The following is a 57,671-nucleotide window of genomic DNA, read 5'->3' as shown; positions in this document are numbered from 1 at the left end:
CGTTCCCTGGTTCGTTCGCGGGAGGCGCCCGAAGTCCGGACGTCCCGCGCCTGGCGCCCGCCTCCGGCGATCTGCAACCGGGAGGTCCCGGACCTGGGAGATCGCTAGGGCCGGACCGCATCCGTCGCAAGGCGCCCGTGACGGGCGAGCGATGGAGGTCGGGCCGCGGCGAGCGCGCGAAGTCGGTTCGGCGCGCGAGGGCGCCGATCCGCTCCCATCAGTGTACTTGGGGCGCTCGGGCCGCCGAGAACGCGGTGGGCGGCAGTGACAGAGGCAATCCGCCCCCGTGACCGGCGCCGCACCCGCAGGCGCCCGAACCGCCCGATCCACGCTGCGGCGTTCAAGCAGGTGGGAAGGGCGCGAACGGAGTTATCCACAGGCACCGAACTCGTCCTTGCCGATACCGGACAGCCCCGTCAGCATTGAGTCATGCGACAACTACACAACGCGATGGTCATCAGCCTCATCACCTCGGCGCTCCTCGCCGGCGCGGCGATCCTCGTCCCCACGCTCGCCGAGGCCGCGGACGCCGGTCCCCCGCCCGGCCTCCACCGCGCGGAGGCCGTCGCGCCGGGCGCCGAACCCGCAGCGAGCGGCGGTGCCGGGACCGCCCCACGGCCGCCGGGCGGTCCGCCCGGCTACCGCCCCGCCGCCGACCGGGGCCCCTGGAGGCCGCCGGTCGACGGCCTCGACCTGCTGACCGCGTTCGACCCGCCGCCGCTGCCGTGGATGCCGGGCCACCGCGGGGTCGACCTCGGTGCCGCGGACTCACAGGAGGTCGTGGCCGCGGGGGCGGGCACGGTGGTCTTCGCCGGCGACCTCGCGGGCCGCGGCGTCGTGAGCGTCGCCCACGCGGACGGCCTGCGCACCACCTACGAGCCGGTCGAACCGCTCGTGGCCGCGGGCGAGGCGGTCGCCGCGGGCCAGGCCGTCGGGCGCCTCCAGCCCGGCCACGCCTCCTGCCCCGCAGCGGCCTGCCTCCACCTCGGCCTCAAACGGGGGCCGCTGTACCTGGACCCGATGCTGCTCTTCGGGGCCGGCAAGGTGCGGCTCCTCCCCCGCCCGGGCCGCGCCGTGCAGGCGGCCGAGCACTCAGGCGACAGCGCCACGGCCGCAGCGGAAGACCGACGCACCGCCGCCGCGGCGCACCCCGCTGTCCCGACCGGGGCCCGGCCGTGAACGCCGACGGCACCGAGCGCGCGCCGCACGGCCGCAGCGCCTCCGCATCGAGCGCGGTCCCCTGGTCCGCACGGCGAAGCGGGCCCCGCCGCCCCGCCGGCGCATCGCGGCCGACCGCCGGAACGAGCCTGCGCCGGCTCACCCCGCACGAGCTCGGGCGGCTCGGCGAACGGCTCGCGGCCGCGCACCTGCGCCGCCACCGGATGCAGATCCTCGCCCGCAACTGGCGGCACCGGCGGGGCGAACTCGACCTGGTCGCCCGGAGCGCGGACACGGTCGTCTTCTGCGAGGTGAAGACCCGCCGGTCCGAGAGCCACGGCGGCGCGCTGGGCGCCGTCGACGGCGAGAAGGTCCGCCAGGTCGAGCGGCTCGCCCGGGCCTGGCTCCGGGAGCACTGCCGAACGGACCAGCCGTGGCGGGTCGACCGGCTCGCGCTCACGGTCACCGGCGCCCGCCGGATCGCACTCGAACACCGTCAGGGGGACCGCCGTGGGTTACGCGCGCACCAACACCGTCTGCATGATCGGCGCCACCGCCGTCGCGGTCACCGTGGAGGCCTCGGTCTTCAAGTCCGCCGCGAAGGGCGCCGACACCGTCCGCATGTCCGGGCTGCCCGACAGCGTCGTCAACCAGGCGCAGACCCGCGTCCGGTCCGCGATGGCCAACTCCGCGCTCCGGTTCCCGGACCGGTCGGTGAGCGTCAACTTCGGTCCGGCGTCGGTGCCGACCACCGGCTCGGCCGCCGACCTCGCGCTCGCGGTGACCATCATGTGCGCCGCGGACACGCTGCCGGTCGAGCGGTGGAACGACACGGTGCTCTTGGCGGAGCTCGGCCTCGACGGCACCCTCCGGGCGGTGCCGGGGACGCTGCCGGCGCTCATGGAGGCCCGCCGGAGCGGGATGCGCCAGGCGATCGTCTCGCCCGAGAACGCCGCGGAGGCGGCACTGGTGGAGGACATGACGGTGCTGGCCCCGCGCGACCTGGCGACGCTGGTCGCCTGGGTCTTCGGCCAGGCGGCGCTCGAGCCCGTGACGCGGTCGGCGACCGCGCCGCAGGCGCCGCTGCCGGACCTCGCCGACGTGCGGGGCCAGGCGGCGGCGCGCCGCGCCCTGGAGATCACGGCCGCAGGAGGGCACCACATGCTGATGGTGGGCCCGCCCGGGGCGGGCAAGACGATGCTGGCCGAGCGGCTGCCGTCGATCATGCCGCCGCTGACCGACGCCGAGGCGGTCGAGGCGACCTCCCTGCACTCGCTGCGGGGCAGGCTCACCGGCGGGGCGGCCGAACTGCTCCACTACGCGCCGTTCGAAGCGCCGCACCACTCGACGACCATGCAGGCCTTGGTGGGCGGCGGCCACGGCCACGTCGGGCCCGGCTCGCTGGCCCTCGCGCACCGCGGCGTGCTGTTCATCGACGAGGCGCCCGAGTGGAGCCGGTCGGTGCTCGACGCCCTGCGCCAGCCGCTGGAGAGCGGCAAGGTCCGCATCCGGCGCGCCAACACCTCGGTCAGCTACCCGGCCAAGGTGATCCTCGTGCTCGCGGCGAACCCGTGCCCGTGCGCGCCGAACAAGCCGCAGGACTGCGTCTGCCGGCCCGCGGTCAGGCGCGGCTACCTGCAACGGATCTCCCGGCCCCTGCTGGACCGGGTCGACCTGCGGGTGCACCTGCCCGCGGTGCCGCCCTCGGCGATCCTGGCCGAGGTCGCGGAGTCCGAGCCGTCCGAGGCGGTGGCGAAGCGCGTCATGCGGGCCAGGGAAGCGGCGGCGGCCCGGTGGACCGAGGGCGGGGAGCCGTGGCGGCTGAACAGCGAGGTGCCCGGCCCGGCGCTGCGCTCGGCCCGCTGGCGCCTGCCCGCCCCGGTGCGGCGGAGCGCCGACGAACTGCTGCTGAAGGAGCGCATCACCGCACGCGGGTACGACCGGGTGCTGAAGCTCGCCTGGACGATCGCGGACCTGCGCGAGCACGGCCGGCCGACGGCCGAGGACGTCACGGCCGCGAGCGAACTGCGCCTGGGCTACACGCTGAGCTGACCGAAGAGGACCGAGACCCATGTGGACCAGGCGTATGCGCCGCACCGAGGAGGACCGATGACGAACCTGCCGAACGATCCCCGTCTCGCCCTGATGCTGCTGTCGTCGATGGTGGAGCCCGGCGACGCCGACCTGGACGACCTCGTCGAGGAGGTCGGGCCCGTCGAGGCCGTGAAGCGCCTCTGGGAGGGCGATGCCACCGAGCGCCTGCGACGCCTCACCTCCGCGATGATCGCCTGCACCTTCGACCCGGCCGACCGGGCCGCGCAGATCGCGGCGGCCACCGAGGCGTGCGGCGCCCGCGTCCTGATCCCCGGCGATCCGGACTGGCCCGAGCAGCTGCGGGACCTGCTCATGGTCTGCGACGCCGACGAGCCGCACGTGCGGCCGCCGCGGTGCCTGTGGGTGCGGGGCGGGCACGATCTCGCCGCGCTGTGCGGCAGGTCGGTGGCCATCGTCGGGTCGCGGGCGGCGACCGAGTACGGCCAGCACCTGGCCGACGATCTGGCGGCCGACCTGGCGGAGGCGGGCTGGACCGTGGTGTCGGGCGGCGCCTTCGGGATCGACCGGGCGGCGCACCTGGGGGCGATCGCCAGGGGCGGGGCGACGGTCTCGGTGCTGGCCTCGGGTGTGGAGCTGCCGTATCCGAAGGCGAACGGCCCGATGTTCGACCTGATCGTGGACCGGGGGCTCCTGGTGAGCGAGTGGCCGCCGGGTTCCTCGGCGATGAAGCACCGCTTCCTGACCCGGAACCGGGTGATCGCGGCGCTGTCGGCGGGCACGGTGGTGATCGAGGCCGCCCACCGGTCGGGGGCGCGCAACACGGCGCGGCACACGGCGGAGCTGGGCCGGGTGCTGATGTTCACGCCGGGGCCGGTGACCTCGTCGCTGTCGGCGGGGGCGCATCAGCTCGCGAGGGAGCCGTGGGAGGCGCGGCTGGTGACCAGGGCCGAGGAGGTGATCGAGGACCTCACGGGCATCGGCGGCCCGCTGGCGACGCCGCCGCCGTCGCAGCGAAGGCCCTTCGACGGGTTGACGGAGGTCGAGGCCCGGATCGTGGAGGCGCTGCCGAGGGGGTACGTGGTGGAGGCCGGACGCCTGGCGGCAGCGGCGGGGGTCCCGGCGGCGACCGCGGCGGAGACCCTGGAGCGCCTGCGCAGGACGGGCTGGGTGGACCGCATAGACGACCGCTGGCGCCTCGCGAGGGGAGGCGCCGCCTGAGCGGAGACCCGATGATCAGAGACCCGAAGGGAGTCCCGCCGCCTTCAGCGTCAGCTGAGGCACGGAGACCCGAGTGGGAAGGGGGCGGGAACCTGAACCGACCGAGGGCGCCGCCCGCGGGCGACCGTCCGCCGAGTCGAAGGCCGAGTCATGACCGGCCCGGCCCGGCCGGACCCGCGCCGGGCGCGATGGACAGCAGACCGACCGCGGTGCACCGCGAACAAGATCCGAGGGGTGGGTGGGGTGGGGGCGGGGGGGGGAGGGGCCCCCGAGGAGGTGCGCGAGTGCGTTCGACGAGGGAGGCGATCCGGCGGCCGCCGGTCGGGCCCGTCGTCGCGGGCGCGTGAGGGGGCGGAGGATTCAGCTTCCGGCGGGGTCGGCGGTCGCGGGGTATTCGGTGGTGACCGTGCGGGGGTCCTCGAGTTCGGCCCGCGGGGCCCAGCACTCGTAGACGCCCCGTTCCACGCAGGTCGCGTCGGTGGCCATGATCGCCTCGATGTCGGGCTGGCTCAGGCGCAGCCGCACCCAGTCCTCGTTGCGGCCGAGCGCGAGCACCTCGACGTCGCGCCAGCGCGCGCGGGTGTGGAACCGCTGCGGGCGCGTCACCGGGCTGCGGCTCACCGCGCCGCGCGCGTAGGCGTTGAACCCGTGCCCGGGGTCGGCGGTCACCGGCACCCGCCGGCCCTCGTGGTCGCCCATGAGTCCGGCGTGGACGGAGGGGTCGACGCGGAACAGCGCCCGGCCGGTCTCCAGGCCCGGGATGCGGTTGACCAGGTCGCGGTGCCGGGCTCCGGCCATCCGGTTCCACACGTTCGTCTGCGGCTGGTACTGGAACAGCGCGACCTCCGCGCCGTCCGCGGTGTACGCCAGGATCTCGGCGCGCGCGGTCAGCGGCAGGTCGGCGAGGCCCGCGGTCGCGAACTCGGGGATGAGGTGGGTCCCGCTGGGCAGGAACCCGGTTCCCAGGATCATCGACCCGCGCCGCTCGCGCCCGGGGACGCCGACGAGGCCGGGGAAGCTGGCCGCCTCGGTGCTGGTGTAGTCGCAGGCGGCGATGGCCTTCCAGCGCAGGGTGAACGCGGTGTCGCGCACGTCGTCGGGGTCGCCGGAGAGGACGATGCGGTCCTCGGGGGCGCGCAGGTGGGCGACGTCGAACTCGCGGAAGCAGACGCCGCCGACCAGGGGCGCCGAGGTGAGCTGGCGGGCCACCTGGTGGCGGCTGAGCGGTTTGACCATGCGGGTGCCGCCGGTGACGAACGCGGTGGCGCGCACCGCGGAGACGAGCGCGCGCTCGGCGGGGCCGATGCGCGGGTTCTGGCTGTAGCGGTGGACGGTGGCGGCGTCGGCCCCGGGCATGACCGGGACCGACACCGGTGCGACGCCGGCGAGCAGGAGTTCGCCGCCGCTGCTGACCACTTCGGAGGCGTGGACGTAGCGGTGGAAGGTCTTGCCGCTGGGGTGGAATCCGGGTTCGGGGGTGTCCGCGTAGAGCTCGAATGCGGCGCCGCCGGCGATCGCGCGCGCCCGGTATCGCCTGTCCTGCCAGACGATCTCGGTGGTGCCGGCCTGCGCGGCGAGTGGAGCCTGCATGACGGAGAGTTTACGGAGACGGGTGAACGGGAGGGTGAACCGAAGGTGAACACCCGCGGTGGCGCCCCCTGCCGAGCTGGGCTCACATCGTTTCGGTGACTTTTTTGAGTCCCCTTGGGGCGTCGGGGTTCTCGCCGCGTTCGATGGCGAGGTGGAGGGCGAGCCGCTGGAGCGGGAGGATGTCCAGCAGGGCGGCGACGCGTTCGTCGACGGCCGGTGTGGCGAGACGGGCGCTCTGGCCGGGGACGTCGGCGGCGCCGACGATCACGACGTCCGCGCGCTGCTTGCCGAGCTGGGAGAGGACGTTCCACATGGCGTGCCCGCCGGGTCCGGAGCCGACGACGGCGAGGACCGGCACTCCCGGGTCGGCCATGGCGAGCGGTCCGTGGAGGAGGTCGGCGCCGGAGAAGGCGAGGGAGGGCAGGTAGGAGGTCTCCATGAGCTTGAGGGCGGTCTCGCGGGCGGTGGGGTAGGCGTAGCCGCGGCCGGTGGTCACGAAGCGGGAGGCGAACCGGTAGCGTCCGGCGAGCTCTTCGGCGCCGGTGTCGTCCAGGACGCCTTGGGCGAGTTCGGGGAGTTTGTCGAGGGCGGCGGCCTCGGCGGCCTCGAGGCGGCCGGTGCCGGTGCGGATGCCTTCGACGAGGAGCAGGAGGGTGAGGAGTTCGGCGGTGTAGGTCTTGGTGGCGGCGACGGCCCGCTCGTGTCCGGCGCGGACGTCGAGGTGGAGTTCGGCCTCGGAGGCGAGGCGGGAGGCGGGGTTGTTGGTGACGGCGAGGGTGAGGGCGCCCGAGGCGCGGGCGGCGGCGACGACCTGGGCGAGGTCGGGTGAGCCGCCGGATTGGGAGACGGCGATGACGAGGCTGTCGGACCAGTCGGGGCGGGCGTCGTAGACGGTGACGACCGAGGGGCTGGCGAGGCTCGCGGGCAGGCCGAGGCGGATCTCGGTGAGGTAGGCCGCGTAGAGGGCGGCGTGGTCGGAGGTGCCGCGGGCGGTGAAGACGATGGAGCGGGGGCGCCGGTCGGCGATGATCTTCGCGATGCGGGCGATCTCGGGGGCGCCGTTGTCGAGCAGGTCGGTGAACACGCCGGGCTGCTCGGCGATGTCGGCGGCCATGCCGGCGCCCGCGGGGGGCTGCTCGCGGTCCGCGGAGCGGTGGTGCTCGGCGTCGGTCGCGGCGGTGCCGTTCTCGAGAGTGGCGGTCTCCTCGGCGGCGCCGACCTGGGGCTGGTTCACGGGGCACTCCTTGCGCAACGGATACTACTAAATATTAAATAAACCTTCATAATGAAGCGTAGTCGACCGGGTCCACGCCCGTCCACCATCCCACGCCCCCGCTGCGCCGCGCCCGCGGTGGCGCCGACACTCCGATGAGCACCACCACACGTCAACGCCCTCCTGGCGGCCCCGCAGGTGCCGGTAAGGTTGGTCTCTGCATTGTCCACCGAGCGAAGGAGGAGCCATGGCGAAAGCAGCACGCAAGCGCAAGGCTCGCAAGAAGAAGTCCGCGAACCACGGGAAGCGGCCGAACAGCTAGCGCTTGGCGGGGCAGGCGGCCCGTGGCCGCGACTGCCCCGCGACCGCACTAGTCGACACGGACAAGAACGAGACTTGCCCACATGACCGAGTCGCCGCGCGAAGCGCGCGAGCAGAGCCAGCCGAGCACCCGCGAGCGGATCCAGCAGACCGCGATCGCGCTCTTCAGCGAGCACGGCTACGAGCACACCTCTCTCAGGGAGATCGCCGAGCACCTCGGCGTCACCAAGGCCGCGTTGTACTACCACTTCAAGACGAAGGAGGACATCGCGGCGAGCTTCTTCGAGTCCTATGCGGTGGACCTCGACCGCATCTGCGAATGGGGCGACACGCGGCCCCGGGACCTGGAGACCCGCACCGAGCTGCTGCGCCGCTACGCGGAGGTCATCCGCGCGCACGTGCCGGTGCTGAAGTTCATGCAGAACAACCAGGCCGCGCTCACGCGGCTGGACCGGATGTCGGTGTTCCGGATGCGGCAGCGCCGCCTCCACGCGCTCCTGGTCGAGGCCGGCGATCCGCTGCTGCGGCGCCTGCGGGCGTGGGACGCGATCACGACGCTCTACGCCAACTGGATCACCTTCCCGCGGAGCGACGACTCCGAGCAGGAGATCCGCGAGGCGGCGCTCCAGATCTCGATCGGCATGATCGAGTCGAACGACGCCGAGCGGTCGGGGTCCTAGGAGGCCGCGTGATCGGGCGGGGTCAGCGGTCGCGTTCGGCGACTTCGCTGAAGATCTCGCTGACCTGCTCGATCGCGCTGAGCTTCTGGCGCAGGCGGGCCTTGACCTCGTCGGGCGCCTTCTCGTTGCTGCAGCAGCGGTGCACGATGGTGCGCACCTCCTGCTCGATGCCGTACTCGGACAGGCAGGGCGAGCATTCGTCGAGGTGGTCGCGGATCACGTCGCGGCGGACGTCGGAGCACTCGGCGTCGAGGTAGAGGTAGACCTCCTCGAGGACCTCGCGGCAGTCGAGCTTGGGCTTCTCCGGCGGTTCAGGGCTGGTCACTGCTGTACCTCCCGTGCGGGCGACAGTCCTCGGTCGGCGGCGTACGAGCTCAGCAGCTGTCGCAGCTGCCGCCGGCCCCGGTGCAGTCGGGACATGACGGTGCCGATCGGCGTGCCCATGATGTCGGCGATCTCCTTGTAGGAGAAGCCTTCGACGTCGGCGAGGTAGACCGTGAGGCGGAAGTCCTCGCCGAGCCGCTGGAGGGCGTCCTTGACGTCCGAGTCCGGCAGGTGGTCGAGCGCCTCGGTCTCGGCCGAGCGCAGTCCCGAGGCCGAGTGGGACTCGGCGTCCGCGAGCTGCCAGTCGGTGATCTCGTCGGTGGGCGAGGTCAGCGGCTGGCGCTTCTTCTTGCGGTAGGAGTTGATGTACGTGTTGGTGAGGATCCGGTACAGCCACGCCTTGAGGTTGGTGCCCTCGCGGAACTGGTGGAACTTCGAGTAGGCCTTGAGGTAGGTCTCCTGCACGAGGTCCTCGGCGTCGGCGGGGTTGCGCGTCATGCGCAGGGCCGCGCCGTAGAGCTGGTCGAGCAGGGGCATGGCGTCGCGTTCGAACCGCTCGCGCCGCTCCTGGGTGCTCTCGCTGCCTTCCTCGGTCACCGTCTCCCTCTCGTAGGCCTCTTCCGAGCCTACGGCAGGTGCGGTGGCGGGATCGGTGGAAATGCGGGCGGTCGTGACGCCGCCGACCATGTCGGGGGTGGGGTCGCCGTTGAGGGACGGCGTCCATTCGGGGCCGTTCAGGAGCGCGGCCAGGCGCTCGTGCTCGCGTCCGCGGACGGTGGTGGTCATGCGATGCGCTCCTCGCTGTGCAGGTGCTCGGCTCTGCGGGTCCCCGCCGAGGCGGCGGGGCGTCGATCCGACGAGCCGGTTCGGAGACTCGCACGGCACAACGCCGGGGGCGGTGGGTTCATTCCGTGCCCGTCCGCGGCCCGGCAGTCGCTTTCGACACACTCGGTGGCGGCTCGGATTCGGATGAAGTGTGCTAAGTTCGCAAAACTCCCCAAATTACTACTTTATGGAGGTAAGCGGTAACTTTCAGTGCAGGTACTCGTTATCGTGAGTGGGCCCGCGAGGGCCTTGATCGCGCCGGGCGACCGGCGCGTGAACTCCCAGTACCTGCCCCGGGTCGGCGGACTTGACACCGCCGCCGGCCCGGGGAGGTTCCGGCGCCCGGGGCGCGAGCTGCGGCGGGACGCCCCCGGAGCACCGAGAAGCCGCGATGCGCCCGGGCGGGCGGTCGCGGCCGTCGGTGTCGCGGGGCTAGGCGCCCACGGCGAGGGGGTTGATGTCCTTCCAGACCTCGATCATGGCGCGGCGCTCGCGGGGCGCGGTGGCCCCCCAGACGCCGTGGCGGTCGCGGGCCTCCAGCGCCCGGACCAGGCAGGGCGTGCGCACCGGGCAGGACGCGCACATGGCGAGCGCCTCGTCGATGGGCTCGCGGGGCTCGGGGTACATGACGTCGGGTTCGACGTCGGCGCAGTTGCCGCGGCGAAGCCAGTCGTCGCCGCTCATCCGGTAGGCGCCTCGGATGATCTCGTTGCGGTACTCGGCGGCGTCGAGCAGCCGGGGGTCTCTCCGGGCTCGGGCCACCTCCTCGGGGCGGATTCGCCGCATTGCTGCCTCCCTTTTTCCATCCGCCGCAGGCCCTTCCCGCGCGAGGCGACTCGGCGCGGAAAGCGATTCCCTTCAGCCGGCAGCGGCTTGTACACGAAAGACCGACGACCTGGGGTACAGATACCGTTCAAGGATAGTGATTGAGTTCACAATCCTGGGAGGGTGGAGGGGCCGTCGTCGCCGCCGATCGGCGCGACGAGCTCGGGGCCCTCGTTGCCGGTGCGGCCCACGGCGCGGCCGACCTTGCGGATCTCCAGCTCCCCGGGCAGCGAGGGGGCGGGGCCGGCGAGCAGCTCGGCCTCCTCGGCGTCCTCCTCCCCCAGCCAGGCCGCGAACCGCTCGGGCGGCAGGACGTACGGCATCCGGTCGTGGATGGTCTCCATCGCCTCGCCCATGGCCGGGCAGGTGAGGACCGTGAAGGTGAGCAGGTTCAGGTCGCCCTGCCCCGCGGCCTGCGGGTCCTTCTCCTCGTCGACGCGCCAGACGTCCCACAGCCCGGCGAACACGACGCCGCCGGGGCGGGTGAAGAAGTAGGGCTGCTTGCCGCCGCCGGGGAGCTTGCGCCACTCGTACCAGCCGTCGGCCGGGACGAGCGCCCGGCGGGACGCGAAGGGCCGCTTGTAGGCGCGCGAGGACGAGACGGTCTCGATGCGCGCGTTGAACATGCGGGTGCCGATGCCCGGATCGGGGGCCCACGGCGGGACCAGGCCCCAGCGGCCCAGTTCGACCACGCGGCCGCCGCGCGACTTCGACCGGCGCACCAGCGGGGCCTGCGCCGTCGGCGCGATGTTGTACCTCGGGTCCCAGGCGCCCGCGATGAGGTCCTCGGCGTCGAAGAGCGCGGCCATGGCCGGCCCCGACTTGCTGTTGGCGTACCTTCCGCACATGCCCTCACCGTAACCCCCGCCACCGACATCCCGGTCCCCCAATTCCGGACGCGGCCGCCGGGAGGCCCCGCGGCGGCCCGCCCGCGCGCCGAGCGTCCCGCCCCGCGGGGACGGGCCTCTAGAATGGCGGCGTGAACGCAACCGCCGCCCCCGAGAAGCGCCGCTGGACGGCCCCGTACGCCGAGGCCGCGATCGACGCGGTCGTCCGCGTGCCCGGCTCGAAGTCGATGACCGCCCGCGCGCTCGTCCTCGCCGCGCTCGCCTCCGGCCCCTCCGTCATCCGGCGGCCGCTGATCGCGCGGGACACCCTCCTCATGGTCGAAGGGCTGCGCGCCCTCGGCGTCGGCGTCGACACCGGCGACGACGACCGGTGGACGGTGGAGCCCGGCGCGCTCAAGGGCGGCACGGCGGTCGACTGCGGCCTCGCCGGGACCGTCATGCGCTTCCTGCCGCCCGTCGCGGCCCTCGCCGACGGCCCGGTCGCCTTCGACGGCGACCCCCACGCCCGAGAGCGCCCCAACGACGGCGTCATCAAGGCCCTGCGCGACCTCGGCGTGGAGGTCGAGGACGGCGGGCGCCTCGCCCTCCCGTTCACCGTGGAGGCCGCCGGCGCCGTCAAGGGCGGCGAGCTGGCCGTGGACGCCTCCAAGACCTCGCAGCTGGTCAGCGCCCTGCTCATGGCCGCGCCCCGCTTCGAGCAGGGCCTCGACCTGCGCCACGTCGGCGACCGCCCGGTCCCCAGCCGCCCCTACCTCGACATGGTCGTGCAGATGCTCCGCCAGGCCGGGGCCGAGGTCGACGACACCGAGCCGGACCGCTGGCGGGTCGCCCCCGGCGAGCTCCAGGGCCGCGAATGGGTCATCGAACCGGACCTGCAGAACGCCGCCCCGTTCCTCCTCGCCGCCGTCGCGACCGGCGGCCGCGTCACCGTCGAGGGCTGGCCCGTCGAGACCGCCCAGGCCGGGGACCGGATCCGGGACGTCATCACGCGCCTGGGCTCCCGCGTCGAATGGAGCCGCGGCGGCCTCACCGTCGCCGGCTCGCCGAGCCTCATCCCGACCGAGCTCGACCTCGCCGACGCCTCCGAGCTCACCCCCGCCCTCGCGGCCCTCTTCGGGGTCGACGGGGGGCCCTTCACCATCCGCGGCGTCGCCCACATCCGGGGCCACGAGACCGACCGGGTCTCGGCCCTGGTCACCGAGCTGCGCAAACTCGGCGCCGACGTCGACGAGTTCGAGGACGGCCTGCGCGTCAACCGGGGCGGTCGCGCCCCCGGCACCTGGGCGACCTACGCCGACCACCGCATGGCCCACGCCGGCGCCGTCGCCGGACTCGTCGTCCCCGGGCTCGTGCTCGACGACGTCGCCTGCGTCTCCAAGACCTGGCCGGACTTCGCCGAGGCCTGGGAGCGCGCCGTCCACGGCGACCGGCCGGAAGGGAACGGGGCCTAGTGCCGGGACGGGGCTGGAGGGACGACGCCGACCTCGACGGCACCGGTTTCAGCAGCGCTGGTTCCGACGGTGACGACGAGGAGGAGTGGGACGAGGACGATGTGCGGGTGCGCGCCACCCGCCGGTCCCGCCCGCGGACCAAGATCCGCCCCAAGCACGAGCACGCGGTCGAGGGGTTCGTCACCGCCGTCGACCGCGGCCGCTACACGTGCCTGGTCGACGGCGTCGCCGTCACCGCCATGAAGGCCCGCGAGCTCGGCAGGCAGTCCATCGTGGTCGGCGACCGGGCCGCCCTCGTCGGGGACCTGACCGGGAGCCCCGGGACGCTCGCGCGGATCGTCCGGATCGCCGAGCGCCACGGCGAGCTGCGCCGCTCGGCCGACGACGAGAACGCCAACGAGCGCGTCGTCGTCGCCAACGTCGACCAGCTCGTGGTCGTCGCCAGCCTCGTCGACCCGCCCCTACGCTACGGCTTCGTCGACCGGTGCCTCGTCGCCGCCTACGACGCCGCCGTCCACCCCGTGCTGTGCCTGACCAAGCACGACCTCGCGCCCGAACTGGTCGCCGAGGTCCGCGCCTACTACTCCCAGCTCGACCTGACGATCACGGCCACCGAACCCGACGCGCCCCTCGACGAGCTCCGGGAGCTGCTGCGCGGCAAGGAGAACGTGTTCTTCGGGCACTCCGGCGTCGGCAAGTCCACGCTCGTCAACCGGCTCGTGCCCGGCGCCGGGCGCGCCGTCAGCGAGGTCCGCGCCATCGGCAAGGGCTCCCACACCTCCACCAGCACCGTCTCCTTCGCGCTGCCCGGCGGCGGCTGGGTCATCGACACGCCCGGCGTGCGCTCCTTCGGGCTCGCGCACGTCACCGCCGACTCGATCCTCAAGGCGTTCCCCGAGCTCGAGGAGGTCGCGCAGGACTGCCCGCGGGGGTGCACGCACACCCCCGAGATCGGCGACTGCGCCCTGGACGCGGCCATCGGCCCCGACGACCCGCGCGCGGGCCGCCTCGCCTCCTTCCGGCGCGTCCTGGCCTCCCTCAACGAGGCCGACACGAAGAACTAGCGGCGTTCACCCGGCAGTCGCCTCGCCGGGCCGGGGGCGCCGCGGCGGCTCAGTAGGATGAGCCCATGCCCACCTCCAGCTACAACGACGATCTCGGCCTCGCGCATCTGCTCGCGGACAGCGCCGCCCAGATCGGCACCGGCCGGTTCCGCTCCTCCGACCTGCGGGTCTCGTCCAAACCGGACATGACCGAGGTCTCCGACGCCGACACCACCATCGAGGAGGTGCTGCGCTCGACGCTCGGTCGCGCCCGGCCCCGCGACGGGATCTTCGGCGAGGAGTACGGCGACAACCCGGGCGCCTCGGGCCGCAAATGGGTCATCGACCCGATCGACGCCACCCGCAACTACGTTCGCGGCGTGCCGATCTGGGCCACGCTCATCGCCCTGTTCGACCGGGGCGAGCCGGTCGTGGGCGTCGTCAGCGCCCCCGCGCTGGGGCGCCGCTGGTGGGCGATGAAGGGCGCGGGCGCCTTCGCCGGGCGCGACCAGCGCGCCGGCAAGCGCATCGAGGTGTCGAAGGTCGCGAAGCTCTCCGACGCGTCGGTGAGCATCTCCTCGATCACCGGTTGGACCAGACTGGACCGGCAGGGCGCGATGCTGGGGATGCTCCACGAGGCGTGGCGCGAGCGCGGGTTCGGCGACTTCTACTCGTACTGCCTGCTGGCCGAGGGGGCCGTGGACATCGCGGCCGAACCCGAGGTGGCCCTGTGGGACCTGGCGCCGCTGGCGCTCATCGTGGAGGAGGCGGGCGGGACGTTCACGGACCTGCGCGGGCGCCCGGGCCCCGACGGCGGCTCGGCGCTGGCGACGAACGGGCTGCTGCACGAGCAGGCCCTGGAGCGCCTCAAAATCCGAGAGTCGTAAGAGCCCGAACGCATGTGTCCGAGCGGCGATTGCGGGATGGATGGCGTGTCTGGTGGAAATCTGACAAGGTTCGTGAGGAGCCAGTACGTAAGCGGAGCGCAGCGGAGCAGTACTTGCGACGAGCGAACCGCGGCTCAGATTTCCACCAGGCGCGTCAGCTGCCCGCAACTCGCCGTTCGGAGAGGAATTTGAGGTGCTCGCCGCGGACGTGGATGCCGCCGCCTTCGTGCTTGTTCCACGGCCACACGGTGATCCGCTTCTCGCCCTGCCAGCGGTTGTAGGCCGCGAAGACCGTCGAGGGCGGGCAGACGTCGTCCATCAGGCCCACCGAGTACAGGGCCGGGGCGGTGCCGCGGGCGGCGAAGTGGAGGCCGTCGAAGTAGTTCAGGGTCCCGAAGACCACGTCCTCGCGCAGGCGCTGGCCGGAGAGGAACTCGACGATCTCCTGGTAGGGGAAGGCGTCGGTGATCTCGACGGCGCGGCGGAAGTGGGTCAGGAACGGGACGTCGACGATGGCGCCCGCGAGGTCGTCGCGCAGGCCCCCGACGGCCTGGGTGATGCCGCCGCCCTGGCTGCCGCCCGCGACCACGATGCGGTCGGGGTCGATCCCGTCGAGGCCCTTGGCGGCGTCGACCGCGCGGACGGCGTCGGTGAAGACGCGCCGGTAGTAGTAGTGCTCGGGCGATTCGAGGCCCTGGGTCATCCAGCCCTTGTTGGTGGGGCCGGTGGTGCCGTACGGGTCGCCGGTGTCGCCGGGCTGCCAGTTGCCGTAGCCCTGCCCGCGGGTGTCCATGACGAAGTGGGCCCAGCCCGCGGCGGGGATCATCGTGTGCGCCCACGGGAGCGACCGGCCGCCGGAGTAGCCGATGTACTCGACCACGCACGGGAGCGGGCCCTCGACGCCCTTGGGCTTGAGGAGCCAGGCCTTGATGGGGTGGCCGCCGAACCCGTTGAAGACGACGTCGTGGACGTCCACGGTGACCAGGCCGGTGTCGACCGGTTCGAGGCGGACGTCGAGGTCGCGGCCGGCGGCCTCGGTGAGCGTGGACTTCCAGAACTCGTCGAAGTCGGCCGGTTCGGGGACGTCGGGCCGGTACTCGCGAAGCTGTTCCAGGGGGAGGTCGAAAAGCGCCATGAGGAGTTTGTAGCACGTCCCGCGGAACCGCCCCCTCACAGGAAGACGTTTTCCAGGCCCGCGGGAGGCCGTTTGGACACCGGTTGACTACGCAGTGTGGAAATGCGGCTTTCGAGCGTTATGTGGTAGACACGAGGATGCGGGTTGCGTCGAAAGATTTCGCGGGAACCCTCGCCGCAATCGCTTGCCTTACGCGGAGAACCGGGGTAGCGTATCGATACATTTCAATTCATTCCCGGCTTAACGCGGGAATGCGACATTCCGACAATCGAGAGGAACGCAATCGTGAGCACCAACCCGGCAGCGCCGCGCATCAAGCGGCGCGTGCTCCTCGCTTCCAGTGCGGGCGCTGCGGCGGCCGCGAGCGGGGTCGGCCTCTGGGCCGCCCAGCAGGCCGGCGCCGAGGAGGGCGGCACCGCCACGGCAACCGATGTCGGCGCGCTCCAGAGCGTCGTCGGCTGGGCGAGCCTGAACGGAGGCGTCTCCGGCGGCTCCGAAGAGGTCGGCGTCTCCAGCGCCTCCGAGTTCCTGTCCGCGATCGGCGAGGGCGGCCTCATCGTGCGCCTCACCGGCTCGATCAGCATCTCGGGCATGAACGACGTCGCGTCCGACACGACCATCGTCGGCGCCTCCGGCGCCCGGATCACCGGCGGCGGCCTGGACGTCTCAGAGCAGTCGAACGTCATCATCACCAACCTGACCTTCGACGACTGGGACGACGACGCGATCAACGTCCAGGAGTCCTCGACGAACATCTGGATCCACCACAACACCTTCGGGGTGGGCAACGACGGCTGCGTGGACGTCAAGCGCGGCTCGGACTACATCACGGTGGCCTGGAACCGGTTCGACGGCCACGACAAGAACATGCTTCTGGGCCACTCGGACGACAACGGGAGCCAGGACGAGGGCCACCTGCGGGTGACGTACCACCACAACTTCTTCAACGGCACGAACCAGCGGAACCCGCGCGTGCGCTTCGGCGAGCAGGTCCACGTGTTCAACAACTACTACAAGGACGTGGGCTCCTACGGGATCGCGACCACCGAGGACGCGGGCGTGATCGTGGAGGCGAACTACTTCGAGAACGTCGAGGAGCCCACGCACATCGGCGAGGGCTCCTCGAGCGACGGGCGCCTGGTCGAGTTCGACAACGTGCTCGACAACTCCGGCGAGATCCTGACGAACGGCTCGGTGAACACCGACCTGCCGTACGGCTACTCGGCGGACCCGGCCGACCAGATCCCCGGCATCGTGGGAAGCGGCGCCGGGGCGGGCTAGTCCCGCCAGTATCAACGCTTGCCAAACGCCAGACGGGACCGACGAGGCATCGCCGGTCCCGTCTCTTTCTATTTTGGACCACGGTCTTGCAAACGCTGTCCGGCGCGGTTTACCGTCAACATAGAGTTCCATCAATATGTTGGTACTCCCCCTCCATCGAAAGGACGGCGTCAATGACGACGATCAGATCCACCCTCCGGTCCAGACGCGCCATCGCGCTGATCGCGGCCTTCGCGGCGGCGCTGCTGGCGGCGCTGTCGATCAGCGTGCTCAACCCGCCCCAGTCGAACGCCTTCCAGGCCGGAACGTGGTACACGCTCCAATCCCGGCACTCCGGCCTGAACCTCCAGATCGAAGGCTCCTCCTCCTCGGGCGGCGCCCAGCTGGTCCAGAACGCGGCGAGCACCGCCACCAGCCAGCAGTTCCGCTTCATCGACGTCGGCAGCGGCTACTACAAGATCCAGGTCCGACACTCCAACCTGGTCCTCGACATCTGGGAGTGGAACGCGAACGACGGCGCCACCATCGCCCAGTACACGGACCTGGGCGGCACCAACCAGCAGTGGCGCATCACCGAGAGCTCGGACGGCTACCTGACGTTCGTGAACCGCTTCTCCGGCAAGGCGCTCGACGTCTGGGAGTGGTCCACCTCCTCGGGCTCGCGGATCTCGCAGTACACCGCGACCGGCGAATGGAACCAACAGTGGCGGGCGACGGCGCCCGGCGGCGGCGGCGACCCCGCGCCGCAGGGCCTCCAGGGCTGGGCGACCCAGAACGGCGGGACCACCGGCGGCGCCGGCGGCTCCTCCACGACGGTCTCCTCCGCCTCCGCGTTCACCTCGGCCGTGTCCGGCGGCTCCGCGAAGACCGTCCGCGTCAGCGGCACGATCTCCCTGTCCGGCATGGTCAACGTCGGCTCCAACACCACGATCATCGGCAACTCCGGCGCCCGGATCACCGGCGGCGGACTCCAGTTCGACTCCGTCCACAACGTCATCGTGCAGAACATGACGTTCGACGACTGGGACGACGACGCCGTCAACGTCCAGGACGAGTCGACGAACCTGTGGTTCGACAACAACACCTTCGGCACCGGGTACGACGGCGCGCTCGACATCAAGCGCGGCTCGGACTTCATCACGGTGTCCTGGAACAAGTTCAACGGCACCGACAAGACGATGCTGCTGGGCCACTCCGACGGCAATGGCGGCCAGGACATCGGGCACCTGCGGGTGAGCTACCACCACAACTGGTTCAACGGGACCAACCAGCGCACCCCGCGCGTCCGCTTCGGCGAGACCGTGCACGTGTACAGCAACTACTACGTCAACATCGGGTCCTACTGCGTGGCGACCACGGAGAACGCCGGCGTCCTGTTCGAGGGGAACTACCTGGAGAACGCGGACGACGCCGTGCACATCGGCGAGGGCTCGTCCGACGACGGCCGGATCGTGTCCAGGAACAACCACCTGGTGAACACGTCGACACCGCAGTCGAACGGCTCGGTCGGCGGCGTGCCGTACAGCTACTCGCTGGACACCCCGTCGCAGGTCAAGTCCATCGTGACCGGCGCGGCCGGCGCGAACTGATCAGAAACGGAGCGTAGGGCGGCCGGGGCCTTCAGGAGGCTCCGGCCGCTCGCGCCTGCGCGGCGGATCGAAGTAGAGGGTGGGCCGGTCGTCCAACGCGCGCAGCCACTCGACGGCATGGCACCGCTCGCCTCCCGCCGTCTTCTGGACCAGTTCGGCGAGCCGGTCCCCGAGCACGCCCCGGCGCCGGGGGTCGGCGGCGACCTGCTGCGGGGTGGCCTTCGGTTCGACGAGCAGCACCCGGATCACCAGGAGCGCGAGCTTGAAGCGGTCGCTGTCGAACGAGGCGCGGCCGGTCTCCTGGTCCGGGTCGACCCAGTCGGGGGTCTGCGCCTGCGGCGTCGCGGCGGGGTAGCCGTTGACGCGGAACCCGTCGCAGTCGATGGCGTAGACCGCCGGGGCGGGGTCCAACGTCCACAGCAGGTTCCGCGGCGAGACGTCGCCGATGACGACGTCGGCGTCGTGCAGGGCCTTGAACAGGCGCACATAGCCCGTCACGAGCTCGCGGCGCTGCTCGGCGTCGGGGAGTCCGACCTCTCTCCACATCGGCTTGGGCTCGAAGATCAGGAACTGGAGCTCCTTGAGGCGGGACTTGCCGCCGATGGAGGTGCTGAACCGGGGCGGGGCCTCGGGCATCATCATCCCGACGTGCCTGCCGTCCTCGAGCACGACCCCGGTCGGCCAGGCGGTGCCGTTCAGGATCGTCTCCCGCACGCGTTCGGACCGCTCGTCGGCGTGGATGCGGCGGATGAGGCGCTTGAGCTCGCCGACGTTGAGCTGCGACGGGTCGAGGTAGCGCTTGAACAGCTCCCCCGGCATCCGGGCGGCCCGGTAGACCGCGCCCTGGCCGCCGTCGGCGAGCTTGGTGAGCGCCCCCAGTTCGTCCAGGCTGGTCGGTTCGTCGTTCGGACTCATCGTTCACCCCACAGCACCAGCGCCAGCTGGTCCTCCTCGGCGCGTTCGCCCTCCAGCACCCCGTAGGCCTCCAGCGGGCCCGGCCGCTCCGGCAGCCGCGCGAACCGGGCCGGGTCGACCCCGACGGTCAGCAGCAGCCCCTGGTCGGGGGTGAGCCGGTCGACGTGGACGCGGCAGGGCACCTCGCCCGGGCCGGTGCCCCACCGGTGCTCGGGGGCGCGGATCGTGCCCAGCTCCTGGTGGATCCCGGCGCCGAAGATCGCCGCCGACACCGGGCCGGCGAGCGCGAGCTCGTAGTCCACGGCGCCGCCCGGCGAGGGCTCGGCGCACAGGACGGCGGTCGCGACCTCGTCGAGCCGGGCGCCGGGCGTCGCGTCGAACGCGCGCACCGCCAGGCTCCAGAGGTTCGGCATCCACTCCGAGGAGGGGTGGTCGGGCGGGAAGCCCTCGACGGCCTCCCGCACCGCCGCGACCCACGGTCCGACGTGGTCGGCGGTCGCGTCGACGCCCGTCGGCGCCGCCGTGATCGCGACCAGCCGCCCGGCGCGTTCGAACAGGACGGTGCGGGCCCGTCGGCGGCGGCCCTCGCGCGCGGCCTCCAGACCGCGGCTCGACACGGCCCTGACCTCCAGGCCCCGCAGCCGCCCCGCCCGGATCTCGACGTCGTGGGCCGCCGACGGCCTGGCGGCGTCGCGCAGTGCGGGCGCGTCCTGCCCGGTGGGGCCGGGGGCGGCCCAGAGCACGGCCGCGGACCGGTCGTCGTCGAAGCCGCGCGAGCGGATCTGCACGTGGCGCATGAAGTCCACCGGGTTCGGCGCGGCGCCCCAGCGCTCCGCGAAATACGCCTTGGGCTCCTCGGATCTGGCGCCGAGCAGGTCCCCGATGCCGTCGCTGACGAGGGCCAGGGCGTCGCCGGGTCGGATCGGCGCCGACCGGAGGCGGAGGCGGTTCCGGAGGTCCCGGTCGGGCATCGCGTCGGTGGCGGTGCCGAACTCGTCCTCGCGTTCGAGGTCGAAGACGGCGACGAGCCTGCCGTCGCGGAGGAAGTACACGGGGCTGTCGCCGACGGCGGCGACCCAGGACCGGTACCTGCCGTCGGGCCCGGGGAGCGCCTCGACGCCCGCGGCGGTGAGCGTGGTCTTGGGGCCGCCGAGGTTCACGAGCCGGCGGTTCACCTCGCCGAACGCCGCCCTCACCATCTTGTGGGGTTCGGCCTCACCGGTTTCGAGGCGGCGGGTGAGCTCGATGAGCAGCCATTGCACGGCCGCCGTGGAGGCCTGCTGGCTGTCCGGCACCGAGCCGACGCCGTCGGCGACGGCCGCCAGCGCCCATGAGCCCGCCGCGGCGCGCGCGATCGCCGCGTCCTGGCGGGCGGTGCCCTCGAAGCGGTGCTTGGAGCCCCGCGCGGCGCAGGCGAGCACCTCGATGTCGCCGAGGCGCCCCCGGTCGAGGACCGTATCGGGGAAGTCCGGGTCGGGGTCGAGCTTCCAGGCCGCCTCGGCGGCCTTGGCCCGGCGGCCGACGGTGTCGGGCACCCACGGCTCGGCGCGGTCGCCCCAGGCGGGCGGGGCCGGCGGTGGGACCAGGTCCAGTTTGCCCTCGGTCATGCCGGGCCCCCTCAGAGCTCGTCGGCTTCGAGCCTGGTGAAACCGGGTACTTCGTTGGGCACCTGGAGCTCCACCTTGCCGTCGTCGGTCATGTTGGTGCCGGACTGGACGATCGACTTGGTGAGCGCGGAGGCGAACTCGTGGAGGGCCTTGCCGGGGCTCAGGGTGCCGTTCGCGATGAAGGACTTGAACGTGCCGATGGAGGCGATGGTGGCCTCGTCGACCGAGCCGAAGCCGAACGCGACGATGTTGGGGCGGGGCTTCCAGGCGGGGTCGGTGAGCCGGTCGTAGTCGTCCTTCCATTCGTAGTTCGGCTGGCCGTCGGAGAGGAAGAACGCGGCGGGGCGGTAGACGCGGCAGCCGTCGTTCTTGAGCTGGGCCACGTCGGCGTCGATCGTGTCGCGCAGCAGTTTGAAGGCCGCGCCGAAGTTGGTGCCGCCCTTGACGGCCAGGCCCGCCATCTGGGTGACCTCGCTGAGGTCGGACAGTTCGAGGAGGACCTCGGCGTCGTCGGAGAAGCCGATCACGCCGAAGCGGGTCTTGTCCGCCACGACCGGGTCGGAGCCGACGGCGGCGTGGAGTTCGCGCAGTCCGTTGTTCAGGTCGTCGATGACGTTCGCCATCGAGTAGGACTCGTCGCACACCACGTAGAAGGGAAGGACTTGTTCCATGGGTTCATCTCTCTCGTTTGATGCCGAACCAGCCGCGCTTGGGCGGGACCACCGCCGGGAGCAGCCCGGGGGACTGCCCGATGTGGTCGCCGAGGTACTGGACGGACCGGGCGAGCCCGTCGAGCGCGGCGTGCAGTTGCAGGTTGGAGTGCTCGACGGCGTCGAGCTGGTGCTTCAGTCGGGGATCGACGTCGACCTGGACGGTGTCGCTGAGCTTCGCGGCGATCGCCTCGCCGGCGCGGCGCAGCTCGTCGGCCAGTTCGGTCTGCCGCTCGGCGATCGCCTCGGCCAGTGCGCGGGCGTCCTCCTCGCGGTTGTCGCGCAGGAGCCGGCCGACGGCGTCGCGGTGGCGCTCGCCCTGGCCGACCGCCTCGATGACGAGGTCGCCGACGCGGCGCAGCACGTCGGCCGCCTCGGTCTGCTGGTCGGCCAGGCCGGTCCGCAGGTCGGCGGCGACCTCGGCGATGTCGCGGGCGACGGCGGCGCCGGCGTCCTGGAAGACCTGGGCGGCCTTGGACTGCTCGGCGCCGACGGTGGCGCCGAGCCGGTCCGTGGCGGCGGCGATCTCGCGGGCGCCGCCGTCGAGGCCGGCGACGACGGCCCGGAACTCCCCGGTCGAGTCGGCGAGCGCGGCGAGGTCGGCCTGGACGCTGCGGACGGTGTCGACCAGGGCCTCGATGAGGTCGGCGGAGTGGGCGACCATCTCGGCGAGCTGCCGCTCGGCCTCCTCGCCGGTGGCGCGCGGGGCGGCGTTCAAGTGGAGTCCGGCCTCGGTGAGGGCGGCGTCGACGCGGTCGCGCAGGTCCGCTTCGGACCGCGCGTCGCGGTCGTGCTCGAGGCGCTGGCACCATTCGACCGCGGCCGAGACGGCGATGAGCACGAGGATGCAGACGACGACGGTGAAGGCCATCCGGTCGAAGCTGAGCATGAGTTCGCCGTCGAAGCCGCTGAGCCAGTCGCGGAAGAAGCTCTGGGCGCCCAGGTCGGCGTCGGCGTCGAGCTGTCGCCGGTAGGCGTCGACGGCGCCGTGGATGCCCCACCAGGACACCAGCAGCGGCAGGAAGACGACGGCGGCGCGGAGGATGTAGAGCCCCTGGAGCACCCTGCCGCGGGTGCGCGGGCCCGGGTCGAGCGGGAGGTTCGCGAAGACGGCGTGGAGGGGCATGTCCCTCCAGCCGCGGGCCTCGTCGGGGTCGCGCAGGGCGCCCGCGAGGGAGCGCAGCTGCCTGGCGCGCCCGGCGAACTCCTCGCGGGAGGCCAGGTCCTCCAGCTCTTTCGCGGTGGCGTCGGCGGCGTCGGTGCCCGGTCCGTACTTCGACATCGGCATGGGCGGGGCCGCCGCCGCGGGGGCGGGGACCACGCGCTGGTTCGGGAACATGATCATGGTTCGTCCTCCAGGACGCTCAGACGACGAGCAGGAACAGTTCGATCTGGAGCGTGCCGACGTCGATGTCCTCTTTGCCGCTCGAGGTCCAGAAGTGGCGGGTCGGCGCGTCGCCGAAGAGCTCGGGGAAGGCGGCCACCATGACCTCGTTGGCGGCCTCGGCCATCGCGCCGCCGACGCCGGGCTCGACCGCGCCGCCGAAGGTCAGGGCGAAGCCGACCGTGTAGCCCTCGGCGACCAGGGCGGCGAAGTCGTCTTCGAGGTCCGCGACGAGGGCCTTCTCGGCGCCCGAGTCGCCGTCGATGAGCCCCGCGCCGTCGGAGTCGACGTAGAAGACGTGGGGTTCGGACTGGACGCCGGGCTCGACGGTCGGCGAGGGCTCCGGCGTGGGCGAGGGGGTCGGGGAGGGCGAGGCGGTGGTCTCCTCGGCGGCCTCGGCGTCGACGGGCGGGAAGTCGGCGGCCACGGCGATGGTGATGATGAACAGCAGCAGCGCCAGGTCGGCGAAGAGCCATCCTGCGAGCGACAGCGGTGACGAGGAGTCGACGCTTCTGAAGTTGCGACGTCCGAAGGACACTGGAGAACTCCCGGGGGGTACGGGATCGGCGACGGATGGAGAGCACTCTACGGCAGCGGCGCCATGCGCGCTGTCCGCAGAATGCTCGGTCCGAGGCTAATCCCGGCGCCCCGGGAGGGGTCCCGGCGGGCGTTACGCCCAGGAAAGGCCCAGTTCGCTGAAGAGGCGGCCTTGGCGGGCGGCGTCCTCGACGGCCTGGTCGGCGCCCTTGAGGACGGTCACCGTGTCGTCTTCCACCCGTTCGAGTGAAGCGGCGTCGACCAGGCGCGGGATCGGGTCGTTCAGGACCGTCTCCAGGACGCCGGTGAAGGTCTTCGCGCGGCGCAGGCCCGAGATGAGGCCGACGCCCCGCTGCCGGTGCGCGAGGAGGTTGTCGAGCAGGTCGGTGCGGCCGTACTGCTTCGGCTCGGTCTCGCCGGGCAGGAGGAGGCGGTCGGTCGGGTACTCGAACCAGGCCTCGCCCTCGGTGCCGCGCACGTAGACGTCGCCCTCGAGCTTGCGGTCGCCGCAGACGGTCACCGCGACGGTGATCCGCACGCCGTTGAGGTTGGTGCCGCGCCACACCGCGGTGTCGTCCACTTCGATCCGCTCGCGGGTGCGCAGGCGCTCGAGCTCGATCGGGCCCGCGAGGGGCCAGTCCCCCGCCAGCGCGATGGCCTCCTGGGAGGCGTGCGCGAACGGGTTCGCGAGGGCGCCGTCGGCGATGAGGACGCCGTTCGCCTCGCGCTTGCCGGCCCACGGGGAGCGGCGGTAGTAGGAGTCGGGGCGGCGCCAGGAGCCGGCGACGCCGACGGCCTCGACCCGCCCGAGCCGGCCGGCCTCGATCGCGTCGCGCAGGGCGTTGAACGCGTGGGAGCCGAGGGCCTGGAACCCGACCTGGACGTTGCGGCCGGTCTCGGTCATCACTTCGTAGAGCCGCCGGTACTCCTCGAGGTTCGCGACGGGGGGCTTCTCGAGGTAGACGTCGCTGCCGCGGCGCATGGCGTCGCTCGCGATCGGCAGGTGGGTCGGCGGCGGCGTCGCGATGATCACCACGTCCGGGTCGGTCTCGTCGAGCAGCTTCCGGTAGTCGTCGAAGACGGGGATGTCTCCGACGGGGGCCTGCTCGTCCTCGTGGACCTCGGCGGTGTCGCACATCCCGACGAACGCGATCTCCCCGCGCCGGCGGCGCGGTTCGAGGTTGCGGCGGTGGTGCAGGCCGTAGCCGTTGGCGCCCACGAGGGCGATCCGCGGAAGAGAGGGCCGGGGCGGAGCCCCGTCGGGTCCGGGCGGCGGCGGGCTGGCGGGCGGGGTCTTGTCGGTCACAGGTGCTCCAGGGTGGTGGCGACGCCGTGCCGGTCGAGTTCGCGCAGCCATTTGGCGGCGGCCCGGCGCAGCTGGTGGTGGTCCGCGACGGCCGCGGGGACGAGGTCGAGGCCGAGGATCGCGTCGACGCGCGCGGCCGGGTCGGACCCGGCCGCCGCGAGGTTGCGGCGGATGACGTCCCGCAGCGGGTCGTCAAGGGGCAGTTCGGCGCCGGAGTCGCTGCGGCCGGCGCAGAAGCGGGTCCAGGCGGCGAGCGGCAGGGCGATGAGGTCGAGGTCGACGCCCGCTTCGGCGAGGTCGGCGATCGTCGCGAAGAGCCGCTGCGGGAGCTTCTGGGAGCCGTCCATGGCGATCTGGACGCACCGGTGCCGGATGCCGGGGTTGGCGAAGCGCTCGAGGACGCTCTCGCCATACGCGACCGTGTCCTGCCCGTCGGGCGGGGTGAGGCTCGGCGCGATCTGCTCGGCGATGAGCCAGCGCGCGAAGTCCTCGGCCCCCGGGAGGGCGAGGGTCTCGCTGACGGTCTCGACGTCGGCGAGGGCCCCGAGGTAGGCGAGGGTGGAGTGGACCCCGTTGAGGGTGCGCAGTTTCAGGCGCTCCCATCCGGCGACGTCGTCGGTGAAGGTCGCGTCCCAGTCGGGCCGGGGCCCGGCGAAGTCGTCCTCGATGACCCACTGGGTGAACGGCTCGGCCTCGACGGCGGCGAGGTCGGCGACGCCGAGTCCGGCCAGGGCCCGCTCGTAGGTCGCGGGGGTGGACGCGGGGACGATCCGGTCGACCATGCTGGAGGGGAAGGTGACGTGCTCCTCGGCCCAGGCGCGGGTGGCACCGGTCTTGTCGGCGCCGTCGAGGAGGGGCTCGACGGCGGCGCGGGTGGTCCTGCCGTTGTCGGGCAGGTTGTCGCAGCACAGGACGGTCAGGGGCGCGCCGTGGCGGGCGGCCCGGCGGGCGAGGCCCTCGGCGAGGAGCCCGGGGACGCCCCGCGGGTCGCGGTAGGCCTTCTCGGTGACGGTGAGGGTGACGACGTGGGTCGTCTCGGCCGCGACGAGGTCGAGGGCCCGCTCGCGCTCGGTCGCGACGTGGAGGGTGTCCACGATGGAGCCGATCACGCGCATGTCGGCGCCCTCGGGGCCGAGGGTCGCGACGGTGAACAGGCCGTCCTGCGCGGCGAGGGCGTCGATGACGCCGCGCGAGCTCGGCGCGGCGACCGTGATGCCCCAGTCGGTGTCGTCGGTGTAGACGGCCTGGTGGGCGCGGTGGAAGGCGCCGGCGCCGAGGTGGAGGACGCCGGAGGTCTGGGGGCGGTCCCCGGGGACGCGCACGTCCCCGGGGAGCCGCTTGACGTTCTCGTTCGCTAGGACGTCGTTCATGAGCGCAGCCACGCGGGCCCGTTCGGGAAGGAGAACTCGGCGATGGACTCGTCCTTGAGGGTCACCGAGTACCCCGGCTGCGTCGGCAGGCGGTAGCGGCCGTCGACCACGGTCACCGGGTCGGTGTAGTGCTCGTGCAGGTGGTCGACGTACTCGATCATGCGGCCCTCCAGCGTCCTGCCGATGCGAAGGTACTCGAACATACCGAGGTGCTGCACGTACTCGCACAGCCCCACGCCGCCGGAGTGCGGGCAGACCTCGACGCCGTGCTTGGCGGCCATGAGGAGGGTCGCGAGGACCTCCGGGACGCCGCCGACGCGGCAGGCGTCGATCTGGCAGACGCGGATGGCCTCGGCCTGGAGGAGCTGCTTGAAGATGACGCGGTTGGCGGCGACCTCGCCGGTGGCGACCCGGATCGGGGCCACGGCCTTGGCGATCTTCGCGTGGCCGAGGATGTCGTCGGGGTGGGTGGGCTCCTCGATCCAGTACGGGTCGAACGCGGCGAGCTGCCGCATGTTCGCGATCGCCTCGGGGACCGACCAGATCTGGTTGGCGTCCATCATGAGCAGGCGGTCGGGGCCGAGCACGTCGCGGATGATCCGGGCGCGGCGCACGTCGTCGGCGACGTCGGGCGAGCCGACCTTCATCTTGGCGGCGGTCCAGCCGTCGGCGACGGCCTGCTCGGTGAGGGCCCGGACCTTGTCGTCGGAGTAGCCGAGCCAGCCCACGGAGGTGGTGTAGGCGGGGAAGCCGTCGTTCTCGAGGACCTTGAGGCGGTCCTCGTAGCCGACGCGGCCCTCGTCGAGGATCGCCTCGGCCTCGGCGGGGGTGAGCTCGTCCTCGATGTGCCGGTAGTCGATCTGGGCGGCGAGCTCGGCGGAGTCCATCTCGGCGAGGAGGCGCCACATGGGCTTGCCCTCGAGCTTGGCGCGCAGGTCCCACACGGCGTTGACGATGGCGCCGACGGCCATGTGGGTGGCGCCCTTCTCGGGGCCGAGCCAGCGGATCTGCGGTTCCTGGACGAGGGAGCGGGAGAACTCGACCGGATTGGCGAAGATCTCCTCGACGGTCCTGCCGACCACCAGGTGCCTGAAGGCCCGCACGGCCGAGGCGACGATCTCGGTGCCGCGACCGCCGGTGAAGGTGAAGCCGGTGCCGGTGGGGCCGCCGTCGGTGAACAGCTCCACGTAGCAGGCCGAGTAGTCGGCGCGGTTGATCGAGTCCGAACCGTCGCCGGCGGTGGCGGTGGGGAACCGCACGTCGTGGACCTCGAGTCGTTCGATCCTGGTCGACACAGAAGAAGGCATCGCGTTTACTCCGGTTGGGGGGAAGTCGAGCGGGGCGGGACGGTCGGGCCGGGCGACGGGTGCCGGTCCAGTCCGTAGATCCTGCGAGGGAGGTTATAGGCGAGGTCGACGGCCACTTCGGCGGCCTCGTCCTCGGTCATGCGGTGCTCGGCGACCAGGCGCGCGAGGTAGGAGGCGTCGATCCGGCGGGCCACGTCGTGCCGGGCCGGGATCGAGCAGAACGCGCGGGTGTCGTCCACGAATCCGGCCGTGTTGTAGAACCCGGCGGTCTCGTGCACGGTCTCGCGGAAGCGCCGCATGCCCTCGGGCGAGTCGAGGAACCACCAGGGCGCGCCCGCGAAGACGGCGGAGTAGCCGCCGGCGAGGGGGGCGATCTCGCGGCTGAACACCGTCTCGTCGAGGGTGTAGAGCACGATCCGGAAGCGCGGGTGGTTGCCGAAGGCGTCGAGCAGGGGCTTGATGGAGCGCGTGTACTCGGTGGCCGCGGGGATGTCGCCGCCGACGTCGCGGCCCCAGCCCTCGTAGAGCCACTGGTTGTGGTTGCGCTCCGAGCCCGGGTGGAGCTGCATGACCAGGCCGTCCTCGACGCTCATGCGGGCGAACTCGACCAGCATGAGGGCGGGGAAGAGGCGGTGCTCCTCGCCTTCCAGGTCGCCGGCGAGGGCCTTCTGGAAGATCTCGGCGGCCAGTTTCGGGTCGTCGAGGGCCATCGCGGTCCGGTTGCCGTGGTCGGAGCAGGTGGCGCCGGCGGCGATGAAGTCCTGGCGGCGGGCCCGCAGCGCGGCGAGGAAGCCGTCGAAGGCGGTCGTGTCCTCGCCGGTGATCTCCCCCAGCTTCGCGACGCGGTCCCTCCAGCCGGGCCAGTCGGGTTCGACCAGGTTGTCCGGGCGGAAGGTCGTGACGACCTTGCCGCCCTTCCCGCCCCAGCGGCGGCCGCCGGCGGCCGGGAGCGCCGCGAGCGCCGCGTGCGGCTCCAGCGAGTCGATCGGGGACTCGGTGGTCGCGAGCACCTCGATGTTGAAGCGGTCGAACAGGGCCCGGGGCCGGTACGCCGGTTCGGCGAGCCGCGCCGAGAGGTGGTCGTAGAACTCGTCGGCGGTGTCGGCGCCGAGCTCCTTGTAGATCCCGAAGACCTCCGCGAAGGTGTGGTCGAGCCACAGCTTCGAGGGGGTGCCGCGGAACAGGTGGTAGTGCTCGGCGAAGCGGCGCCAGATCGTGCGCCCGTCGACTTCGGACGGCTCGCCCTCGGCCGAGGGGACGCCCAGTTCGCCGGGGGTCGCGCCCTGGCTGAAGAGCATCCGGGTCAGGTAGTGGTCGGGGACGACGAACAGCCGCGCGGGGTCGGGGAACGGCCGGTTCTCCGACATCAGGCGCGGGTCGACGTGGCCGTGCGGGCTCACCAGCGGCAGGTCGGTGGTGCGCTGGTGGATCTCGCGGGCGATCAGTCGGGTGCGTTCGTCGGCCGGGAACAGCCGGTCGGGGTGGAGGCCCATCGGAACCCTTACTTCTTGAGGAGGTCGGCGACCGAAACCGGTTGCCCGGTCGCGATGGATTCGTTCGAGGCCAGGCCCGCGGCCAGGGCGTTCACGCCGTCCTGGGCGTTCGCGGAGCGGTCGTGCGGGTCGGTGTCGCCGTCGAAGAGGACGCCGAGCATCCGGACGTCGCCGCCGCCGTGGCCGGCGCGGTTGTACTCGCCCAGGTCGATCTTGGTGGGCTTGGTCCAGAACGGGTGGAGGGTCAGCTCGTACCAGCCCTCCTCGGGGGCGGCGTGCGTGCCGTGGACGCTGGCGCCGTTCGGGCCCTTGAGCGCGGGGTTGACGTGGTCGTTCTCGACCACGAGCAGCTCGAGGCGGCCCTGGGTCCCGTTGAAGTGGACCCGGTAGCCCTCCCAGGGCGAGTAGGCGGTGAGCCGGTAGGAGAGCGTGACGCCCGAGTCGTAGTCCACCAGGGCCATCATGTCGTCGTAGATGGTGACGCCGGGGGCGAAGACGCATCGGTCGCGGATGTAGCCGTCCTCGTCCTCGGCGTCCAGGTAGAGGGCCTTGAGCTGGGTGTTCTCGGCCATGTGGAGCGCGAAGGGGTCGTCGGAGGCCAGGGAGGAGCCGTGGACGCGGTCGTAGCCGCGGTCGTGGCCGGTGCGTTTGCCGTTCTCGCCGTAGAAGGCGAGGCGGCCCTTGGCGAAGGCGCGCACGGGCGCGGCGTCGAGCCACCAGTTGACCAGGTCGAAGTGGTGGCCGGACTTGTGGACGAGGAGGCCGCCGGAGTGCTCGGCCTCGCGGTGCCAGCGGCGGAAGTAGTCGGCGCCGTGGCGGGTGTCCAGGAGCCAGTCGAACCCGACGGAGGTGATCTCGCCGACGGCGCCCTCGCGCAGCAGCTCGGCGACCTTCTCGTGGAGGGGGTTGTAGCGGTAGTTGAAGGTGACGGTGACCGTGCCCTGGGACTTCGCCTCGGCCTCGAGGATGGCGGCGGCGTGCTCGGCGGTGGTGGTCAGCGGCTTCTCGGAGATGACGTGGCAATCGGCTGCCAAGGCGGCCAGGATGTACTCGTGGTGCGTGGCGTCCACCGAGGTGACGATGACCGTCTGGGGCTCGGTCTCGGCGAGGAGCCGGTCGAAGTCGGCGGCGGCGTAGACGGCGGGGGCCGCGGCGCCGGCGTCCTCGATGGCCTTGACGTGGTGGGCGATCCGCTTGGGGTTGGTGTCCGCGAGCGCGACGAGGCTGGTCGTGTCGCTCCGCTCGATGATGGCCCTGACGTACATCGAGGCGCGCGATCCGGTCCCGACGATGGCATAGCGGTGCGGCTGGCCTGACATGTGACTCCTTCGTCTGCGAGGTTCTGGTAAACGCTATCTGAGAACCTGGCGGCAGACAAGGGCCGGACCCGTCACAACATGTCGATATCGCGTGCACGGCGGGCGCGGCTCGGCGACCTGCGCATGCACGCGATCTGCTCCCGGGCCGCCCGGACGGGGCGGCCCGCCGCCTAATGCGGGTCGGACGCGGTGAAGGGCGGCTTCACGACGCGCACCGGCAACCGGCGGCCGCGCACGTCCAGCTCGAGCTCGGCGCCCGGCTTGTACGCGGCGTCCAGGAGCGCCAGCGCGACGCCCTTCTTCAGGGTCGGCGCGTGCGTGCCCGAGGTGGTCTCGCCGACCGCCCGTTCGCCGTCGGGGGCGGCGTCGTTGAGAGCAGGGTCGTTGGCGGGGTCGTTGAGGGCAGGGTCGTTGAGGGCAGGGTCGAGGACGGTCATGTGGGCGCGCGGGACGCCCCTGCCGGTGGCCTCCAGGCCCCACAGGCGCCGCTTCGGCCCCGCGGACCGCTCCGCCTCGAGCGCGGCCTTGCCCCAGAACTCGGGCTTGTCCCAGCCGATCGCCCAGTTCAGGCGCGCCTGCACGGGCGTGATGTCCATGCTCAGGTCCTGGCCGTGCAGGGGGTAGCCCATCTCCAGGCGCAGCGTGTCCCTGGCGCCGAGCCCGCACGGGGCCGCGCCGGCGACGAGCATCGCGTCCCACAGGTCCCCCGCCGCCTCGTTCGGGACGACCAGCTCGTAGCCGGTCTCGCCGGTGTAGCCGGAGCGGCAGACGATGACGTCGGCGTGGTCGACCAGGTGCTCCCGGAAGGTCATGTAGTCGTGGTCGTGCGGCAGCCCGAGGTACCGCAGGATGCCCGGCGAGTCCGGGCCCTGGACCGCGATCACCGCGAACGAGTGGTGCACGTCGCGCACCTCGATCCCTTCGGGCGCGGCCTCGGACAGGCGCCGCGCGACCTCGGCGGTGTTGGCGGCGTTGGGGATCAGGAAGACCTCGTCGTCGCTGAAGCGGTAGGCGATGAGGTCGTCGACCACGCCGCCGGACTCGTCGAGGCACAGCGTGTACTGGGCCCCGCCGGCGCCGATCCGGTCCAGGTCGTTCGCCAGGCAGCGGTTCGCGAAGGCCGCCGCGCCCGGCCCGCGCACCCACACCTTGCCCAGGTGGGAGACGTCGAAGACGCCGACCCGGGTGCGCACCGCCTGGTGCTCGGCGAGCACCCCGCTCGGGTACTGGAGCGGCATGTCCCAGCCGGCGAACTCGGCGAACTTGGCGCCGAGGGCCGCGTGACGGGTGTGCAGCGGCGAGGTCAGCAGTGGCGTGGGTTCAGGCAAGTCGGACATGGGAGAGAGCCTATCGCGCGTCCCAGTGGCTAGGATCGGAGCATTTGATCCCCGAAACCCGCACACGTAAGGATGGATCGTGACTGATCTGATCAGCGCCTCCGGCGACCTGGCCGCCGCCGAGGCCGCCGTGCTCGTCGTCGGCGTCTTCTCCGGCGAGGACGCCCCCGAGATCCCCGAGAGCGCCGCGGGCGTCGACGCCGCCTTCGGCGGCCGCCTCGCCCGGCAGCTCGCCGACCTCGGCAACACCGGCGGGGCCTCCTCGCTGACGCGCCTGCCCGCACCCGAGGGGCTCGCCGCGGGCCTCGTGTACGCGGTGGGCCTGGGCGACGCCGAGGACCTGGACGACGAGACCCTGCGCCGCGCCGCCGGCACCGCCGTCCGGGCCGCGTTCGGCAAGGACTCCGTCGCCATCGCGTTCGAGGGCGACCCCGGGGCCACCGCGGTCGGCGCGGCCCTGGGCGCCTACCGGTTCGAGGGCTACAAGACCGACGGGGGCGGCGACGAGCCGCCCGCCGCCGTGAGCGTCTACGGCGCGACCGAGGAGGCCCTGCGCAAGGCCGCCGTGCTCGCCGAGAGCGTCGCGCTCGTCAAGGACTGGGCCGACGCCCCCGCGAACCTCCTGCGCCCGCCGACCTTCGCCGCCGAGATTCGGCAGGCCGCCCTCGACGCGGGGCTGGAGGTCGAGGTCCTCGACGCCGAGGCGCTCTCGGCGGGCGGCTACGGCGGCGTCCTCGCCGTCGGCGGCGGCTCCGCGGCCGAGCCGCGCCTGGTCCGCCTCTCCTACCGGCCCGAGGGCGCGGCCAAGCACGTCGCGCTCGTCGGCAAGGGCATCACCTTCGACTCCGGCGGCATCAACGTCAAGCCGGGCGCGGGCATGTGGGACATGAAGGGCGACATGGCGGGGGCCGCGGCCGTCGTCGGCGCCACTGTCGCCGCCGCGAAGCTGGGCCTGAACGTGGCCGTGACCTGCACCGTCGCACTGGCCGAGAACATGCTGTCGGGCTCCTCGTACCGCCCGTCCGATGTGCTCACCATCCGCAACGGCATGACCGTGGAGATCCTCAACACCGACGCCGAGGGCCGCCTGGTGCTCGCCGACGCGATCTCGCGCGCCCTGGAGGACGAGCCCGACGCGCTCTACGACGTCGCGACCCTCACCGGCGGGCAGGTCATCGCCCTCGGCAAGCGGACCATGGGCCTCATGGGCACCGACGCGGAGACCGAGCGGCTGCGCCGCCTCGGCGAGGAGACCGGCGAGCCCGGCTGGGCGATGCCGTTCCCGGAGGACCTGGTCAAGCTCATGGAGTCCTCGATCGCCGACGTGTCGCAGTGCGCGACCGGCCTCAAGCGGGACGGGCACATGATCCAGGGCGGGATCTTCCTGTCGAAGTTCGTGCCCGAGGACCTGCCGTGGGCGCACCTGGACATCGCCGGGCCCGCCGACTCGGACTCGGCGTACGGGTACATCAGCAAGGGCGCGACCGGGCGGCCGCTGCGGACGCTGGTGGCGCTGCTGGAGGAGTTCGCCGCTTAGGGCGAGGAGGACGGGGCGCGGCAGGCCGCGCCCCGTCCTCACCGCCATGTGGCGGGACGGTGCGCGGAAGTTTGCGCGATCGTTGCCGGAAAGGGGCCTCGACCCGCCTACTGGCGGCGCTGCTGCTCGAGTTTCCGACGGGCGTCGAAGTCGCGCTTGCGCTGCGGGTAGCCGGTCTTGGCGACCTCGTAGACCGGGACGTTGTGCTTGCGGCCCAAGGCGAACGCCCCCGCCGGTCCGTCGACCCGGCGCCGCGTCCACTCGCCGTCGTGGGCGATGAGCATGACCGTGGTCTCGGTGACGGTGGTCTTCGGCTCGAGGTAGGCCTCGACGCCCTGGCGCGTCTTGATGAAGTCGATGAGATGGCGCTGGTCCACGTTGTCGGAGGCTCGGTCCAGCGTTCCCTTGCCCTGTTTCTTCTTCCGTCCGAACAAGCCCACTGTCGATCCTTCCGCACCCGACGACGCGTCGAATTCCAAGCGTACACACGCCTGCTCACGCCTGTGTCCAGCCGCACACGAACATGACTTTCCGAAGCCCCTGCCAAGCGGTTGAATGGTGTTGCACACTCCATTCCATCGGGCTAGTCGTCCACAGCGCCGCGTCCGGTGGAAGGATGGACCGCGAACCTAAGCATCGTTAAGTCAGGGAGAGCTATGAGCGACCCGAACGCAGGATACGACGTGGTGATCCTGGGCGGTGGCAGCGGCGGCTACGCCAGCGCATTCCGCGCGGCCGAGCTGGGGCTGTCGGTGGCCTTGATCGAGAAGGACAAGGTCGGCGGCACCTGTCTGCACCGCGGGTGCATCCCCACCAAGGCCCTGCTGCACGCCGGCGAGGTCGCCGACACGGCGCGCGAGTCCGAGCAGTTCGGCGTCCTCGCCGAGTTCAAGGGCGTCGACATGCCGGCGGTCAAGAAGTACAAGGACGACGTCGTGTCGCGCCTGTACAAGGGCCTCCAGGGCCTGGTCAAGGCCCACAAGGTCGAGTTCATCCAGGGCTCCGGCAAGCTCGTCGGCCCGAACGCGGTCCAGGTCGACGACGGTCGGACCGTCACCGGGCGCAACATCGTCCTGGCGACCGGCTCGTACTCCAAGACCCTCCCGGGCCTGGAGATCGACGGCGAGAGGATCATCGCCTCCGAGCACGCGCTCGAGCTCACCGAGCTGCCGAACAAGGCCATCGTCATCGGCGGCGGCGTCATCGGCGTCGAGTTCGCCTCCGCCTGGAAGTCGCTCGGCGTCGAGGTCGAGATCATCGAGGGCCTCCCCCGCCTCATCGCCGCCGAGGACGCCGACTCCTCCAAGCAGCTCGAGCGCGCGTTCCGCAAGCGCGGCATCAAGTTCCACACCGGCAAGTTCTTCGAGAAGGTCGAGAGGACCGCCTCCGGCGTCCAGGTGACGATCCAGGGCGGCACCGTCGTCGAGGGCGACCTCGTGCTCGTGGCCGTCGGCCGCGGCCCGGTCACCGCCGGCCTGGGTTACGAGGAGCAGGGCGTCAACGTCGACCGCGGCTTCGTGCTCGTCGACGAGAACCTCCAGACGAACGTCCCGGGCGTGTACGCCGTCGGCGACATCGTCCCGGGCATCCAGCTCGCGCACCGCGGTTTCCTCCAGGGCATCCACGTCGCCGAGCGCATCGCGGGCCTGAACCCGGCCCCGATCGACGAGACCGGCATCCCGCGCGTGACCTTCACCGAGCCCGAGGTGGCCTCGGTGGGCCTCAACGAGGACAAGGCCAAGGAGCAGTACGGCGAGGACAAGATCAAGTCCGTCACCTTCAACCTGGCAGGGAACGGCAAGTCGATCATCCTCAAGACCCAGGGCTTCATCAAGCTCGTCTCGGTCGAGGACGGCCCCATCGTCGGCGTCCACATGGTCGGCGCCCGCATCTCCGAGCAGATCGGCGAGGCGGAGCTGATCTACAACTGGGAGGCGTACGCGGACGACGTCGCGAACCTCATCCACATGCACCCGACGCAGAACGAGGCGATCGGCGAGGCGGCCATGCTGCTGGCCGGCAAGCCGCTCCACGTCCACGACTAAGCACGAGTACAGGAGTTGAACGAAACGATGTCGACATCGGTAACGATGCCCGCCCTCGGTGAGTCGGTCACCGAGGGGACCGTGACGCAGTGGCTCAAGAAGGAGGGCGACACGGTCGAGGTCGATGAGCCCCTTCTCGAGGTCTCGACCGACAAGGTGGACACCGAGGTGCCCTCCCCTGTGGCCGGCGTGCTGCTGAAGATCGTGGCGCCCGAGGACGCGGAGGTGGAGATCGGCGGCGAGCTGGCGATCATCGGCGACCCGTCCGAGGCCGGCGGCGGCGCCCCTGAGGCGCCCTCGCAGGAGCCCGCCGCGGCGCCCGAACCCGAGCCGGAGCCGGAGCCCGCTCCGGCCGCGCCCGCCGCCGAGCAGGCCCCGGCCCCCGCCGCGGAGGAGGCCCCGGCCGCCTCCGGCGGCGCCGAGGGCTCCGAGGTGCTGCTCCCCGAGCTGGGCGAGTCGGTCACCGAGGGGACCGTGACGCAGTGGCTCAAGGCCGTCGGCGACGACGTCGAGGTCGACGAGCCGCTGCTGGAGATCTCGACCGACAAGGTCGACACGGAGATCCCGTCCCCGGCCGCCGGCACGCTGCTGGAGATCCGCGTGAACGAGGACGAGACCGCCGAGGTCGGTTCCGTGCTCGCGATCATCGGCTCCGGCCAGGCCGCTCCGGCCGCCGCGCCGCAGGCCGAGCCGACGCCCGAGGTCAAGTCCGAGCCCGAGCCGGCGCCCGCTCCGGCCCGGTCCGAGGGGACCCCGACGAAGCCGGCCCCGGCCGAGCCCGAGACGGCCGCCGCTCCTGAGGCCGCCGCCCAGGACCGGGCCGCCTCGCCCGCCGCCCAGGCCCCCGCGGCCGCGCCGTCCGCATCGAAGCCCTCGGGCTCCTACGTGACGCCGCTGGTGCGCAAGCTCGCCTCGGAGAACGGCGTGGACCTCGACGAGGTCTCCGGCTCCGGCGTGGGCGGGCGCATCCGCAAGGAGGACGTCCAGGCCGTCATCGACGCCAAGAAGGCCCCCGAGCCCGCCGCGGCTCCGGCGCAGGCGGCCCCGGCGAAGGCCGCTCCGGCCAAGGTCGAGGTCAGCCCGCTGCGCGGCCGCACCGAGAAGATGTCGCGCCTGCGCCAGTCGGCGGCCAAGGCCCTGCTCTCCTCGATGCAGACCACGGCTCAGCTGACGACGGTGCGCGAAGTGGACGTCACCAAGGTGGCGAAGCTCCGCGCGGCGAAGAAGGACGAGTTCCTCGAGCGCCACGGTGTGAAGCTCTCATTCCTGCCGTTCTTCTCGGTCGCCGCGATCGAGGCGCTCAAGCAGTACCCGGTCGTCAACGCCTCCATGAACATGGAGGAGAAGACGGTCACGTACCCGGAGACCGAGAACGTCGGCTTCGCGGTGGACACGCCGAAGGGCCTCATCGTCCCGGTCGTCAAGGACGCCGGCGACCTCAACATCCCGGGCCTGGCCAAGCGGATCGCCGAGATCGCCAAGAAGGCCCGCGAAGGCGGCCTGGCGCCCGACGACCTGTTCGGGGCCACGTTCACCATCACCAACACCGGGTCGGTCGGCGCGCTGTTCGACACGCCGATCGTGCCGCTGGGCCAGTCGGCGATCCTCGGCACCGCCGCGATCGTCAAGCGCCCCCGCGTGATCAACGACCCGGAGCTGGGCGAGATCATCGCGGTGCGCTCGGTCATGCACCTGACGCTCAGCTACGACCACCGGCTCATCGACGGCGCCGACGCGGCCCGCTTCCTCGAAGCGGTCACCAAGCGCATCGAAGAGGGCAACTTCGAGCACCAGCTGGGCCTGTAGGGCCTGCGGGGCGATCGTCCGAAGGGGCGCGGCGGATCCGAGATCCGCCGCGCCCCTTCGGCGTTCCCGCACCCGGGCCCACCAGCGGTTCCGCAGTGGACCGCTCACAACGCGTGACCTCCTCAATTGCGGACATTCACCCGTAACCGTCGTCCCGTGTCTTCGTTGTTCCTACAACCCACCTTTTGTGACCCCACGCGGAAGTTAGGAACTCGAATGTCGATCGAGTACAACGAACTCCTCGCCATGCTGATGGAGACGCGCCCCGAATTCGCCACCGAGCTGTACAACTGCACACAGGGGCCCGACCTCCCCGCCTACGACTCGATCGCCGTGAGCCGCAGGACCATCACCCTCCCCAGGCAGCCCAACCGGCTGCGCGTGTGCGTCGCGGCGGCGTACGCCAAGGACGGCGAGCGGCTGCTCGCGCTGCTGTTCGACGCGGTGCTGGAACCCGATCCGGCGCAGGCCGAGTCGTGGCTCCAGTTCATGACGGACGCCCAGCGGGCGCTGAGCTGCATGGTGGCCTTCGTGGTGCTGTGCCGGGACGCGAAGACCGCGCGCTGGGCGCTGGCGTACAGCGAGGTCGGGGACATCGGCTGCTATGTGCTGCCGGTGGTGATTCCATCCTTGCTCGCGAGCGCCTAGAATAGGAACGGCCCCTCGCCGCCGTCCCCACCACGGCGGTGAGGGCCTCTCAGTCCACGGGCCCGCTCCGGGCACCGGCGCCCTCTGCCCGGCGCGTTTCGAACAGGGCCGAGATCCCGTGTCGGACCCCCGGGGCATCATCGAATCGGGGGCGCTTCGAAACCGAGCGCTGATGCGTTCCCCCTGCCCTCCGAACCGGAATCCGGTTGCTTCCCGATCGCCCGTGGCCCAGACTCTCCCCATGTCCCGATTCGGCCCGACGGTCCCCTACGACGCCACCGCGGTGCGCGCCGCCTGGGAGACCCTCCCCGCGTTCGTGCGCGACCGCGTCGTCGGCGAGCTCGGCGGCGCGCCCGCCGAGGTCCGCATGGCCGGCGGCGGCTTCAGCGGCGGCTTCGCCGCCCGCGTCCGCGCCGAGTCCGGCGCGGAGCTCTTCGTCAAGGCCGCGGGCCGCGACCGGTCCTGGGCGCTGGACGCCTACCGCCAGGAGGCCCGCGTCAACCCGGCCCTCCCCGACGGCGTCCCCGCGCCCCGCCTCGAGTTCGCGGCCGACTTCGAGGACTGGACCGTCCTCGGCTTCGAAGCCGTCGACGGCCGCGCGCCGACGCTCCCGATGTCCCCGCGCGACCTCGACCTGATGCTCGAGGCCTGGGCCGAGGCGGCCGCCGCCCTCGCCCCCGCGCCGCGGTCCCTGCTGGACATCGGCGTGCGGGCCGACCCCATCGGCGACAAGCTGCGCCAGTTCACCGGGGTCGCCTCCGGCTCGCAGCGGCCCTTCCCCGTCCCGGCGGTCCTGGAGGGCCGCGTCGACGACCTGGCCGCCCTCGAGTCGGGCATCGAGGAGGCGCTGAGGGCCGACTCGGTGACGCACTTCGACCTGCGCCCCGACAACATGGTCCTCGGTGCGGACCGCGCCTGGATCTGCGACTGGAACTGGGTGCAGGTCCACGCGACCTGGTTCGACACCGCGTGCCTCCTCGTGGCGGCCCACGGGGACGGCCACGACGCCGACGCCCTCTTCTGGAAGCACCCCACCGCCGCCGGCGTCGCCGCCGAGCAGCTCGACACCGCCCTGGCCTCGATCGCCGGCTACTACCTCGGCGAGTCGGCCGGCGACCTGATCCCGGACGTCTCCCCCTACATCCGCAGGCACCAGCGCTGGAGCGGCCTCGCGGCCGCCGACTGGCTGGCCGCGCGCCGGTCATGGTGACCATCATGTGGAATGAGGCTCCCATTTAATGAAATCGGGCGGATAGTCTCTTCGGCATGGCATCCGAGACGGCGAAGTACATCCACGGCCACCACGAGTCGGTCCTGCGGTCCCACTCCTGGCGCACGGCGGAGAACTCGGCGGCGCACCTGCTGCCGTACCTCAAGTCGGACCACGTGATCCTCGACATCGGCTGCGGCCCGGGCACCATCACCGCGGACCTGGCCGCGATCGCGCACGAGGGTCATGTGACCGGCGTCGACTACGCGGCCGGAGTGCTGGCCGAGGCCGCGGCGGCGGCCGCCGAGCGCGGGCTGACCAACACGCGGTTCCAGGAGGCCGACGTGCACGACCTCGCGTTCGCGGACGACTCGTTCGACATCGTGCACGCCCACCAGGTGCTCCAGCACGTGGGCGACCCCGTCCAGGCCCTGAGGGAGATGCGGCGCGTGACGAGGCCCGGCGGGCTGATCGCCGTGCGCGACAGCGACTACGCGGCCTTCACGTGGTTCCCCGAGTCGCGGGGGCTGACCCACTGGCTGGACCTCTACGAGACGGTGGCCCGGGCGGGCGGCGGGGAGCCGGACGCGGGGCGGAGGTTGAAGTCCTGGGCGCTGCGGGCGGGGTTCCCCGAGGCGGCGATCGAGGCCACCTCCTCGACGTGGACCTTCTCGGACGAGGCGGACCGCATCTGGTGGGGCGATCTGTGGGCCGAGCGCAGCCTGCACTCCGACTTCGCCGAGCAGGCCCTCGAAGGCGGCCACGCCACCCGGGAGGACCTGGAGGCGATCGCCGAGGCGTGGAAGGCCTGGGGGCGGGGCGAGGAGTCCTGGCTGATGATCCCCCACGGCGAACTCCTCTGCCGCGCTTGAGCATTGAAAAGCCGGGGCGGTAAGGCCGCGCCCTGGTCGGGCGCGGCCGGCTCGACTCCATGAATGATCTGCGTCACGATCCTCTTCGCAAGGACGGAAACTGTCGGTGCCGGTTCGCACACTTGGCGTACCGGATCAGTCCGGCACAACTGCACAGCAGGAGGAACCGATGTCCACACCCGAACTCGACGACCTCGCCGATGCCATCACCGCCGTATCGGGCGCGCGCAAGCGGATCGCCCTGACCGATCTGCTCCGCGAGACGGCCCTGAACATCCTGATCCTCAGCCGTATCGCGTCGAACCGGCTCGGCGACAAGCTCCGCCGCGAGGACATCGAAGCCGCGGCCGACCACTTGGCCGCCCAACTCCGCGACGCGGCCTGGGAACTCCCGCCGCCGATCCCCCAAGGGGCGATCTCCCCGCCTGATCCGGCCCGGCCGCCCCCGGAGGTCTGAAGACCCGACCGGGAACGCGGCGGCCGGCCGGTAAACGGCCGGCCGGTCCGGTGGTCTGTGAATCCGGCACCGGCCAAGCGCTGAACACGCCGTTCTGCTCGTAGACCAATGACATGCCGACCGATGCGATGAGTCCCCGAAGGTCGTCGCCGGGCGCTTCAGGAAGGAGGATCGCCAAGCCCGCCGGAGCGGGGTCGATGTGGCGGCGGTAGTCGAGGAGCTGCCCTATCGCCATCCGGATCGAGTCACGATCGGCCTTGGCCTTGGCCTCATAGAGGACCTCCGCCGTAGCGTCGAAGGTGTCGGTGCGCTGGATGCCGCGTTCGCCCTTGACCCTGATCTCGTAGCGATGCACCGCGTGGCCGCGCGCGACCAGATGCGCTTCGAACCTCGCGCACAGTTCGGCTTCGAGACGTTCCACTGCCGCTTCGTCCATCGCCTTGCGCGTGGTGCGGGTCCGGGTGTTGCGTTCGGCCGGGATGGTCCGGTTGGTGGTCTCCGCGGCGACGTCCTGCGGTGACGGCGGCTTCCACTTCGTGGCCGTGGTGTCCCGGGCGGGCGGCAGTCGGTGGTCGTCCTCCACGGCGATCTCGCCGACCGGGCGGAGCCGGAACACGAAGACCATCCGGAGGGCGCCGTTCTCGTCGGGGACTTCGCGTTCATAGAAGGGCTCGTCCTCGTCGAGTGCGAACTCGCCGAGGTACTCGAACTCCTGCGGTCGCCGGTTCGGTGCGCCGCTGGCCGCGAAGACCCGCAGGGTCCTCGAGTGCAGGGCGTGGTCGCGGATGGCCTTGTTCCCGATCCACATCTTCTGATGGCCCGCCGGGCCGTGGCCGGTGTACTCGAAGACCAGTTCGCCGTCGGGGTCGGCGAGCCAGCCGTCGTGGTAGCCGAGCTGCTCACCCCGGCCGGGATCCGAGTAGATCAGCACCGATGCGGACTCCCTGGAGGGCGCGATGCCGCCTTGAGGCGAACCGCCCCAGACCTCCCGGATCTCGGCGCGGCTGCGTTTGTCGCCGGGCTTGATCGTCTTGTCGTCGGGCATCGACCGTCGTGACCTCCGGCGCGGCGTGTCTTCAAGGGGGACACCAGTCTAGGCGGTCGAGAGGGCGGGCGGGGGCGGGAACCCGACGTCGTTTTTCGGCCGGGCGGCGGGGGCGGCGGCGGGTTCGATTGAGGCTTCCGCGGCTCGATCTCTGGAGGCTCCCGCCATGCATGTCGGTCTCGACTTGAAGGTGCTGTACTTCGGCACCCCCGTGGTGCTCGTCAGCACCCGCAACGCCGACGGGTCGGCGAACCTGGCGCCCATGTCCTCGGCCTGGTGGCTGAAGCAGTCGTGCATGCTCGGCATGGGGAACCGGTCCAAGACCACCGAGAACCTGCTGCGGGAGCGGGAGTGCGTGCTGAACCTGGCCTCCGCCGACATGGCCGCCTCGGTCGACCTGCTGGCGCCGCTGACCGGCGCCCGTCCCGTCCCGGAGACCAAGGCCGCCAAGGGGTACCGGTTCGAGGCCGACAAGTTCGGGGCGGCCGGGCTGACGCCGCAGGCGTCGGAGCGGGTCGCCCCGCCCCGGGTCGCCGAGTGCCCGATCCAGCTCGAGTGCGCGGTCGAGGCGGTGCACGCGTTCGCGGAGACGGCCAGCGCCGTCGAGGTGCGGGTCGTGCGGGCGCACGTCGAGGAGCGGCTCGTGATCCCCGGAACGGACCATGTCGACCCGGTCGGATGGGACCCGCTGATCATGAAGTTCTGCGAGTTCTTCGGCGGCGGCGCCAATGTGCACCCGTCCCGGCTCGCCGAGGCCTGGCGGATGCCGCATCAGGGGATGGCATCGTCCGGTTGACGCGGCGGCGGGGTCCTGGTATACCTCCCCTACGCGCCAGTAGGCGCCGTATCTGCTGCTGGGGAAGGCGCGGGCGATGGACAGCGACGTCATCGTGGTCGGAGCGGGGTTGGCCGGACTGGCGGCCGCCGCGGAGTTGGTGCGGCTCGGGAAGACCGTCACGCTGCTGGACCAGGAGGGCGAGCAGTCCCTTGGGGGCCAGGCGTTCTGGTCGTTCGGAGGATTGTTCCTCGTGGACTCGCCCGAGCAGCGGCGCATGGGCGTCAAGGACTCGCGCGACCTGGCGTGGCAGGACTGGCTCGGGACCGCCGGATTCGACCGGCCCGAGGACGAGTGGCCCCGCAAGTGGGCCGAGGCCTACGTCGACTTCGCAGCGGGCGAGAAGCGGGCCTGGCTGCACGGCATGGGCGTCCGGTTCTTCCCGGTCGTCGGCTGGGCCGAGCGCGGCGGCTACACGGCGCAGGGCCACGGGAACTCCGTGCCGCGCTTCCACATCACGTGGGGCACCGGCCCGGGCGTCGTGGAGCCGTTCGCGCAGCGGGTGCGCCGGGCGGCGCAGGACGGCAGGTTGCAGCTGAAGTTCCGGCACCGGGTCGACGAGCTGACGGTGACCGACGGGGCGGTGACCGGCGTGTCCGGGACGCTGCTCGCGCCCGACGAGTCGGCGCGGGGCGCCTCGACCAGCCGCGAGGCCCTGGGCGAGTTCTCGCTCGCGGCCGAGGCCGTGGTGGTCACCTCGGGCGGCATCGGAGGGAACTTCGACCTGGTGCGCGAGCACTGGCCCGCGCGCCTCGGGACGGCGCCGAAGCGGCTCATCTCGGGGGTCCCGGCGCACGTCGACGGCCGGATGCTGGGGATCGCCGAGCGCGCGGGCGCGGACCTGATCAACCGGGACCGGATGTGGCACTACACCGAGGGCATCGAGAACTGGGACCCGATCTGGCCGCACCACGGCATCCGGATCCTGCCGGGGCCGTCCTCGCTGTGGTTGGACGCGACCGGGAAGCGGCTGCCCGCGCCGCTGTTCCCCGGGTTCGACACCCTGGGGACGCTGGAGCACATCATGACCACCGGCCACGAGTACACGTGGTTCGTGCTGACCCAGAAGATCCTCGAGAAGGAGTTCGCGCTCTCGGGGTCGGAGCAGAACCCGGACCTGACCGGCAAGGACGTGAGGCTGCTGCTCAAGCGGGTGCTGCCGGGCGCCCCCGGGCCGGTGGAGGCGTTCAAGCAGCACGGCGCGGACTTCGCGGTGGCCGCGACGCTGCCCGAGCTGGTGGCGAAGATGAACGGGATCACCGGGGAGCACCTGCTGGACTTCGCGACGGTGCGGGCGGCGGTCGAGGCGCGCGACGCCGAGATGTCGAACACGTTCACCAAGGACTTGCAGGTCACGGCCTTGCGCGGAGCGCGCAACTACCGGGGCGACAAGCTGATCCGGGTGGCGTCGCCGCACCGGCTGCTGGACCCGAAGGCCGGGCCGCTCATCGGCGTGCGGCTGCACCTGCTGACCCGCAAGACCCTGGGCGGCCTGCACACCGATCTGGACGGGCGGGTGCTGCGCCCGGACGGGGAGCCGCTGCCAGGGCTGTACGCGGCCGGCGAGGCCGCCGGGTTCGGCGGCGGAGGGATGCACGGGTACCGGTCGCTGGAGGGGACGTTCCTGGGCGGGTGCCTGTTCTCGGGACGGCAGGCCGCGCGGGGGGTCGCGGCGTAGCCGAATGCGCCTGCGATCGCATACTGCCCCAGAGTGTCAGTTTATGCCCGTTTCATCCTTGACACGCCCGTTGCGCATGGCGGCGGCGGTCTAAGGTGGTCGGCAAGCGGCCTTCCTCACCCGCGGAACCGAGCACTCCTCGCTAACCGGGCGTGTTCCGCTAACATCCAGGGTTCTGCGGACTCCCGCCGGGCCCGACTCATCTCTCGGCGGTGCCCGCCGAAGCCGACTCGGGGCCGCGCGCCGAGGACCGGCACCTCACAACTCGTGGATGGTTGAGCATGAGCGACTATTACCGCCCCAACCCGGACCCCTCGGCCGAACCGCCGAAGGCGTACCCGGGCGGGAGCGCCGGTCCCGTCCGGCCCGCAGGTCACGCCGTACCGGGCAGACCCGTCGGCCCCGCGGTCCCCGGAGGCCCGGGAGTCCCCGGAGGCCCGGGAGTCCCCCCCGGCCCGGCGGCCCCCGGAGCGCCGGGAGCGCCCTCGAGCGGCAGCGCCTCCGTTCCCGGGAGCGGCCCCGCCGTCGGCAGCGTCCCCCGCGGGGGCGTCGGCCGGGCCTCGGTGGTCGGCGCCGCCCGCCCCAAGGCCGACGCCGGGCCCGCCGGCCCGGGGCGCAAAGGCAAGCGGAAGCGCATCTCGAAGCGCCGCCGCCGCGTCTACGCGGCCCTCATCATGGTGTGCCTCATGCTGCTGGGCACGATCACCGTGGCCGGCTCCTGGTTCTTCCAGAGCGTGCCCGAACCGCAGGACCTCGCATTCGGCGAGTCCACCACGTTCACCTACTCGGACGGCTCCACCCAGGTCGCGGGCTACGGCGAGTACACCCGCAAGCTCGTCGACAAGTACGAGGACATCCCGCCCACGGTCGTCTGGTCGCTGCTGGCCCTGGAGGACAAGGACTTCTTCGAGCACGAGGGCGTCGACTACAAGGGCACCATGCGCGCCCTGATCAACAACCTCAAGGGCGGCGACACCCAGGGCGCCTCGACCATCAGCCAGCAGTACGCGGGCATGGTCATGGACATCCGCGACGACCTCAGCTACGGCCGCAAGGCCCGCGAGGCCGTCATGGCCATGAAGCTGGAGCAGGACAACACGAAGGAGGACATCCTCCTCCACTACCTGAACCTCAACTTCTACGGCCGCGGCACCTACGGCATCGCCGCCGCCGCCCAGACCTGGTTCGGCAAGAACGTCGAGGACCTCACCTGGGGCGAGGGCATGATGCTGGTCATGCAGGTCAAGGCCGGCGACGGCTCGTTCGACCCGCGCATCGCCGGGGAGGACAGCACGGCCCCGCTCGACCGCTGGACCCACGGCATGGAGTCCCTGCTCACCCTGACCGACGACCTCGACGAGGAGCAGCTCGCCCAGGTCCAGGAGCAGCTGGACGCCGGGATGCCCGAGACCCTCGACGCCCTGGAGAACCCCGGCTCGTGGGGGCACGACACCCCCACCGGCTTCATCACCAACCCCACCGACGGCTACGTCTGGGCCGAGCTGGAGAGCCGCTACGGCCTGACGCAGAACGACTTCTACGGCAAGGACGAGAACACCGGCGGCTACACCGTCGAGCTCACCATCGACCCGGACGTCCAGAAGCAGGCGTTCACCACGGCGAGCCGGGGCGACCTGCGGCGCGAGAAGAACGAGGACGGCAACCTGGTCGACGAGGAGGGCAACATCGTCACCGAGACGGCCGCCGCCGAGGAGTACCGCAACGACGACGGGTTCTTCGAGTTCGTCAACGAGAACGAGGACGCCGCGCTCTACGAGTACAACGAGTCGATGGCCAGCGCCGTGGTCGCGGTCGACCCGAACACCGGCGCCGTCCTGGGCTACTACGGCGGGGACAACGGCCTGGGCATCGACAAGGCCGGCATGGAGAACCCGCACCCGCCGTCCTCGACGTTCAAGATGGTCACCGCCGCGACCGCGATCATGAACGGCGACTCGATCGACTCGTGGTGGAACGCCGACTCGCCGCGCGCGTTCGAGAGCCTCGGATCCACCAACGGCGGCGAGCTCCACAACTCCGGCAGCGACGCGTTCGAGGACATGACCCTGACCGAGGCGGTCCGCAGGTCGAAGAACACGCCGATGTACGCGATCGCCGAGGACTACGGCGCCACCACGGTCCTGGAGACCTCGATCCGGATGGGCCTGCGCACCATGCAGAACCAGTCGACCGGCGACATCTACCGGTTCTACGTCGAGGACGACGGCACGATCACCTACACGGTGCACAACGTCGTCCCCGACGGCGAGGGCTACGTCACCGACGCGAACGGCAACATCGACCCGATGGCCTCGGTCAACGGGTACGAGAACGGAGAACCGATCCGCACGCCGCTGGACCTGGAGGACCCGCGCTCCCCGTTCGACTACCAGATCAGCTTCGGCCAGTACCCGACCTCGGTCATGGACATGGCCGCGGTGTACGCCACGATCGCCAACGACGGCGAGTACGTCGAGACGCACTTCGTCTCGAAGGTCATCGACCGCGACGGCGAGGAGGTCCCGCCGATCCGCGAGCTGGAGACGGACCAGGCGCTGGACGCCGGGATCGCCCGCGACCTCCAGTGGGTCGGCTCCGAGATCGAGGGCGACGGCGGCGCGATCGACCGGCCCTACACCGGCAAGACCGGCACCTGGGAGGCCGGCGACGACTACGACGAGAGCGCCAACGCCCACACCTGGTACGTCGGCGCGATCCCGCAGCTGAGCATCGCGGCGTGGGTCGGCAACGCGACCGCCGAGTCGGCGCCGCTGCTGAACACCGACGGCGGCACCAGCAACGTCTTCGGTGGCACCTTGAGCTACCCGGTGTGGAAGCAGTTCATGGAGGGCTCGATCGAGGCCGAGGGCTGGGACGCCGAGGCCTGGGGCGAGCCGATGCACTCCGGTTCGCCGTCCATCCGCGACATCCTCAACGAGAACGGCAAGGTCGACGCCGACAGCAAGTACTGCGCGCAGTTCCCGACCGACTCGCACTGCGAGCAGGCGCCGCCGCCCAACAACAACGGCAATGAGCAGTGCGACCCGATCTCCGAGGCGTTCGGCCTGTGCGAGCCGGGCGGGGGCGAGAACGGCGGCCGGAACGGGAACGACAATGGGAACAACAACGGCAACAACAACGGGAACGGACGCGATGACGACGACTGAGGCGCGGCGCGCCTGAGCCCTGACGCCGACGGGCCCGGCGGGACGATCACCGTCCCGCCGGGCCCGTCGGCGTTCGCGGAGGACGCGGGACCGGCCCGCGACGGGGCTCAGGCGAAGGCGCGGCCCTCGCCGCGGTAGGTCGGGACCTCGTCCACGACCTCGCCGCCGGAGACGAGGTGGATCGAGTTGACGCGCTCGGCCAGCTCGCCGGCCTTGGCGTGGCGCATCCACACGCGGTCGCCGATCGCGAGGCCGTCGGCGGCCCGGCCGCGCAGCGGCGTCTGGACCTCGCCGGCGCCCTCGGTCCTGGAGAACTTCAGACCGGCGGGGAACGTCGGCTTGGGGAGCCGGTCGGGTCCGGGCACGCCGGAGGCGATCCAGCCGCCGCCGAGCGCGGTCACGATCCCCGGGCGCGGGCGCCTGACCACCGGGAGCGCGAAGAACGCGGCCGGGAGGGGGCGGATCGACCGGTACCCGTCGAACAGCGCGGGCGAGTAGAGCCCCGAGCCCGCCGCGATCTCGGTGACGGACGGGTCGGCGGCGGTCGAGACGACCGAGCCGGTGCCGCCGCCGTTGACGAACTCGAGGTCGGCGACGCTGCGGACGGCCGCGACGGCCTCGCCGCGGCGCTCGGCCAGCTCGGCCCTGGAGATCCGCTGCATCAGCCGCACCAGCGGGTAGCGCAGGACCGCGGCGCTGTAGGCGTCCTGGATGCCCGCGATCTGGCCCTCGTACCCCATGACGCCGACCAGGCGCACCCCCGGTCGCTTGTCGATCTCGTGCGCCATCGCGATGGCCTGCTCGGGCGTGTGCACCGGGGAGCGGTGGGCGCCGATGTGGACGCGTCCGCCGAGCAGTTCGAGGGAGACGTCGAGCTCCAGGCACAGCCGCAGCGGCCGCGACGGGTTCGGCTCCACATGGCGCTGGAGGAAGTCCAGGTGCTCGACCGAGTCGACCATGAGGGTGATGCGGCGCGCCAGCTCGTCGTCGGCCGCGAGCGCGCGCAGCGCGTCGGTGTCGGCGGTCGGGTAGGCGACGACGACGTCCTCGAACCCGCCGTCCCCGTCGGCGGCGAGCCACAGCGCCTCGGGAAGGGTGAAGCCGAGGACGCCCTTGAAGCCCGGCTGGCCCAGGGCCCGGCGCATGAGCGCCCGGCAGCGCAGCGACTTGCTCGCCAGGCGCAGGGGCTTGCCGATCGCGTTGCGGCGCAGGATGGCCGCGTTCGTGTCGAAGGCGGCGAGGTCGACCACGGCGAACGGCGGCTGGAGTCCCCTGGTGGCGCGGCCCAGTTCGGCGAACCGGTGCTCGGGCGCGCCCGTTCCGGGCGGGGCATCGGTCCTCGTAACTCCGTGGTAGCCCATCCGACTTCCCTTCCGCAGGTCATGTGGGGTTAGTTGGCTTCCCTCCCTCCCCGGAGGGAGCGGAGTCCGACCGGTCGCCCGGTTGGGTTTCCTGTTTCGTCGACGGTCGCCGCCGCGCTAGGAGCGCTTTGGTCTTACACCGTCTCCACAGGCTGCAACGGCCAGCCCGGCCGCCAGAATGTTCTTGGCCGCGTTCGCATCACGGTCTTCCACATGCCCGCATGCCTTGTCAGAGCAGGTGAAGGTGCGCGCATTGAGCGGCATGGTCCGCTTGATGGTCCCACAGGCGGAGCAGATTTTGGAAGAGGGCATGAACCGGTCGACGACGACGAGGTCCCGGCCGTACCATTCGGCCTTGTACTCCAGCATCCTGCGGAAGGTCGACCAGGAAGCGTCGGCGATCGCTCGAGCGAGGGTGTGGTTCGACAGCATTCCACGCACATTCAGGTCTTCGACCGCGATCACTTGGTTTTCGCGAACCAGTCGAGTGGTGAGCTTGTGCAGGAAGTCGCGCCGTCGATCCGCCACCCGCGCATGCGCGCGAGCCAGACGAATCTGGGCCTTGTGGTAGTTGTTCGATCCTTTCCGCTTGCGTGAGAGCGCCTGTTGGCGCTGGCGGATGCGCGCCCGGTCGCCACGCTCATGGCGGGGGTTCACGATCCGCTCACCGGTTGAAAGCGTGAACAGGGCCGACAGCCCCGCATCCACCCCGACCGCTTCGCCACGCTCGGGCAGGGTGGGGATGTCTTCCTCGATGAGCATCGAGACGAACCAGCGGCCCGAAGCATCGCGGGAAACGGTCACCATCGTGGGCTCCGACCCATGCGGCAGCGGCCTGGACCACCTGATCCGCAGCGGGTCCGCCTGCTTGGCAAGCCTCAACTCGCCGGCACGGAACGTGAATGCGGACTTCGTGTACTCGGCCGAACCGGTCCCGACCCGCTTTCGCTTGAAGTGTGGGTAGTCAGTTCGCTTCTCGAAGAACCCCGCATACGCATGCTGAAGGTGCCTGAGCGCCTGCTGCAACGGAACGGATGAAACCTCGTTGAGGAATGCGAGGTCGTTGCGCCGTTTCCACTTCGTCAGCAACGCCGAGGTCTGGACGTAGTTGACCCGCTCCTGACGGCGGTACCAGGCTTTCGCTCTGGCATCCAGCGCCATGTTGTAGACCAGGCGGACACATCCGAACGTCTGAACCAGCTGCCGAGCCTGTTCAAGCGTCGGATAGCACCGAAATCTGTATGCCCGGTGCCGGGCCGTGATCGCCATGTCTCACATAATACGAATGCAGATGGTAAGACTCTTTCTCAGGTCTTGCCCCCACGCAAACAATGGTCCCGTTCCTCGTGGCCTACCGTGGCAACCTCCGTGAGAGCGGTCGGGGCGCTTGGGAAATGGAGACGGTGAAGACTAATGTGAAGTGCACCTCAAATTCAACCGGAGTGGATATGGGAGCCGCCGCGATGGGATCCTCACCCTGGCAGAACTGGTCGGGCACCGAGAGCGCCGATCCGGCACGGACCGTCAGGCCCGGCAGCGCCGACGAGCTGGCCACCGCGGTGGTCGACGCGGCCGCGGACGGCCTGCGCGTCAAGGCGGTCGGCGCGGGGCACTCCTTCAGCGGCATCGCCGCCCCCGACGGGGTTCAGGTGGACATGGGCGGCCTCGACCAGGTGGTCGCGGTCGAGCAGCGCACGGGCCTGGTGACGGTGGAGGCCGGGATGCCGCTGTGGCGGCTCAACGAGATCCTCGACGCGCACGGGCTGGCGCTGGAGAACATGGGCGACATCGACCGGCAGACGATCTCGGGGGCGATCTCGACCGGGACGCACGGCACCGGCGACCGCTACCGGGGCTTCGCGTGGCAGGTGAAGGGCTTGAAGCTGGTGCTCGCGGACGGGTCGACCGCGCGGTGCACGGAGTTCGAGCGGCCCGAGCTGTTCGCCGCGGCCCGGCTCGGGCTCGGGGCGATCGGGGTGATCGCGGAGGTGACGCTCCAGTGCGTCCCGGCGTTCCGCCTCAAGGCGGTCGAGCGGCCCGAGCGGCTGGACGCGGTCCTGGAGGGCCTCGACGAGATGGTGGCCGAGAACGACCACTTCGAGTTCTACTGGTTCCCGCACACCGAGCGGACGCTGACGAAGCGGAACAACCGCTACGCGATGTCCGAGCCGAGCCGGTCGCCGGGCGCCCTGTCGTACTGGTGGAACGAGGGCTTCACCGAGAACACCCTGTTCGAGGCGAGCAACCGGGTCGGGGCGCGGTTCCCGCGGATGGTGCCGGGCCTGAACCGGCTGGCCGGGCGCGTCTGGAGCGCCCGCGAGTACACCGACCGCTCGCACCGGGTCTTCGCCTCGCCGCGGACGGTGCGCTTCCGCGAGATGGAGTACGCGCTGCCGCGCGAGGCGCTGCCGGGGGTGCTGCGCGAGCTCAAGTCGATGGTGGAGCGGCAGGGGCACACCGTCTCGTTCCCGGTGGAGGTGCGCTTCGCGGCCGCCGACGACATCTGGCTGTCGACGGCGCACGGGCGCCGGACGGCCTATGTGGCGGTGCACCAGTACCACCGGCACGACCACGGACCGTACTTCAAGGACTGCGCGGCGGTCTTCGACGCGGCAGAGGGGCGGCCGCACTGGGGCAAGATGCACTCATTGGACGCCGCGACGCTGACGAAGCGGTACAAGCACTTCGAGGACTTCCTGAGGGTCCGGAACGAGACCGACCCCGACCGGCGGTTCGCGAACGCGTACCTGGACCGGGTCCTCGGCCCCTGAGGGGCGGGACGTCCGGTCACTTCGGATGATCGCTTCGCGACACAGCGCCCATTTTCGCACAGGCATGCGAAACAATGGACCTCCCGGTGCCGGGCTGTCGGGCCCGTGGGCTACCTTGTGGCCGTGGCAGAGGTGCGCTTCCGAAGACTCGATGAACTGACCGACGACGAGGTGTACGCGGCCTACGAGCCGCCCGGGCCCGACTGGCTGCGGGTCAACTTCGTCTCCAGCGCCGACGGCGCCGCGACCCTCGAGGGGGTCTCGGGTCCACTGTCCGGTGAGGAGGACAAGCGGGTCTTCAAGGTCCTGCGGGCCCGGTGCGACGTGCTCGTCGCCGGGTCGGGGACGGTCCGCACGGAGGGGTACGGGCCGCTGGTGCTCTCCCCCGACCGGATGGCGTGGCGCCGGGCGCGGGGCCTGCCGGAGGTGCCGGTCATGGCGATCGTCTCGCGCACGGCCGCGCTCGACCCCGGCTCGGGGATCTTCACCGAGGCGCCCCGGCGCCCGATCCTCATCGTCCCGGCGGACCTGGCGAAGGAGCGGCTCGAGCCGTTCCTAGCGGTCGCCGACGTGATCGCCGCCGGGGAGGGCGAGGTCGACCTCGCCGCGGCCGTGGCGGCGCTGCGCGAGCGGGGCCTGCGGCAGGTCCTGTGCGAGGGCGGGCCGCACGTCTTCGGGTCCCTCGTCGAGGCCGACCTGGCCGACGAGCTGGACCTCACGCTCGCGCCGAAGCTGGTCGGGCCCGGTCCGATGCGGATCGCCGAGGCCCACGGCGCCGGTCGCGGCGCGCAGCCGACGGCCGCCGCGGCGCGGCCGCTCGTGCTGCGACACGTCCTCGAAGCCGGGGGCAACCTCATGCTGCGCTACATGCGAGGATCGAGCGATGAGTGAATCGGTGGGACGCGTGCTCGGCACGGAGGACGCGACGCCCCTGTCGTTCTGGGTCGGCGTCGGCCCCGAGGCCTACGCCCAGCTCGACGACGTGCTGACCACCGAGCGCCAGGTCCCGGGGGTCGGCGCCGTCCGCATCTCGGGCGTGGTCACCTCGGTCCGCTCGCGCCACGAGGGCGCCCAGTTCGACTCCGACGTCTTCGACATCGCCGGGGGCCTGCTCCCGGCGCAGGTGCAGGAGGCCGCCGAGGTCACGGTGACGCGGGTCGAGCCGGAGGTGTTCGTGCCGCCGCGCCCGGGCGCCGAGGTCCAGCGCGCCACCGGCGAGGACCGCGAGCGGGCCCTGTACTTCGACGGCATGAGCCGTCAAGTGCCCCTTGGGTTCTCGCGGGACGGGCAGCCGGTGTTCCTGAACCCGGACTTCCTCGACGGCACCCGGGGCGCGCACGTCTCCATCTCGGGCATCTCCGGCGTCGCCACGAAGACCTCGTTCGCGACCTGGCTGCTGTACTCGCTGCTGCACTCGGGCGCGCTCGGCGCCGAGGCCGCGAACACCAAGGCGCTCATCTTCAACGTCAAGGGCGAGGACCTGCTGCTCCTCGACCACGACAACTCGAAGCTCGACGACGCGATCCGCGAGTCCTACCGGCGCCTGGGCATGGAGCCCGGCGCGTTCAAGTCCGTCGAGGTCCTGGCCCCGCCGCGCGAGGGCGACGCGAACGGCATCCCGGACGTGGCGTGCCGGTCCACCGGCGTCGACGCGTTCTACTGGACCCTCGCCGAGTTCTGCCAGCTGAGCCTGCTGCCGTTCGTGTTCGCCGACGGCGACGACGACCGCCAGCAGTACACGATGGTCGTCCACCAGGTCGCCGCCCGCCTGCGCAAGGAGGCCCGCCCCAAGGACAACGGCGCGATCAGCGTCGACGGGCAGCTGCTCACGACCTACCGCGACCTCGTCGACCTCGTCTGCGAGCGCCTCGCCGACGACGAGACCCGCACCGAGTGGGCCGGGTCCGCGATCGGCCTGGGCACCGTGAACGCGTTCATCCGGCGGCTCATCGCCTCGGGGCGCGACATCGGCCGCCTCATCCGCGGCGACCTGCCGCCCCGCGGCGCGGCCCTCGCCTCCGAGGCGCAGGTGACCGTGGTCGACCTCCACAACCTGCCCGACCGGGCGCAGCGCTTCGTCGTGGGCGTGGTGCTGCGCACCGAGTTCGAGCGCAAGGAGAAGGCGGGCTCGGCCCGGCCGCTCCAGTTCGTCGTCCTCGACGAGCTCAACAAGTACGCGCCGCGCGAGGGCACCAGCCCGATCAAGGACATCCTGCTCGACATCGCCGAACGCGGCCGCTCGCTGGGGGTCATCCTCATCGGCGCGCAGCAGACCGCGTCCGAAGTGGAGCGGCGGATCGCCTCGAACTCGGCGATCCGCGTCGTCGGCCGGCTCGACGCCGCCGAGGCCACGCGCCCCGAGTACGGGTTCCTCACCCAGGCGCAGCGGATGCGGGTGCTCATGGCCAAGCCCGGCACCATGTTCGTGGCCCAGCCCGAGCTGCCGGTGCCGCTCGTGGTGAACTTCCCGTTCCCCGCCTGGGCCACCCGCCCCGCCGAGGCCGGGTCCGCGCCCGCCACCGCACGGCCGGGCCGTGCCATCTCGCCCACTGCCCGGGTCGACCCGTTCGACCTCGCCGGCGACGACGAAGACGACATCCCGTTCTAGGAGCCTGAGCCTTGCGGATTCTGCACACCTCCGACTGGCACGTCGGCGTCACCATGAAGGGCCGCTCGCGCCTCGACGAGCAGCGCGCGGTCTTCAAGCAGATCGTGGACATCACCAGAGACGAGCAGGCCGACCTGGTGATCGTGGCCGGGGACCTGTTCGACACCGCCTCGCCCTCCAGCGAGGCGCAGAAGCTCCTGACCGCCGCGCTCTCGGCGCTGCACCAGACCGGGGCCGAAGTCGTCGTCATCGCCGGGAACCACGACAACGGCAGGGCCCTCGACGCCCTGCGCGAATGGGCCCGCGCCGCCGGGATCCACCTGCGGGGAAGCCTCGGCAAGGCCGCCGACCACCTCGTCACCGGGACCACGCGGGACGGCGAGCGCTGGAAGATCGCGGCCCTGCCGTTCATCGCCCAGCGCCACGCCGTGCGGGCCGCCGAGCTGTTCGAGCTCGGCGCCTCGGGCGCCGAGGCGAACTACGCCGACCACCTGCGGCGGCTCGTCGCGGCCCTGACGCAGGACTTCGGCCCCGACACCGTCAACCTGTTCACCGGTCACCTCACCGTGGTCGGCGGCAAAGTGGGCGGCGGGGAGCGCGAGGTCCACACCGTGGCCGACTACGCCGTCCCCGCCGCGATCTTCCCGCCCACCACGAGCTACGCGGCCCTGGGCCACCTGCACAAGGCGCAGGCGATCAACGGGCCCTGCCCGATCCGCTACTCCGGCGGGCCGATCGCGGTCGACTTCGGCGAGGAGGACCACACGCCGAGCGTCGCCGTCGTGGACGTGACGGCCGGGACGCCCGCGCGGGTGCGGACCGTCCCACTGACGGCGGCCGTCCCGCTCGCCACGGTGCGGGGCACCCTCGAGCAGCTCGCGAAGGCGACGGTGGACGACCGGGCGTGGCTGCGGGTCTTCGTGACCGAACCGGCCCGCGCCGGACTGCGCGGCGAGGTCGCCGACCTGTTCCCGCGCGCCGTCCAGATCCACATCGACCCCGTGGCGCGCCTCGCCGAGGCCGCGCCGCGCGAACGCCGGTCGGGGCGCAGCCCCGGGGAGCTGTTCACCGCCTACCTCGCCGAGAACGGCCACGACGACCCGGCCGTGGCCGGGCTGTTCGCGAAGCTCTACGAGGACACCCAGACCGTCGCCGAGGAGTCCTGATGCGCCCGACCGGACCTGACGGGGCTCCGCCCCGGCCCCGTCTCTCACCCGCCAGCCCGCCACCGCCCGGACGGGAGTGAACGCCGTGCGCCCTATCCGTTTGGATCTGCAAGGGTTCGGCTCCTACACCGGGACCGAGACCTTCGACTTCACCGACGTCGACTTCTTCGCGCTCACCGGGCCCACCGGCGCCGGGAAGTCCACGGTGCTCGACGCGATGTGCTTCGCGCTCTACGGGCGCACCCCGCGCTGGCGCGTGAACACCACGCAGAACGCCATCGCGCCCTCGGCCGTCGAAGGCCGCGTGCGGCTCGTGTTCGCCGCCGCCGGGATGCACTACGTGGCCACCAGGATCCTGCGCCGCGACCGCAACGGCAAGGTCAAGACCACCACCGCGGCGCTGGAGCAGCTGCCCGCAGGCGTGAACCCCGCCGACGACGGCGAGCTGGTCGAAGGGCTCGGCAAGGCCCTCGCCGGCAGCCCCAGCGAGGTCAGCAGCGCGGCCGAGCGGGTCATCGGGCTGCCGTTCGAGCAGTTCACCAAGTGCGTGCTCCTCCCCCAGGGCGAGTTCGCCGAGTTCCTGCACGCCTCGCCCGCCGACCGGCGCAAGATCCTCGAGAACCTGCTGGGGCACAGCGTCTACCGGCGGGTCCAGCAGCTCGCCGGGGCGAAGCGCGACGCCGCGACCACTGCGATGAAGACCCTCGAGGCGCAGCTCGCGCGCGTCCCGGCCGTGTCCGACGCCGAGATCGGCGCGGCCGCCGAACGCGCCGAGAAGCTCGAGAAGCTCACCGAGCCGGTGCGGGACAAGGCGACCGCGCTCGACGGGCTGGCCGCCGCGGTCGAGACCGCGCGCCGACGCCTCCACGAGGCCGAGTCGAACCTCGGGTCGCTGACGTACATCAAGCGGCCCGAGGGGGTCGCCGACATCGCCGCGCAGGTCGCGGCTGCGAACGCGGCGGTGGCCGAGAAGACCGCCGAGGTCGAGGCCACCGAGGCCGAGGACGAGCGGCTCCGGTCCGAGCTGGACGGCCTCGACCTGGGACTCATCGAGCGGCAGCTCAAGGCCTGGACCGAGCTGGCCGAGACCGAGTCGAAGCTGCGCACCGGCCGGGAGCTGACCGAGGAGCTGCGCGCCCAGTTCGCCGAGGCCAAGGAGCTCGAGGAGGCCGCGTCCGAGGAGGTCGAGATCCAGCACGCGTCCCTCCACAAGATCCGCATGGCCGAGCTGGCCGGGACGCTGCGGGCCGGGCTCGAGGTCGGCGACGAGTGCCCCGTCTGCGACCGCCCCGTGGAGGACGTGCCCGAGCACGACCTGTCGGAGTCGATGCAGCAGGCCGAGGAGGCCTCGCGGACGGCGACGAACGAGTTCCGGGACGCGCAGGCCGCCGTCGTCGCGCTCCAGACGAAGCTGGAGAACTACGAGGAGCGGCTCACCGAGCTGCAACTGGCCGAGCGGCGGCTGAAGAAGAAGCTCGAGGACGTCCCCGAGCCGGCGGCGCTCCAGGCGCGGCGGGCCTCCTCGGAGGAGGCCCGGCAGCAGCTGGCGGGGACCGGCGCGGCGCTCAAGGCGGCGCGGCGGGCCCTGCGGGAGGCCGAGAAGCGCAAGGCGGCCGTGGACGAGCGGCGGCAGCGGGCCTGGAAGGAGTTCCAGCACGCCCGCGACCAGGTGGCCGTGCTCGGGCCGCCCGCGGGCGGGGACGACCTGGCCGCGAGCTGGACGGACCTGGTCGACTGGGCCGCCGCGTCGATGGCGCGCGCGGAGGTCGAGCGCGAGGCCGCCCGCACCGAGCTGGCGGGCCTGGACGGCCGGGCCGCGACCCTGCGGAGCGAACTGCGGCTCGCGCTGGGCGAGTTCGACGTCGACGTGCCGCGGACGGGCGCGGGCGGGGACTACGTGGGACGGCACGCGGCCGCGGTCGAGTCGGCGCGCGGCGCGCACGAGCGGCTCAAGGAGGCGCGCGCGCAGCGCGTCGACCTGGAGGCGGACACCCGCAAGTTCGCGCACGAGGCCGAGGTGGCGAAGGCGCTCGCGTCGCACCTGGAGGCGCGGCGGTTCATGGAGTGGCTGCTGAGCGAGGCGCTGGACGAGCTGGTGGCGGGCGCGACGATGATGCTCAACCAGATCACGGGCGGCCAGTACGACCTGATCTACCGGGACCAGGACTTCTGGGTGGTCGACCACCACGACGCGGACATGGCGCGCCCGGCGCGGAGCCTGTCGGGCGGCGAGACGTTCGCGGCGTCGCTGTCGCTGGCGCTCGCGCTGAGCGACCAGCTGGCGAGCCTCGCGCGGCACGGGGCGTGCCTGGAGTCGATCATCCTGGACGAGGGGTTCGGGACGCTCGACCCGGAGACGCTGGACGCGGTGGCGACCACGCTGGAGGCGCTGACGCTCTCGGCGGGCCGGACGGTGGGGCTCATCACGCACGTGCCGGAGCTGGCCGAGCGGGTGCCGGTGCGGTACCGGATCACGAAGGACGCGAAGGGTTCGCACGTGGAGAAGACCTTCAGCTGAACGCTCGCGTGAGGCGGCCTCCATGCCCCCGGAGGCGGCATTCTGCTCGTCTTCGGCCGGGCGGCCGCGGGGGTGGCGCCCTCTGGAGAGGCCGCGAACGCGCGGCCTCCTCGCGGGCGCGCAGTGTCGACTTCGGCCTGGATCCGGCCGGGTGCCCGTGGGAGACGCGGCGCGGGGAGATGGTCCGGAGGGCGATCTCCCGTCTCGCGGTCACCCCGC

At 71.9% G+C, this 57,671-nt stretch carries 46 protein-coding genes and 1 pseudogene; 25 read left to right on the top strand and 22 right to left on the bottom strand.

The genetic code is table 11. The features are described 5' to 3' along the window. Positions 1-429 precede the first annotated feature (429 nt). From LO763_RS16735 to dprA, 4 genes and pseudogenes are all read left to right on the top strand, one after another. Complete coding sequence (locus LO763_RS16735) at positions 430-1,179, top strand: peptidoglycan DD-metalloendopeptidase family protein (protein WP_230786402.1); 750 nt, start codon at positions 430-432, stop codon at positions 1,177-1,179. Next, a pseudogene (locus LO763_RS29935) lies at positions 1,176-1,649 on the top strand (YraN family protein); the annotation flags it as partial. The gene LO763_RS16735 and the pseudogene LO763_RS29935, both read left to right, overlap by 4 nt. Positions 1,650-1,668: 19 nt before the next feature. Beyond that, positions 1,669-3,210, top strand: coding sequence for a YifB family Mg chelatase-like AAA ATPase (locus tag LO763_RS16730; RefSeq protein ID WP_230786401.1), 1,542 nt, complete (start codon positions 1,669-1,671; stop codon positions 3,208-3,210). Positions 3,211-3,267: 57 nt separating this feature from the next. Then, positions 3,268-4,431 carry a DNA-processing protein DprA gene (dprA, locus tag LO763_RS16725; protein ID WP_230786399.1) on the top strand — a complete coding sequence of 388 codons (1,164 nt, stop codon included), beginning with the start codon at positions 3,268-3,270 and terminating at the stop codon, positions 4,429-4,431. A 360-nt stretch (positions 4,432-4,791) separates the two neighbouring features. Here the strand turns inward: dprA and LO763_RS16720 are convergent, their stop codons facing one another. Beyond that, positions 4,792-6,021 (bottom strand): hypothetical protein, encoded by a 1,230-nt coding sequence (locus LO763_RS16720; protein ID WP_230786398.1) that lies wholly within the window; start codon positions 6,019-6,021, stop codon positions 4,792-4,794. Positions 6,022-6,103: 82 nt separating this feature from the next. Beyond that, positions 6,104-7,135: an SIS domain-containing protein gene (locus tag LO763_RS16715; RefSeq protein WP_255672661.1), complete on the bottom strand. Its 1,032-nt coding sequence runs from the start codon at positions 7,133-7,135 to the stop codon at positions 6,104-6,106. Between the two features lie 346 nt (positions 7,136-7,481). On the opposite strand from LO763_RS16715, the gene LO763_RS30270 reads away from it, so the two are divergent. Beyond that, a complete protein-coding gene (locus tag LO763_RS30270) occupies positions 7,482-7,556 on the top strand; it encodes a 50S ribosomal protein bL37 (protein WP_372451643.1) in 75 nt (24 codons plus the stop codon). 82 nt (positions 7,557-7,638) lie between these two features. Further along, positions 7,639-8,235 carry a TetR/AcrR family transcriptional regulator gene (locus tag LO763_RS29055; RefSeq protein ID WP_255672629.1) on the top strand — a complete coding sequence of 199 codons (597 nt, stop codon included), beginning with the start codon at positions 7,639-7,641 and terminating at the stop codon, positions 8,233-8,235. Between the two features lie 22 nt (positions 8,236-8,257). Here the strand turns inward: LO763_RS29055 and rsrA are convergent, their stop codons facing one another. The 4 genes from rsrA to LO763_RS16690 form a co-directional block, all read right to left on the bottom strand. Beyond that, complete coding sequence (gene rsrA / locus LO763_RS16705; protein ID WP_230786394.1) at positions 8,258-8,560, bottom strand: mycothiol system anti-sigma-R factor; 303 nt, start codon at positions 8,558-8,560, stop codon at positions 8,258-8,260. Then, positions 8,557-9,345, bottom strand: coding sequence for a sigma-70 family RNA polymerase sigma factor (locus LO763_RS16700; RefSeq protein WP_230786393.1), 789 nt, complete (start codon positions 9,343-9,345; stop codon positions 8,557-8,559). The genes rsrA and LO763_RS16700 overlap by 4 nt, the downstream gene beginning before the upstream one ends. 471 nt (positions 9,346-9,816) lie before the next feature. After that, positions 9,817-10,170: a WhiB family transcriptional regulator gene (locus tag LO763_RS16695; RefSeq protein ID WP_230786391.1), complete on the bottom strand. Its 354-nt coding sequence runs from the start codon at positions 10,168-10,170 to the stop codon at positions 9,817-9,819. Between the two features lie 146 nt (positions 10,171-10,316). Next, positions 10,317-11,057 (bottom strand): SOS response-associated peptidase, encoded by a 741-nt coding sequence (locus LO763_RS16690; RefSeq protein WP_230786390.1) that lies wholly within the window; start codon positions 11,055-11,057, stop codon positions 10,317-10,319. A gap of 131 nt (positions 11,058-11,188) precedes the next feature. Between LO763_RS16690 and aroA the strand changes: the two genes are divergently transcribed. From aroA to hisN, 3 genes are all read left to right on the top strand, one after another. Continuing rightward, entirely contained in the window at positions 11,189-12,508 is a 1,320-nt protein-coding gene (gene aroA, locus LO763_RS16685) for a 3-phosphoshikimate 1-carboxyvinyltransferase (protein WP_230786388.1), read from the top strand. 101 nt (positions 12,509-12,609) lie between these two features. Continuing rightward, complete coding sequence (gene rsgA, locus LO763_RS16680; RefSeq protein ID WP_369432015.1) at positions 12,610-13,572, top strand: ribosome small subunit-dependent GTPase A; 963 nt, start codon at positions 12,610-12,612, stop codon at positions 13,570-13,572. Positions 13,573-13,637: 65 nt separating this feature from the next. Further along, positions 13,638-14,438, top strand: coding sequence for a histidinol-phosphatase (gene hisN, locus LO763_RS16675; RefSeq protein WP_230786385.1), 801 nt, complete (start codon positions 13,638-13,640; stop codon positions 14,436-14,438). A gap of 154 nt (positions 14,439-14,592) precedes the next feature. Here hisN and LO763_RS16670 read toward each other — a convergent pair whose 3' ends face one another. Then, positions 14,593-15,573, bottom strand: a complete 981-nt coding sequence (locus LO763_RS16670) for an acetylxylan esterase (RefSeq protein ID WP_230786383.1) — start codon at positions 15,571-15,573, stop codon at positions 14,593-14,595. A 285-nt stretch (positions 15,574-15,858) separates the two neighbouring features. Between LO763_RS16670 and LO763_RS16665 the strand changes: the two genes are divergently transcribed. Both LO763_RS16665 and LO763_RS16660 read left to right on the top strand, forming a co-directional pair. Continuing rightward, positions 15,859-16,854 carry a pectate lyase family protein gene (locus LO763_RS16665; protein ID WP_230786382.1) on the top strand — a complete coding sequence of 332 codons (996 nt, stop codon included), beginning with the start codon at positions 15,859-15,861 and terminating at the stop codon, positions 16,852-16,854. A gap of 173 nt (positions 16,855-17,027) precedes the next feature. After that, entirely contained in the window at positions 17,028-18,443 is a 1,416-nt protein-coding gene (locus tag LO763_RS16660; protein ID WP_230786380.1) for a pectate lyase family protein, read from the top strand. Here the strand turns inward: LO763_RS16660 and LO763_RS16655 are convergent, their stop codons facing one another. The 11 genes from LO763_RS16655 to gcvT all read right to left on the bottom strand — a co-directional run bounded on the left by LO763_RS16655 (position 18,444) and on the right by gcvT (position 31,728). Next, positions 18,444-19,358, bottom strand: coding sequence for a hypothetical protein (locus tag LO763_RS16655; protein WP_230786378.1), 915 nt, complete (start codon positions 19,356-19,358; stop codon positions 18,444-18,446). Continuing rightward, positions 19,355-20,965, bottom strand: a complete 1,611-nt coding sequence (locus tag LO763_RS16650) for a protein phosphatase 2C domain-containing protein (RefSeq protein WP_230786377.1) — start codon at positions 20,963-20,965, stop codon at positions 19,355-19,357. Before LO763_RS16650 ends, LO763_RS16655 begins: the two co-directional genes overlap by 4 nt. Before the next feature lie 11 nt (positions 20,966-20,976). Then, positions 20,977-21,636: a vWA domain-containing protein gene (locus LO763_RS16645; RefSeq protein ID WP_230786376.1), complete on the bottom strand. Its 660-nt coding sequence runs from the start codon at positions 21,634-21,636 to the stop codon at positions 20,977-20,979. 4 nt (positions 21,637-21,640) lie between these two features. Continuing rightward, the gene (locus LO763_RS16640) at positions 21,641-23,020 is read right to left on the bottom strand and encodes a hypothetical protein (protein WP_230786374.1); all 1,380 of its coding nucleotides are present in this window, start codon (positions 23,018-23,020) and stop codon (positions 21,641-21,643) included. A gap of 19 nt (positions 23,021-23,039) precedes the next feature. Then, positions 23,040-23,597, bottom strand: a complete 558-nt coding sequence (locus LO763_RS16635) for a hypothetical protein (protein WP_230786373.1) — start codon at positions 23,595-23,597, stop codon at positions 23,040-23,042. A 132-nt stretch (positions 23,598-23,729) separates the two neighbouring features. Continuing rightward, entirely contained in the window at positions 23,730-24,902 is a 1,173-nt protein-coding gene (locus LO763_RS16630) for a Gfo/Idh/MocA family protein (protein WP_230786371.1), read from the bottom strand. After that, on the bottom strand, positions 24,899-26,272 hold the full coding sequence (locus tag LO763_RS16625) for a mannitol dehydrogenase family protein (RefSeq protein ID WP_230786369.1): 1,374 nt from the start codon (positions 26,270-26,272) through the stop codon (positions 24,899-24,901). Before LO763_RS16625 ends, LO763_RS16630 begins: the two co-directional genes overlap by 4 nt. Next, positions 26,269-27,579, bottom strand: coding sequence for an enolase C-terminal domain-like protein (locus LO763_RS16620; protein ID WP_255672625.1), 1,311 nt, complete (start codon positions 27,577-27,579; stop codon positions 26,269-26,271). The genes LO763_RS16625 and LO763_RS16620 overlap by 4 nt, the downstream gene beginning before the upstream one ends. Positions 27,580-27,584: 5 nt before the next feature. Then, a complete protein-coding gene (gene uxaC / locus LO763_RS16615) occupies positions 27,585-29,072 on the bottom strand; it encodes a glucuronate isomerase (RefSeq protein WP_230786366.1) in 1,488 nt (495 codons plus the stop codon). Positions 29,073-29,080: 8 nt separating this feature from the next. Continuing rightward, complete coding sequence (locus tag LO763_RS16610; protein WP_230786365.1) at positions 29,081-30,391, bottom strand: Gfo/Idh/MocA family oxidoreductase; 1,311 nt, start codon at positions 30,389-30,391, stop codon at positions 29,081-29,083. Positions 30,392-30,561: 170 nt separating this feature from the next. Beyond that, positions 30,562-31,728 carry a glycine cleavage system aminomethyltransferase GcvT gene (gcvT, locus tag LO763_RS16605; protein ID WP_230786363.1) on the bottom strand — a complete coding sequence of 389 codons (1,167 nt, stop codon included), beginning with the start codon at positions 31,726-31,728 and terminating at the stop codon, positions 30,562-30,564. A 79-nt stretch (positions 31,729-31,807) separates the two neighbouring features. On the opposite strand from gcvT, the gene LO763_RS16600 reads away from it, so the two are divergent. Then, positions 31,808-33,265, top strand: a complete 1,458-nt coding sequence (locus LO763_RS16600; protein ID WP_230786361.1) for a leucyl aminopeptidase — start codon at positions 31,808-31,810, stop codon at positions 33,263-33,265. A gap of 107 nt (positions 33,266-33,372) precedes the next feature. Here the strand turns inward: LO763_RS16600 and LO763_RS16595 are convergent, their stop codons facing one another. Further along, a complete protein-coding gene (locus LO763_RS16595; RefSeq protein WP_230786359.1) occupies positions 33,373-33,705 on the bottom strand; it encodes an oxidoreductase in 333 nt (110 codons plus the stop codon). A gap of 216 nt (positions 33,706-33,921) precedes the next feature. Between LO763_RS16595 and lpdA the strand changes: the two genes are divergently transcribed. From lpdA to LO763_RS16570, 5 genes are all read left to right on the top strand, one after another. Further along, complete coding sequence (lpdA, locus tag LO763_RS16590) at positions 33,922-35,310, top strand: dihydrolipoyl dehydrogenase (protein WP_230786358.1); 1,389 nt, start codon at positions 33,922-33,924, stop codon at positions 35,308-35,310. A 27-nt stretch (positions 35,311-35,337) separates the two neighbouring features. Then, on the top strand, positions 35,338-37,116 hold the full coding sequence (sucB, locus tag LO763_RS16585) for a 2-oxoglutarate dehydrogenase, E2 component, dihydrolipoamide succinyltransferase (RefSeq protein ID WP_230786356.1): 1,779 nt from the start codon (positions 35,338-35,340) through the stop codon (positions 37,114-37,116). Positions 37,117-37,332: 216 nt separating this feature from the next. After that, a complete protein-coding gene (locus LO763_RS16580) occupies positions 37,333-37,764 on the top strand; it encodes a hypothetical protein (protein ID WP_230786354.1) in 432 nt (143 codons plus the stop codon). Positions 37,765-38,005: 241 nt separating this feature from the next. Then, the gene (locus LO763_RS16575; RefSeq protein WP_230786353.1) at positions 38,006-38,974 is read left to right on the top strand and encodes a phosphotransferase; all 969 of its coding nucleotides are present in this window, start codon (positions 38,006-38,008) and stop codon (positions 38,972-38,974) included. 56 nt (positions 38,975-39,030) lie between these two features. Then, entirely contained in the window at positions 39,031-39,846 is an 816-nt protein-coding gene (locus tag LO763_RS16570) for a class I SAM-dependent methyltransferase (protein ID WP_230786351.1), read from the top strand. Positions 39,847-40,130: 284 nt separating this feature from the next. Here LO763_RS16570 and LO763_RS16565 read toward each other — a convergent pair whose 3' ends face one another. Further along, complete coding sequence (locus LO763_RS16565; protein WP_230786350.1) at positions 40,131-41,348, bottom strand: SRA domain-containing endonuclease; 1,218 nt, start codon at positions 41,346-41,348, stop codon at positions 40,131-40,133. A gap of 166 nt (positions 41,349-41,514) precedes the next feature. On the opposite strand from LO763_RS16565, the gene LO763_RS16560 reads away from it, so the two are divergent. The 3 genes from LO763_RS16560 (at position 41,515) to LO763_RS16550 (ending at position 47,028) form a co-directional block, all read left to right on the top strand. Further along, positions 41,515-42,144 carry a flavin reductase family protein gene (locus LO763_RS16560; protein WP_230786348.1) on the top strand — a complete coding sequence of 210 codons (630 nt, stop codon included), beginning with the start codon at positions 41,515-41,517 and terminating at the stop codon, positions 42,142-42,144. A gap of 58 nt (positions 42,145-42,202) precedes the next feature. Next, on the top strand, positions 42,203-43,861 hold the full coding sequence (locus LO763_RS16555) for an FAD-binding dehydrogenase (RefSeq protein ID WP_255672655.1): 1,659 nt from the start codon (positions 42,203-42,205) through the stop codon (positions 43,859-43,861). A 281-nt stretch (positions 43,862-44,142) separates the two neighbouring features. Next, positions 44,143-47,028 (top strand): transglycosylase domain-containing protein, encoded by a 2,886-nt coding sequence (locus tag LO763_RS16550; protein ID WP_230786345.1) that lies wholly within the window; start codon positions 44,143-44,145, stop codon positions 47,026-47,028. 107 nt (positions 47,029-47,135) lie between these two features. On the opposite strand, the gene LO763_RS16545 is transcribed toward LO763_RS16550, so the two are convergent. Together LO763_RS16545 and LO763_RS16540 are read right to left on the bottom strand one after the other, a co-directional pair. After that, complete coding sequence (locus LO763_RS16545; RefSeq protein WP_230786344.1) at positions 47,136-48,389, bottom strand: amino acid deaminase/aldolase; 1,254 nt, start codon at positions 48,387-48,389, stop codon at positions 47,136-47,138. A 117-nt stretch (positions 48,390-48,506) separates the two neighbouring features. Continuing rightward, positions 48,507-49,658, bottom strand: coding sequence for an RNA-guided endonuclease InsQ/TnpB family protein (locus tag LO763_RS16540; protein WP_230786342.1), 1,152 nt, complete (start codon positions 49,656-49,658; stop codon positions 48,507-48,509). 194 nt (positions 49,659-49,852) lie between these two features. Between LO763_RS16540 and LO763_RS16535 the strand changes: the two genes are divergently transcribed. The 5 genes from LO763_RS16535 to LO763_RS16515 all read left to right on the top strand — a co-directional run bounded on the left by LO763_RS16535 (position 49,853) and on the right by LO763_RS16515 (position 57,452). Beyond that, positions 49,853-51,160 carry a D-arabinono-1,4-lactone oxidase gene (locus tag LO763_RS16535; protein WP_230786341.1) on the top strand — a complete coding sequence of 436 codons (1,308 nt, stop codon included), beginning with the start codon at positions 49,853-49,855 and terminating at the stop codon, positions 51,158-51,160. A gap of 123 nt (positions 51,161-51,283) precedes the next feature. Further along, entirely contained in the window at positions 51,284-52,051 is a 768-nt protein-coding gene (locus tag LO763_RS16530; RefSeq protein WP_230786339.1) for a pyrimidine reductase family protein, read from the top strand. After that, positions 52,044-53,768 (top strand): ATP-binding protein, encoded by a 1,725-nt coding sequence (locus tag LO763_RS16525; RefSeq protein WP_230786337.1) that lies wholly within the window; start codon positions 52,044-52,046, stop codon positions 53,766-53,768. The genes LO763_RS16530 and LO763_RS16525 overlap by 8 nt, the downstream gene beginning before the upstream one ends. A gap of 11 nt (positions 53,769-53,779) precedes the next feature. Further along, the gene (locus LO763_RS16520; RefSeq protein WP_230786336.1) at positions 53,780-54,934 is read left to right on the top strand and encodes an exonuclease SbcCD subunit D; all 1,155 of its coding nucleotides are present in this window, start codon (positions 53,780-53,782) and stop codon (positions 54,932-54,934) included. A gap of 100 nt (positions 54,935-55,034) precedes the next feature. Then, the gene (locus LO763_RS16515; protein ID WP_230786334.1) at positions 55,035-57,452 is read left to right on the top strand and encodes an AAA family ATPase; all 2,418 of its coding nucleotides are present in this window, start codon (positions 55,035-55,037) and stop codon (positions 57,450-57,452) included. The last annotated feature ends 219 nt before the right edge of the window (positions 57,453-57,671 follow it).

The sequence above is a fragment of the Glycomyces amatae genome, assembly GCF_020991375.1.
GTDB classification, from domain to species: domain Bacteria; phylum Actinomycetota; class Actinomycetes; order Mycobacteriales; family Micromonosporaceae; genus Glycomyces; species Glycomyces amatae.
Note: the sequence above shows the minus strand (reverse complement) of the source record. Positions and strands in the feature narration are given on the sequence as shown.

What these genes read in the sequence shown, in the direction of transcription:
- LO763_RS16545 (WP_230786344.1), bottom strand. Translation starts at nt 48,389, where the DNA reads ATGGGCTACCACGGAGTTACGAGGACCGATGCCCCGCCCGGAACGGGC.
- gcvT (WP_230786363.1), bottom strand. Translation starts at nt 31,728, where the DNA reads ATGTCCGACTTGCCTGAACCCACGCCACTGCTGACCTCGCCGCTGCAC.
- hisN (WP_230786385.1), top strand. Translation starts at nt 13,638, where the DNA reads ATGCCCACCTCCAGCTACAACGACGATCTCGGCCTCGCGCATCTGCTC.
- uxaC (WP_230786366.1), bottom strand. Translation starts at nt 29,072, where the DNA reads ATGGGCCTCCACCCCGACCGGCTGTTCCCGGCCGACGAACGCACCCGA.
- LO763_RS16610 (WP_230786365.1), bottom strand. Translation starts at nt 30,391, where the DNA reads ATGTCAGGCCAGCCGCACCGCTATGCCATCGTCGGGACCGGATCGCGC.
- LO763_RS16715 (WP_255672661.1), bottom strand. Translation starts at nt 7,135, where the DNA reads ATGGCCGCCGACATCGCCGAGCAGCCCGGCGTGTTCACCGACCTGCTC.
- LO763_RS16645 (WP_230786376.1), bottom strand. Translation starts at nt 21,636, where the DNA reads ATGGAACAAGTCCTTCCCTTCTACGTGGTGTGCGACGAGTCCTACTCG.
- LO763_RS16655 (WP_230786378.1), bottom strand. Translation starts at nt 19,358, where the DNA reads ATGAGTCCGAACGACGAACCGACCAGCCTGGACGAACTGGGGGCGCTC.
- LO763_RS29055 (WP_255672629.1), top strand. Translation starts at nt 7,639, where the DNA reads ATGACCGAGTCGCCGCGCGAAGCGCGCGAGCAGAGCCAGCCGAGCACC.
- LO763_RS16525 (WP_230786337.1), top strand. Translation starts at nt 52,044, where the DNA reads ATGAGTGAATCGGTGGGACGCGTGCTCGGCACGGAGGACGCGACGCCC.
- LO763_RS16580 (WP_230786354.1), top strand. Translation starts at nt 37,333, where the DNA reads ATGTCGATCGAGTACAACGAACTCCTCGCCATGCTGATGGAGACGCGC.
- LO763_RS16735 (WP_230786402.1), top strand. Translation starts at nt 430, where the DNA reads ATGCGACAACTACACAACGCGATGGTCATCAGCCTCATCACCTCGGCG.
- LO763_RS16540 (WP_230786342.1), bottom strand. Translation starts at nt 49,658, where the DNA reads ATGGCGATCACGGCCCGGCACCGGGCATACAGATTTCGGTGCTATCCG.
- LO763_RS16625 (WP_230786369.1), bottom strand. Translation starts at nt 26,272, where the DNA reads ATGAACGACGTCCTAGCGAACGAGAACGTCAAGCGGCTCCCCGGGGAC.
- LO763_RS16700 (WP_230786393.1), bottom strand. Translation starts at nt 9,345, where the DNA reads ATGACCACCACCGTCCGCGGACGCGAGCACGAGCGCCTGGCCGCGCTC.
- LO763_RS16640 (WP_230786374.1), bottom strand. Translation starts at nt 23,020, where the DNA reads ATGATCATGTTCCCGAACCAGCGCGTGGTCCCCGCCCCCGCGGCGGCG.
- LO763_RS16565 (WP_230786350.1), bottom strand. Translation starts at nt 41,348, where the DNA reads ATGCCCGACGACAAGACGATCAAGCCCGGCGACAAACGCAGCCGCGCC.
- LO763_RS16550 (WP_230786345.1), top strand. Translation starts at nt 44,143, where the DNA reads ATGAGCGACTATTACCGCCCCAACCCGGACCCCTCGGCCGAACCGCCG.
- LO763_RS16535 (WP_230786341.1), top strand. Translation starts at nt 49,853, where the DNA reads ATGGGATCCTCACCCTGGCAGAACTGGTCGGGCACCGAGAGCGCCGAT.
- LO763_RS16570 (WP_230786351.1), top strand. Translation starts at nt 39,031, where the DNA reads ATGGCATCCGAGACGGCGAAGTACATCCACGGCCACCACGAGTCGGTC.
- LO763_RS16575 (WP_230786353.1), top strand. Translation starts at nt 38,006, where the DNA reads ATGTCCCGATTCGGCCCGACGGTCCCCTACGACGCCACCGCGGTGCGC.
- LO763_RS16695 (WP_230786391.1), bottom strand. Translation starts at nt 10,170, where the DNA reads ATGCGGCGAATCCGCCCCGAGGAGGTGGCCCGAGCCCGGAGAGACCCC.
- LO763_RS16620 (WP_255672625.1), bottom strand. Translation starts at nt 27,579, where the DNA reads ATGCCTTCTTCTGTGTCGACCAGGATCGAACGACTCGAGGTCCACGAC.
- lpdA (WP_230786358.1), top strand. Translation starts at nt 33,922, where the DNA reads ATGAGCGACCCGAACGCAGGATACGACGTGGTGATCCTGGGCGGTGGC.
- LO763_RS16670 (WP_230786383.1), bottom strand. Translation starts at nt 15,573, where the DNA reads ATGGCGCTTTTCGACCTCCCCCTGGAACAGCTTCGCGAGTACCGGCCC.
- LO763_RS16650 (WP_230786377.1), bottom strand. Translation starts at nt 20,965, where the DNA reads ATGACCGAGGGCAAACTGGACCTGGTCCCACCGCCGGCCCCGCCCGCC.
- LO763_RS16660 (WP_230786380.1), top strand. Translation starts at nt 17,028, where the DNA reads ATGACGACGATCAGATCCACCCTCCGGTCCAGACGCGCCATCGCGCTG.
- sucB (WP_230786356.1), top strand. Translation starts at nt 35,338, where the DNA reads ATGTCGACATCGGTAACGATGCCCGCCCTCGGTGAGTCGGTCACCGAG.
- LO763_RS16560 (WP_230786348.1), top strand. Translation starts at nt 41,515, where the DNA reads ATGCATGTCGGTCTCGACTTGAAGGTGCTGTACTTCGGCACCCCCGTG.
- dprA (WP_230786399.1), top strand. Translation starts at nt 3,268, where the DNA reads ATGACGAACCTGCCGAACGATCCCCGTCTCGCCCTGATGCTGCTGTCG.
- LO763_RS16720 (WP_230786398.1), bottom strand. Translation starts at nt 6,021, where the DNA reads ATGCAGGCTCCACTCGCCGCGCAGGCCGGCACCACCGAGATCGTCTGG.
- LO763_RS16690 (WP_230786390.1), bottom strand. Translation starts at nt 11,057, where the DNA reads ATGTGCGGAAGGTACGCCAACAGCAAGTCGGGGCCGGCCATGGCCGCG.